Annotated in this window: 35 protein-coding genes and 1 pseudogene; 19 read left to right on the top strand and 17 right to left on the bottom strand. The window is 64.2% G+C overall.

Annotated elements, in window-relative coordinates:
- The 5 genes and pseudogenes from JWP26_RS03310 to JWP26_RS03330 all read right to left on the bottom strand — a co-directional run.
- A pseudogene (locus tag JWP26_RS03310) lies at positions 1-510 on the bottom strand (hypothetical protein); the annotation flags it as partial.
- Positions 511-624: 114 nt separating this feature from the next.
- Entirely contained in the window at positions 625-1,791 is a 1,167-nt protein-coding gene (locus JWP26_RS03315) for an exo-alpha-sialidase (RefSeq protein WP_299723438.1), read from the bottom strand.
- Positions 1,784-2,701, bottom strand: coding sequence for a dihydrodipicolinate synthase family protein (locus JWP26_RS03320; RefSeq protein ID WP_299723441.1), 918 nt, complete (start codon positions 2,699-2,701; stop codon positions 1,784-1,786). Before JWP26_RS03320 ends, JWP26_RS03315 begins: the two co-directional genes overlap by 8 nt.
- Complete coding sequence (gene pdxA, locus JWP26_RS03325) at positions 2,698-3,693, bottom strand: 4-hydroxythreonine-4-phosphate dehydrogenase PdxA (protein WP_299723531.1); 996 nt, start codon at positions 3,691-3,693, stop codon at positions 2,698-2,700. The genes JWP26_RS03320 and pdxA overlap by 4 nt, the downstream gene beginning before the upstream one ends.
- A 5-nt stretch (positions 3,694-3,698) precedes the next feature.
- On the bottom strand, positions 3,699-4,463 hold the full coding sequence (locus tag JWP26_RS03330; RefSeq protein ID WP_299723444.1) for an SDR family NAD(P)-dependent oxidoreductase: 765 nt from the start codon (positions 4,461-4,463) through the stop codon (positions 3,699-3,701).
- A 286-nt stretch (positions 4,464-4,749) separates the two neighbouring features.
- Between JWP26_RS03330 and JWP26_RS03335 the strand changes: the two genes are divergently transcribed.
- From JWP26_RS03335 to JWP26_RS03380, 10 genes are all read left to right on the top strand, one after another.
- Positions 4,750-6,399 carry an ABC transporter substrate-binding protein gene (locus JWP26_RS03335; protein ID WP_299723447.1) on the top strand — a complete coding sequence of 550 codons (1,650 nt, stop codon included), beginning with the start codon at positions 4,750-4,752 and terminating at the stop codon, positions 6,397-6,399.
- Between the two features lie 69 nt (positions 6,400-6,468).
- A complete protein-coding gene (locus JWP26_RS03340) occupies positions 6,469-7,425 on the top strand; it encodes an ABC transporter permease (protein WP_299723450.1) in 957 nt (318 codons plus the stop codon).
- Position 7,426: 1 nt separating this feature from the next.
- Complete coding sequence (locus tag JWP26_RS03345; RefSeq protein WP_299723453.1) at positions 7,427-8,383, top strand: ABC transporter permease; 957 nt, start codon at positions 7,427-7,429, stop codon at positions 8,381-8,383.
- 5 nt (positions 8,384-8,388) lie between these two features.
- Complete coding sequence (locus JWP26_RS03350; RefSeq protein WP_299723532.1) at positions 8,389-9,393, top strand: ABC transporter ATP-binding protein; 1,005 nt, start codon at positions 8,389-8,391, stop codon at positions 9,391-9,393.
- The gene (locus JWP26_RS03355; RefSeq protein ID WP_299723456.1) at positions 9,393-10,385 is read left to right on the top strand and encodes an ABC transporter ATP-binding protein; all 993 of its coding nucleotides are present in this window, start codon (positions 9,393-9,395) and stop codon (positions 10,383-10,385) included. Before JWP26_RS03350 ends, JWP26_RS03355 begins: the two co-directional genes overlap by 1 nt.
- Positions 10,382-11,482 carry a four-carbon acid sugar kinase family protein gene (locus tag JWP26_RS03360; protein ID WP_299723461.1) on the top strand — a complete coding sequence of 367 codons (1,101 nt, stop codon included), beginning with the start codon at positions 10,382-10,384 and terminating at the stop codon, positions 11,480-11,482. Before JWP26_RS03355 ends, JWP26_RS03360 begins: the two co-directional genes overlap by 4 nt.
- On the top strand, positions 11,479-12,222 hold the full coding sequence (locus JWP26_RS03365; protein ID WP_299723464.1) for a FadR/GntR family transcriptional regulator: 744 nt from the start codon (positions 11,479-11,481) through the stop codon (positions 12,220-12,222). The genes JWP26_RS03360 and JWP26_RS03365 overlap by 4 nt, the downstream gene beginning before the upstream one ends.
- Positions 12,223-12,346: 124 nt before the next feature.
- Entirely contained in the window at positions 12,347-13,933 is a 1,587-nt protein-coding gene (locus tag JWP26_RS03370) for an ABC-F family ATP-binding cassette domain-containing protein (RefSeq protein ID WP_299723467.1), read from the top strand.
- A gap of 63 nt (positions 13,934-13,996) precedes the next feature.
- Positions 13,997-15,121, top strand: coding sequence for a DNA repair exonuclease (locus JWP26_RS03375; protein ID WP_299723470.1), 1,125 nt, complete (start codon positions 13,997-13,999; stop codon positions 15,119-15,121).
- Complete coding sequence (locus JWP26_RS03380; RefSeq protein WP_299723473.1) at positions 15,118-17,748, top strand: AAA family ATPase; 2,631 nt, start codon at positions 15,118-15,120, stop codon at positions 17,746-17,748. Before JWP26_RS03375 ends, JWP26_RS03380 begins: the two co-directional genes overlap by 4 nt.
- A gap of 3 nt (positions 17,749-17,751) precedes the next feature.
- Here the strand turns inward: JWP26_RS03380 and JWP26_RS03385 are convergent, their stop codons facing one another.
- The 7 genes from JWP26_RS03385 to JWP26_RS03415 are packed head-to-tail and all read right to left on the bottom strand — an operon-like array spanning position 17,752 to position 24,769.
- Positions 17,752-18,477, bottom strand: coding sequence for a GntR family transcriptional regulator (locus tag JWP26_RS03385; RefSeq protein ID WP_299723476.1), 726 nt, complete (start codon positions 18,475-18,477; stop codon positions 17,752-17,754).
- A gap of 8 nt (positions 18,478-18,485) precedes the next feature.
- A complete protein-coding gene (locus tag JWP26_RS03390) occupies positions 18,486-19,373 on the bottom strand; it encodes a carbohydrate ABC transporter permease (RefSeq protein ID WP_299723479.1) in 888 nt (295 codons plus the stop codon).
- 9 nt (positions 19,374-19,382) lie between these two features.
- Complete coding sequence (locus JWP26_RS03395; protein WP_299723482.1) at positions 19,383-20,327, bottom strand: carbohydrate ABC transporter permease; 945 nt, start codon at positions 20,325-20,327, stop codon at positions 19,383-19,385.
- Positions 20,328-20,386: 59 nt separating this feature from the next.
- The gene (locus JWP26_RS03400) at positions 20,387-21,625 is read right to left on the bottom strand and encodes an extracellular solute-binding protein (RefSeq protein WP_299723485.1); all 1,239 of its coding nucleotides are present in this window, start codon (positions 21,623-21,625) and stop codon (positions 20,387-20,389) included.
- A 41-nt stretch (positions 21,626-21,666) separates the two neighbouring features.
- Positions 21,667-22,755 (bottom strand): ABC transporter ATP-binding protein, encoded by a 1,089-nt coding sequence (locus JWP26_RS03405; RefSeq protein ID WP_299723488.1) that lies wholly within the window; start codon positions 22,753-22,755, stop codon positions 21,667-21,669.
- 1 nt (position 22,756) lies between these two features.
- A complete protein-coding gene (locus JWP26_RS03410) occupies positions 22,757-23,986 on the bottom strand; it encodes an enolase C-terminal domain-like protein (protein WP_299723491.1) in 1,230 nt (409 codons plus the stop codon).
- A 3-nt stretch (positions 23,987-23,989) separates the two neighbouring features.
- The gene (locus JWP26_RS03415) at positions 23,990-24,769 is read right to left on the bottom strand and encodes an SDR family NAD(P)-dependent oxidoreductase (RefSeq protein WP_299723494.1); all 780 of its coding nucleotides are present in this window, start codon (positions 24,767-24,769) and stop codon (positions 23,990-23,992) included.
- 126 nt (positions 24,770-24,895) lie between these two features.
- On the opposite strand from JWP26_RS03415, the gene JWP26_RS03420 reads away from it, so the two are divergent.
- The 3 genes from JWP26_RS03420 (at position 24,896) to JWP26_RS03430 (ending at position 31,425) form a co-directional block, all read left to right on the top strand.
- Positions 24,896-26,008 (top strand): lactonase family protein, encoded by a 1,113-nt coding sequence (locus JWP26_RS03420; RefSeq protein ID WP_299723497.1) that lies wholly within the window; start codon positions 24,896-24,898, stop codon positions 26,006-26,008.
- 8 nt (positions 26,009-26,016) lie between these two features.
- Positions 26,017-28,638: a hypothetical protein gene (locus tag JWP26_RS03425; RefSeq protein WP_299723499.1), complete on the top strand. Its 2,622-nt coding sequence runs from the start codon at positions 26,017-26,019 to the stop codon at positions 28,636-28,638.
- Between the two features lie 156 nt (positions 28,639-28,794).
- Positions 28,795-31,425 carry a glycoside hydrolase family 38 C-terminal domain-containing protein gene (locus tag JWP26_RS03430; protein WP_299723502.1) on the top strand — a complete coding sequence of 877 codons (2,631 nt, stop codon included), beginning with the start codon at positions 28,795-28,797 and terminating at the stop codon, positions 31,423-31,425.
- 18 nt (positions 31,426-31,443) lie between these two features.
- Here the strand turns inward: JWP26_RS03430 and JWP26_RS03435 are convergent, their stop codons facing one another.
- From JWP26_RS03435 to JWP26_RS03445, 3 genes are all read right to left on the bottom strand, one after another.
- Complete coding sequence (locus JWP26_RS03435) at positions 31,444-32,454, bottom strand: hypothetical protein (protein WP_299723505.1); 1,011 nt, start codon at positions 32,452-32,454, stop codon at positions 31,444-31,446.
- A gap of 79 nt (positions 32,455-32,533) precedes the next feature.
- Positions 32,534-33,892 carry a HAMP domain-containing sensor histidine kinase gene (locus JWP26_RS03440; protein WP_299723508.1) on the bottom strand — a complete coding sequence of 453 codons (1,359 nt, stop codon included), beginning with the start codon at positions 33,890-33,892 and terminating at the stop codon, positions 32,534-32,536.
- Positions 33,889-34,557 (bottom strand): response regulator transcription factor, encoded by a 669-nt coding sequence (locus tag JWP26_RS03445; protein ID WP_299723511.1) that lies wholly within the window; start codon positions 34,555-34,557, stop codon positions 33,889-33,891. The genes JWP26_RS03440 and JWP26_RS03445 overlap by 4 nt, the downstream gene beginning before the upstream one ends.
- Positions 34,558-34,703: 146 nt before the next feature.
- On the opposite strand from JWP26_RS03445, the gene JWP26_RS03450 reads away from it, so the two are divergent.
- The 3 genes from JWP26_RS03450 (at position 34,704) to JWP26_RS03460 (ending at position 39,465) form a co-directional block, all read left to right on the top strand.
- Positions 34,704-35,882, top strand: coding sequence for an efflux RND transporter periplasmic adaptor subunit (locus JWP26_RS03450; RefSeq protein WP_299723514.1), 1,179 nt, complete (start codon positions 34,704-34,706; stop codon positions 35,880-35,882).
- A gap of 3 nt (positions 35,883-35,885) precedes the next feature.
- Positions 35,886-39,020: an efflux RND transporter permease subunit gene (locus JWP26_RS03455; protein ID WP_299723517.1), complete on the top strand. Its 3,135-nt coding sequence runs from the start codon at positions 35,886-35,888 to the stop codon at positions 39,018-39,020.
- 163 nt (positions 39,021-39,183) lie between these two features.
- A complete protein-coding gene (locus JWP26_RS03460) occupies positions 39,184-39,465 on the top strand; it encodes a hypothetical protein (RefSeq protein WP_299723520.1) in 282 nt (93 codons plus the stop codon).
- A gap of 126 nt (positions 39,466-39,591) precedes the next feature.
- On the opposite strand, the gene JWP26_RS03465 is transcribed toward JWP26_RS03460, so the two are convergent.
- Entirely contained in the window at positions 39,592-40,458 is an 867-nt protein-coding gene (locus JWP26_RS03465; RefSeq protein WP_299723523.1) for a sugar phosphate isomerase/epimerase, read from the bottom strand.
- 130 nt (positions 40,459-40,588) lie between these two features.
- Between JWP26_RS03465 and JWP26_RS03470 the strand changes: the two genes are divergently transcribed.
- Positions 40,589-41,620 (top strand): AraC family transcriptional regulator, encoded by a 1,032-nt coding sequence (locus JWP26_RS03470; RefSeq protein WP_299723525.1) that lies wholly within the window; start codon positions 40,589-40,591, stop codon positions 41,618-41,620.
- 32 nt (positions 41,621-41,652) lie between these two features.
- On the opposite strand, the gene JWP26_RS03475 is transcribed toward JWP26_RS03470, so the two are convergent.
- Positions 41,653-42,366 (bottom strand): helix-turn-helix domain-containing protein, encoded by a 714-nt coding sequence (locus JWP26_RS03475; RefSeq protein WP_299723527.1) that lies wholly within the window; start codon positions 42,364-42,366, stop codon positions 41,653-41,655.
- A 150-nt stretch (positions 42,367-42,516) separates the two neighbouring features.
- Here JWP26_RS03475 and JWP26_RS03480 point away from each other — a divergent pair, with 150 nt between their 5' ends.
- Positions 42,517-43,755 carry an ABC transporter substrate-binding protein gene (locus JWP26_RS03480; protein ID WP_299723534.1) on the top strand — a complete coding sequence of 413 codons (1,239 nt, stop codon included), beginning with the start codon at positions 42,517-42,519 and terminating at the stop codon, positions 43,753-43,755.
- A gap of 100 nt (positions 43,756-43,855) precedes the next feature.
- Positions 43,856-44,321: carbohydrate ABC transporter permease (locus JWP26_RS03485; RefSeq protein ID WP_299723529.1), on the top strand; the 466-nt coding region annotated here is incomplete at its 3' end.

Here is a 44,321-nt window from a genome sequence, read left to right on the forward strand (position 1 = left end):
GCGATGATGGGTAATTTCCTCGACGAGGCCAATCACTGCGCTCAGGATCAGCATGATCAGCGTCAGGTCACCCAGCGCCCGCCGCACGCTGGGATTGAGTGCCAGCATGATCAGACCGGCCGCGCCCGCCGCTATGTAGGTATCGACGACAAAGACCGACGAGCCGCTGTGGCCGAACGCAAACAGATAGACGACCAACAGCAGCAGCAGGCCGCAAAAGCGCAAGAGCGCCTTGAACTTGCCGATATCGTCGCCGGCCAGCACGAAGGGCCTTGTGAACAGCACCAGGGGCAGCAGCAAGAGCACCGCATAGGTACCGAAATGCAGCTTTTCGTAGAACGAGCCGGCATCGATGGAGTAATCGACCACCAGGTCCAGCACTTGCGGCGACACGAAGAACCGCAGGCAGAAGGCGAATGCCGCGCACATCAGGAACAGCAGCGACACCGCATTGTGGCGGCGTGCGCTGGCGGACAGGGGTCGGTCGGGGCCGGCAGCGGAGACGCTCACGATACACCTGGACGGGTTGGCATTGACCCCAGCATAAACCAAGAGCGGCCCTTGCGGGGCCGCTCTCAAGACTTGGCGTTAATGCCGCTCCAACGGAGCGCGAGACGACATCGTCTACGGCGCCAGACGCACATATCTGATGGCGCGACGGAAATAGGTGAACGCGATGTGCAGCGTGCCGTCCGGTCCCTCGATGATCGACGGGTAGGAGAATTCGCGGTTCAGGCCGTCCTTGGAATTGTTGGTCAGGCAGTAGCCGTCGCCGGTTTCCAGATCCAGGCGATCGGTAAAGGTCATGCCGTCATCGCTGGAGAAGGCCAGGCTCAGCGGCGCGCGGGGGACGCCCCAGATGGCCTTGCGCTCGGTCGAGGCCGAGGCAAGAGGCGCGGCCTCCGGCTCCTCGCCGTCGATCTCGTCGTAAAGCGAAAGGCGGCGGTCCGATGAGGTGGCGGCGCTGGAGTGATTGTAGACGATGGCGATCCCGCCGGAGCGCAGCTTGACCGCCTGCACCGAGGAATTGTTGTTGGGCAGATTGGTCGGCAGCGGCGCCGACCAGTTCCGCCCGCCATCGAGCGAGACGCTGCGCAGCACGTATTCGGCAAAGCGATGGCGATAGAAAGCCGCCATTTCGCCACCCGCCAGCGGCACGATATTCATGTGCACCGCGCCGATGCTGTCGGGCACGTCGTGCATGCTCCAGCTGGCGCCGCCATTGGCGCTGATCAGCACCGAGGCGAAGTCGGCATCGCCGGTCCAGCGCTGGCCCGCAATCTTGATGCAGCGGAACAGCGGCAGCAGCCACTCGCCGCGCTTGTTGATGATGATCGGCTGGCGCACGAAGGTGCCGGGCACGTCGCACAGCGTATCGACCGGGCCGAAGGTCTTGCCGCCATCGACGGAGATGCGGCGCTTGACCACCGAGCCATCCTGGTTGCCCGAGGTCTGCGAGGTATAGAGCAGCCATACCTTGCCATCGGGCGCCACGAACAGCAGCGGGTTCTGTTCGGATTTGGCGGCATCGTCCGAAAGCTGTTCGGCCGCCGACCAGGTGTCGCTGCCCGGCGCGAGGCGCGACAGGTAGACCGAGATATCGCCCATGCCCTCCATGGTGCCGCCGAACCAGACGCAGGTCAGCGTGCCATCGGGCAGATAGGCCAGATTGGCCGCATGGTTCTGCACCGTGGCGCAGGGCAAGAAGGCGTCGGCGCGATCGGCATCGACCGGCCGCACCACGCCATCCATCAGCGCTGCGATCTGCTCGGGCAGCAGGGCCTCAGCCATGGATCGCCTCAAGCGCGGCGAACTTGGCAGCGAGATCGGCCAGCTTGGCTTCGTCCAGCGCCAGCATCGGCGCGCGGACGCGCGACCAGCTCGGGATTTTCGACTGCAGGCCGACCATGGCCTTGATCGCCGGGATCTGGGTGTAGTCGTTCGACAGCGTGCGATAGGCCATGATGCGGGCCTGTGCGGTTTCGACTTCGGCGGCCTTGCTGGCATCGGCGCAATGCTCGAACACGGTGCGCAGCGACCGCGCCACCAGATTCGACGTCGCGGTGATGCACCCAGCCCCGCCGGCCTTGATCAGCGGCAACAGCAGCGGATCGGCCCCCGCCAGCACTGAAAACCCCGGGAACGCCGAGACCATGGCCTGCATATTGTCGAACTGCCCCGCCGAATCCTTGATACCGACGATGGTGTTCGGGAACGCCTTGATCAGCTTCTCGATCAGCCCGAGCGTCAGCGGCACGCCGGACATCTGGGGAATGTGATAGAGGATGACCTTGAGCCGATCGTCCTTCACGCCCTCGATGATCTGCGCATAGGCCGCGAACAAGCCCTCATCGGTGACACCCTTATAATAGAACGGCGGCAGCATGACGACCTTGGTCACGCCCAGCGACAGCGCATGGCGCGTCAACTCGATCGTATCGGGCACCGATGCTAGCCCGGTGCCAGGCATCAACTGATCGGCGGTGAGGCCGGATTTCAGCGCGCTTTCGAGGATCGTCTTGCGCTCGCCAATCGAGAACGAATTGGCCTCGCCAGTGGTCCCCAGCAGCGCGATACCGTGGCAACCGTCCGCGATCAGGTGTTTGCAGTGCGCGGCGAACAGCCCAAGATCGGGAGAGTAATCGGCGTTCAGCGGGGTCGCGGCGGCGCTATAGACGCCGGTGATGGCAAACTGGCTCATTGGGCGGCTTCCTGAATAGTGATCCTCGGCGTACCCGCTAGCTTGCGCGCATAGGCGATGGCGGCGTTCATGTTGACGTGGTTGGCCTTGCCGGTGCCGGCAATGTCGAAGGCGGTGCCATGATCGACCGAGGTGCGATCGATCGGCAGGCCGAGCGAGACGTTGACGGTGGTATCGAAGCCGACCAGCTTCATGGGGATATGGCCCTGGTCGTGATATTGCGCCACGACGAGGTCGAACACGCCCGAATAGCAGCGGTAAAACACGGTATCGGGGGAGATCGGGCCCATGGCATTGATGCCCTCTGCCCGCGCCAGTTCCACCGCCGGGGCGATATTGTCCTCGTCCTCGGTGCCGAACAGGCCATGTTCGCCGCAATGCGGATTGATGCCGGCCACCGCAATGCGGGGGTTCTCAACGCCGATGCGGCGGAAGTGATTGTAACCGGCCCGGATCGTCTCTAGCACACGGGCCGTCGTCGCCCGCCCGATCGCGTCCTTGAGCGACACATGCGTCGACACATGGATGACCGACATGCGCGTATCCGCCAGCAGCATGAACGAGGAGCGCGACCCAGTCAGCGCCGCCAACATGCCGGTATGGCCGTCATAATGGTGTCCGGCGGAGTTCAGCGCTTCCTTGTTGATCGGCGCCGTGACGATGCAGCCGATCTCGTTGCTCTGCGAGCTTTTCACCGCACTGGCGATATAACGGAACGACGCATCGCCCGCCCGTGGATCGAGCTTGCCGATTTCAATGCCGCCCGGGGTCGGCGAATGATCGACGCTGATCGCGCCGTCGGTGGGATTGCGCTCTTCGCTGAACCGAATGTCCGCACCCACGAAGCCGGCGGCCGCGCGCATCATATCGATATCGCCATAAACGCGGGTCAGCAGGCGCTGCTCCACCGGCATTTCGGCCAGCGCCTTGGCGATGATTTCGGGACCCACGCCCGCGGGGTCGCCCATGGTGATGCCGACTGTCTTGCTGATCTCGCTCATGGCATCAATTGTCCGCCGTTGACTTCAATAATCTGACCGGTGATGTAGCCGCTCATCGCCGCGCTGGCGAGAAACTCATAGGCACCAACGCAATCTTCAGGCGTACCCAGCCGGCCCATCGGAATGCCTTTTCGCGACTCTTCGAGCTGCGCCGCTGTCGAGGCGCGCTCGTGGAATGGCGTGGTAATCACCCCCGGCGCCACGCCGTTGACGCGCACGCCCGATAGCGCCAATTCCTTGGCCAGCACGCGCGTGATGGTGCTGACAAAGCCCTTGGCCGAGCCATAAAGCCCTGCCCCGCCGCCGCCGCCAGTGCGCGCCGCGATCGAGGTGGTGTTGATGATGGCGCCATGGCCCTGCGCCTGCATGATCGCCGCCGCCCGGCGCGAGGCGAAGAACACGCCCCCGATATTAAGTTCGATCACCTTGGCATATTGCTCGTCGGTGGCGTCCGCAATGGCGGTGCGGCCAAACATGGCGCCCGCATTGTTGATCAGGATATCCAGCCCGCCGAGCAGTTCGACGGCATCGTCGATCACCTGCGCGGCAATCTTGGGATCAGCCACGTCGGCCTGCAACACGTCGATCAATCCGCCGCCCTGCCGTACTTCGTCGGCTACCGCATCGGCACCGGCCCGATTCTCGTTGCACACGATCACCAGCCGCACGCCGAGTTCGCCGAACCGCCGCGCGACCGCTGCGCCGATTCCCGAGCTTGCCCCGATGATCAGGCATCGTTTGCCATTCAGGTCCGTGCTCACTGGCGCCTCCTTGTGTCTACCGCTGACCTGACAACTCCCCAAATCGCGCAAACTTGTCAAGTTGCCATTTGCGACAAGCGTCACCATCAATAGCCAGAAATGTCTATAATACGCTGAATATGCTGGATTTTTCTATGCATTGGCAATTTCACCGCTGAATCCTCATCGAAATTATGTTGACATCTTTACAATCCGGAGCAAATGTCCGCCATCGTCACGGCGCTCCAGTTTGCCTGCCTGCAAGCCCGGAGGAGGAACCATGATCGAGCTACAAGGGAGGACAGGGATGTCTCAAAAAGATACTGGCGCCAGCGTCGGCGCGGGCATGTCGCGTCGCGACGTGCTCAAATATAGCCTGGGCACCGCCATCGGCGTGGCGCTGGTTGGCATGAATGCGCAGATCGTCATGGCCCAGGGCGAGCAAGTGCTCAAGGTCGCGCATCCGGCATTCGATCAGGATTGGTCGCCCCTGCGTGGCGGTGGCCCGCCCTACCGCTGGAATTCGGCATGGCATGCCGCGCCGATGTATTTTGACCAGGCCGGCGAAATCCACCCCTATATCTGCGTCGCCTGGAACCCCAATGCCGACAACACCGAGTGGACCTTCATGGTCAACCCGGATGCGAAATTCTCTGATGGCAGCCCGATCACCGCGGCCGACATCAAGGGCTCTTGGGAACTGTCGGCCATGCCGGCTTCCAAGAACCAGCGTATCTCCCAGGTTCTCGGCGGCGTCGTCGGCTATACCGACGTCACCGGCGGCACCGGCACTGAAATCTCCGGCATCACCGCGCCCGACGCCACCACCGTGGTCGTCAAGCTGGCCGAAGCCGATCCGATCTTCTTCATGCGCGTCGCCAACCATATCGCGCCCATCGTCAAGGTTGCCCAGGCGCGCGGCGCCGATGGCGCCGAGGTGCAGGACTGGTACATGCCGCAGAACGGCGTCGTCGTCTCCGGCCCGTTCAAGCCCACCTCGATCGATCTGGATGCCGGCAAGCTGGTGTTCGAGGTCAACGAGAACTTCTTCCTCGCCAAGCCGAAGCTGAGCCGCATCGAGATCACCTCGGTGGAAGACAACGTGACTGCGACGCAGTTGCTGAAGTCGGGCGAATTCAACGCCCATACCGAATTGGTGACCTCCACCATCGTGGCCGATCTCGGCAAGGAATTTGCCGATGGTCCGCTGATCCCCACCAGCCAGCATTTCTGGTTCAATGCCAGCCGTGCGCCGATGGACGATCCCAAGGTGCGCCAGGCACTGATCATGGCCGTCAATCGCGACGACCTGTTCAAGGCCTCGTTCCCCGATGGTCCGCACGTCAAGGCCGACCAGATTCTCAACTCCGTCCCTGGCGCTGAAGACTCTGGTTTCGTGCCCTTCCCCTACGATCCGGAAGCCGCCAAGAAGCTGCTCGCCGAATCCACCTATGGTGGCCCCGAGCGCCTGCCCAAGCTGCTGTTCGTCGGTATTTCCGGCCCGGCTATCGAAGCGGCCGCGCAGTTCATCGCCGAACAGTGGCGCCAGAACCTCGGCATCACAGCCGTGGATATGAAGCCACAGCAGGACGCCTATGCTGGACCCGACCAGAACGCCGTGCAGATCTTCCGTGACGACGTCGGCACCCGTGTTCCCGATGCGGCCAGCTATCTGCTGGGCTCCATCGCTTCGACCTCGGGCAATGCCCAGGGCAAGCTCGGTAATTACAAGAACGACGCGATCGACGCCCTGCTCGCCGAAGCTTCGGCCCTGCCTGCCAATGATCCGGCACGCGTGACCAAGGCGCAGGACGCACAGAAGCTGTTCCACGACGACTACATGTTCATCCCGTGGTATTCGCAGACCATGTCGCGTTGGGCCAATGCCAACGTCGCCGGCATGGAAAAGAACCTCGATTGGCAAGTCGTTGCCCCTTGGGACATTTCCATCAGCTAAGCCTAAACTTGCTCTCGCCCGCCCTGCATTTTGGTGCAGGGCGGGACATTCTCACTGCGGGAGGCCGCCATGCTGCGCTATATAGCGTCACGTTTCCTGCTCTGGATTCCGTCCGTCATCCTGGTCATGCTCGGCGTCTATGCGCTCGCATTCTATGGCGCGGGCGACCCCATCAAGCTGATCTTCCTGCGCGCGCCCGGCGACGTGGCCTATGATCCGGTGCGTATCGAGGCCATCCGCGAAACCGCGGGCCTCAACCGTCCGTTCATCGAACAGTTCATCAGCTATCTGCTCAATCTCGCGCATGGCAATTTCGGCAATTCGCTGAGCTCGGGCCGCTCGGTCTGGGCCATCATTTCCGCCGCCGCGCCGGTGTCGATGAGCCTGGGCCTCTGCGCCATCGTGCTGACCGCCGTGGTCGCCATCCCGCTCGGCATGATCGCGGCCCTCAACCAGAATACCCGCATCGATTACACCATCCTGGGCTCCGCACTGTTCCTTTGGGCCATCCCGCCTTATGTGGCCGGCCCGCTCCTGATGGTGGGCCTGCTGGTACTGCTCCCCAATGTCCCGGTGCCCTATGGCTGGGGCGGCATTTTCGATGCGCGCATCATCCTGCCGCTGATCGTGCTGTCGTTCCAGCCGATCGCCTTGATTGTGCGCCAGACCCGTGCCGCCGTCATTGAGGTGCTGTCCGAGGATTTCGTGCGCACCGCCCGCGCCAAGGGCGTGCCCGAGACCATCGTGGCCATCAAGCACATCCTGCGCCCGGTGCTGACGCCCGTCGTCACCCAACTTGGCCTCATCATGATCACCATCGTCAACGGCGCCATTTTCGTCGAACTGGTGTTCGGCCTGCCGGGCCTTGGCCGGCTGACCGTTTCGGCGCTGACCGACAGCGACTACCCCGTCATTCTCGCCATTACCCTGATCGGCTCGTTCCTCGTGATGCTGTCGAACCTCCTGGTGGACGTGCTCTATCCGCTGCTGGACCCGCGCGCTGCCGACACCATGAAGAGCCGCTGACATGGCCACCATCCCAATGACTCCCGCCGAACTCGACGAGCCCAAGACCAGCCTGTGGCGCGATGCCTGGTATCGCCTGGTGCGCAACAAGCTGGCCATCTTCGGCCTGTTCGTCATCGTCGTGCTGGCCTTCGCGGCCGCCTTCGGCCCATATCTGACGCCCTACGACTTCCTCAGCCAGGACCTCAACGCCCGCAACGCCTCGCCCTCGCTGGCGCACCTGTTCGGCACCGACGATCTGGGCCGTGACGTGTTCAGCCGCGTCATCTATGGCACCCGCACCGCCTTCGTGGTGGCCATCGTGGTCACCGCCATTGCGGTGACCATCGGTGTCGCGCTCGGCGCCATGGCGGGCTTTTTCGGCGGCTGGTTCGATCGCATCATCATGTGGTTGACCGACGTCACCATGTCGGTTCCCAACCTGCTGCTGGTCGTGGTCATCAACGCTTCGCTCAAGGCCCCGCTCGCCGGCTGGATGGAAGCGCAGTATCTTGCCACGCTGAACCCGTTCTTCCGCGAGACCATCTGGGTCGACTTCATCCTGGTGTTCGGCTCGATGGCGCTGATTTCCTGGCCGCCCTATGCACGTCTGGTCCGCGCCCAGGTGCTCTCCATCCGCAGCCGCCCCTATATCACCGCCGCCCGCGCGCTGGGCCTCACCACCCGCATCATCCTGCTGCGCTATGTGGTGCCCAATGCCGTCGGCCCCTTGATCGTCTCGGTCAGCGCCGGCCTCGGCACCGCCATGGTGCTGGAAAGCGCCTTCAGCTTCCTCGGCGTCGGTGTCAATCCGCCCACGCCAAGCTGGGGCAACATGATTTCCGATGGCCTGCGCGTGTGGCAGCATTATCCGCATCTGCTGGCTGCGCCTGCCGCTGTGCTGGGCCTCGCCACCGTGGGCTTCAGCTTCCTCGGCGACGGCCTCAACGATGCCCTCAATCCGCGAGGCAGCAAATGAACGCCATGACCATGCCTGCCCCCGAACGCCTGCTCGACGTCAAGGGTCTCAGCATCGAGATCGACACCCGCCGTGGTCCCGCCACCATCGTGGACGGCATCAACCTGCACGTGAACAAGGGCGAGACCCTGGGCATTGTGGGCGAAAGTGGCTGCGGCAAATCGCTGACCATGCTGTCCCTGATGCGGCTGCTGCCCAACAAGATCAAGGTCAAGTCCGGCACCGCCAATTTCGCCGGCCGGGACCTGCTCACCATGTCCAAATCCGAGCTGCGCAAGGTGCGCGGCGGCCAGGTCGGGTTCGTGTTCCAGGACCCAATGACCTCGCTCAATCCGGTGATGCGCATCGGCGACCAGATCTGCGAGCCGCTGATCTACCACAAGAATATGAAGCGCTCGGATGCCCGTATCCGTGCCACCGAACTCCTGCGCCTCGTCGGCATCCCGAGCCCCGCCGAACGCCTCGACGCCTTCCCGCATGAACTCTCCGGCGGCATGCGCCAGCGCGTCATGATCGCCATCGGCCTAGCCTGCGACCCGGAACTCCTGATCGCCGACGAACCCACCACCGCGCTCGACGTGACCATCCAGGCCCAGATTGTCGATCTGGTGAAGGAACTCCGCGTCAAGCTGGGCATGTCCGTTGTCTGGATCACCCATGACCTCGCCCTGATCGCCGGCCTCGTCGACCGCGTCGCCGTGCTCTATGCCGGCACCGTGGTGGAAGACGCGCCGGTCGAGGAGCTGTTCGCCCGCCCAAGCCATCCCTATACGCGGGGCCTGCTGGCTTCGATCCCCAAACTGAGCGACGTCGCCGCCAACCGCCTCAGCTCGATCGGCGGCACGCCGCCCGAGCCGGGCCGGCGCCCGCAGGGCTGCCCCTTTGCGCCGCGCTGCCAATTGGCCGAAGACATTTGCCGCCAATCTGTTCCCCCGCTTGAACCCCTCGGCGGTTCCGGCCCGCATCGCGTTGCCTGCTTTGTCGCCCAGCGCCAGTTGGAGGCCGCATAATGCAAGGCGAACCGCTGCTCAAAATCGAAAACCTGGTCAAGCATTTCAACGTCCGCCTCGGCGCGTTCGGCGAACGTGGTGCGACCGTGCATGCCTTGGACGACGTCAATTTCGAGATCATCGAGGGCGAGACGCTGTCGCTGGTCGGGGAATCCGGTTGCGGGAAATCCACCACCGGCTTCACCATTTTGAACCTGCACCAGGCCACCTCTGGCAAGGTGATCTACAAGGGCGAAAACATCGCCACCTTCGACGACAAGGCGATGCGCCCGCTGCGCCGCGACCTGCAGATCGTCTTTCAGGACCCCTACTCCACCCTTAACCCGCGCATGACCATCGGCGAGGCGGTGGGCGAGCCCATCCTGTTCCACAAGCTGTGCACCAAGGCCGAACTGCCCGAGCGCATCAATCGCCTCCTGACCGATGTCGGCCTGCCGCCACGCTTTGCCGGCCGCTATCCGCATGAGCTCAGCGGCGGCCAGCGCCAGCGTGTCGCCATCGCGCGGGCGCTCGCCTGTGAGCCAAAATTCATCGTCTGCGACGAGGCCATTTCGGCGCTCGACGTATCGATCCAGGCCCAGATCATCAATCTCCTGCTTGACCTGCAGGAAAAATACGGCCTGACCTACCTGTTCATCGCCCACGACCTGGCTGTGGTCCGCCACATCTCCGACCGCGTCGGCGTCATGTATCTCGGCCGTCTCGCCGAGCTGGCCACCCGCGAACAGCTCTTCGCCAATCCGCTGCACCCCTATACCAAGGCACTGCTGTCGGCCGTGCCCGAGGCCGATCCGGTGCTGGAGAAAACCCGGCACCGTCAGGTGCTGCAAGGCGACGTGCCCAGCCCGCTCAATCCACCGACCGGCTGCCGCTTCCACACCCGCTGCCCGATCGCCCAGGAGGTCTGCGCGCAGACCATTCCAGAATGGCGGCAGATCGAGCCGGGCCATATGGTGGCATGCCATCTGGTGCCGGGGGGCCTGCACGCATGACGCTCCGGCTGGCCATCATTGCCGATGACCTGACCGGCGCTCTCGATACCGCCACGCCTTTCGTTGCCGCGGGCCTCCGCGTCGCGGTCGCCATCACGCTCGACGGCATTGCCGCGGCGCTGGCGACCGGCGCCGATATCGTGGCGGTCAACACTGCCTCCCGGGCCCTACCAGCGCTCGAAGCCACGGCCCGCGTCGCGCAAGCCGCAACCGCACTCAATGCCGCCAATCCGCCCATCATCCTCAAGAAAATCGACTCCCGCCTCAAGGGTAATCCCGGCGTCGAGGCCCACGCCATTGCCGACATAACTGGCCGCGCCTCGCTCATCGTCGCCCCCGCCGTGCCGGACCAGCAGCGCCTGACGCAGAATGGCCGCGTCACCGGCCGCGGCGTCGAAAAGCCCATCGATATCGCGGCGCTCTTCGCCCACAACCACCGCCCGGCCACGGTTATCGACGCTGCAACCCAGGCCGATCTCGACGCCCTCGTCACCACCCAAGACTGGTCCGGCGCCATCGCCGTCGGCGCCCGTGGTCTCGGCATCGCCTTCGCCCGCCTGCTCGGTCATCCCGCCCAAGGCCCCGCCCCCTTCGCGCCCGATGCGCAAACCCTCTTCGCCCTCGGCTCGCGCGATCCGATCACCGACGCCCAGATCGATCACCTGCGCCACTACGGCCTTGTCGCCCTCGAAGCCCCCGCCGGCACCGTCCCGCCCAATCGGCACCAGCTGCCGCTGGTTCTGCGCTGTTCCGGCCCGCTGACCGACGATCCCGAACAGGTCGCGCGCCGTTTCGGCTCCGGCGTCTCCACCCTGATCACAACCGAACAACCCGCCACACTCGTCACCGGCGGCGGCGACACGGCGCTGGCCATTCTGCGCGCCCTCGGCATCACCATGGTCGAGCCGCAGGGCGAGGCCGCACCGGGCCTGCCATGGTTCTGGATCAACCGCCCAAACCTTCGTCCGCTGCGTTGCGTTGTTAAATCCGGTGGATTCGGCGATACCGGAGTGCTTGCCAGCTTGCTTGCATCTGCTCCGCAGGCGACACATCTGCAAGGCGACCCGTATCCAGTGACTGCAAGGCTTGGGCAATGACGCAACAACCCGATACCGTCAAAGCCGATGGCGACAAGGCCAGTAAGCCCAACCTGGTCGATCGCGTCTTCGAGCAATTGCGCGAACGCATCCTGTCGGGTGACTACGCCGCCGGCTCCCGCCTGCCGGGCGAGCACGAACTTTCCGCCGCCCTCAGCGTCTCCCGCCCCGTCGTGCGCGACGCGCTCGGACGTCTGCGCGAAGCCGGCATGGTCTATTCCCGCCAGGGCGCTGGCACCTTCGTGGCCGTACAGGAAACGCCGACCTCGGCGCTAAGCTATTCGCCGGTCAAAACCATCGCCGATATCCAGCGCTGCTATGAATTCCGCCTGACCATCGAGCCCTTCGCGGCCTATTTCGCCGCCCAGCGCCGCGACGATGCCGCCGTGCAAAAAATCGCCGCCGCCCTGGCCGAACTGCGCGACGCTACCCGCCACCAGTTGCATCGCACCGATGCCGATTTCCAGTTCCACCGCGCCGTCACCGAGGCCGCCAACAACCACTATTACACCGCCTCGATCGACGCCCTGAAGCAACACATCGCCGTCGGCATGCACCTGCACGGCCTGTCGCTGATGGGCCCGCGCATCAAGCTGGAACGCGTGTTCGACGAGCATAACGCCATCTACGAAGCCGTCGCCCGCGGCGATGCCGAAACCGCCCGCGACACCATGCGCGCCCACCTCGAAGGCTCTCGCGATCGCCTGTTCGAAGGTAAAGTGCTCGACCTGTCGTTCTAGCCTGCGCTTGACATCAGAGCCTGCCGGCCTATTTTCAGCGGACACGCAGCACTGACTGGACGGTACCCAATGGATTTCACGATGACCGACTGCCTCACCCGCATCGCCCATCTGGAATCCGCCCATGCCCGCATCGGTTACGCTCAAGCATCTGTCCTACGCCACCCCTGACAATCAGCCGCTTTTCACCGGCCTCGATCTCGCCTTCGGTCCGCTCCGAACGGGCCTGATCGGTCGTAACGGCACCGGCAAATCCACCTTGCTCAGGCTGATCGCCGGCGAGTTGACCCCCGCCGACGGCAACATCGCCATCAGCGGCAGCCTCGATGTGCTCCGCCAGTCCGTGCAGGTCGATGACGATCAGACCCTCGCCGACCTGCTCGGCGTCACCGAAGCCCTCGACCGCCTCGTGCGCCTCGAAGCCGGCAACGGCACGATCGAGGACGCCGGCGAAGCTGACTGGACCCTGCCCGACCGGATCGCCGCTGCGTTGACGCAAGTGGGCCTGCCCGACCTTGCCCCCGATCGCCTCCTCGGCACGCTCAGCGGCGGCCAACGCACCCGGCTGGCGCTGGCCGGGCTGATCCTCACCCAACCCGACATGATCCTGCTCGATGAGCCCACCAACAATCTCGACGCCGACGGCCGCGCCGCAGTCGCCGATCTGCTGCGGCACTGGCGCGGCGGTGCCATCGTGGTCAGCCATGACCGCGAGCTGCTGGCCGAAATGGATGCCATCGTCGAGCTGACCACGCTGGGCGCCCGCACCTATGGGGGCAATTGGGCGCATTATGCCGAACGCAAGGCGCTCGAACTGGCCTCCGCCGAACATGGTCTGGCCGTGGCCGAACGCAAGGTTGGCGAGATCGACCAGAAGCTGCAACAGGCCGCCGAACGCAAGGCCCGCAAGGACGGCGCCGGCGTCCGCAAGGGCAAGCGCGGCGACATTCCCAAAATCGTGCTCGGAGCCCGCAAGGAAAATGCCGAAAACACCGGTGGCGACAATGCCCGCCTAGCCAGCCGCAAGCGGGGCGAAGCCACCGAGGCGCTGAGCGAAGCACGCTCGCAGGTGGAAATCCTCGCCCCGCTTTCAGTCAAGCTTGCCCCGACTGGTCTCGCCGCTGGCAAGACCATCGTGCAATGCGATAGCCTTACTGGCGGCCCGGTCCCTGACTACCCGATCATCCGCGACCTCTCCTTCACCTTGATCGGCCCCGAGCGGGTTGCCATCACCGGCCCCAACGGCTCGGGTAAAACCACGCTACTGCGACTGCTCACCGGCGCGCTGCCGCCCACCTCCGGCACCGCCCGCATCCTCGGCCGCTATGCCCTGCTCGACCAGACCGTCAGTCTTCTGGACCCCGGTTTGAGCATCCGCGACAATTTCCGCGCGCTCAATCCCGATGCAGACGAAAACACCGGCCGCTCGGCGCTGGCCCGCTTCATGTTCCGCGCCGACGCGGCACTGCAACTCGTCGCCAGCCTCAGCGGCGGCGAAATGCTCCGCGCGGGCTTGGCGGCCACCATCGGCGGCACGCGGCCACCCGAACTGCTCATCCTCGACGAACCCACCAACCATCTCGACATCGCCGCCATCGAAGCGGTCGAAGCGGGCCTCCGCGCCTATGACGGCGCCTTGCTGGTCATCAGCCACGACCGAAAGTTCCTCGAAAATATCGGTATCGAGCGGGAGATAGCGCTTGCTCGTTAGGTCGTGATCGGGCCGATTGTAACGCGCGATTGCATCTTGAGTCCGTTTAGGCCAAGGGGAGTCATGTTTCGTTTTCTCCACAGCTCCGATCTGCATATCGGCAAGCGTTTCGGCAATTTGCCAGAGGATTTGCGCGGCCGGCTGCGCGAGGCGCGCCATGGGGTGATCGCACGGCTCGCTGAACAGGCGCGGGCCAACGGCGCCACCACGATCCTCTTGGCCGGCGACACCTTCGATACCGAAACGCCGACGCCCGCCATGCTCCGGCAGGCCTTGGCCGAAATGGGCCATCACGCCCCGCTACGCTGGATCGTGCTGCCGGGCAATCATGACAGCCTGCTTGCCGACCAATTGTGGGAAGCCGCGCGTAGCGTCGTGCCGGACAATGTCACGCTGGCCCTACGCGCCGAGCCTGTGACCGTGGCCCCCGACGTCGTCGTGTTGCCCGCCCCCTGCACAGCGCGGCGACCGGGCCGCGACCTGACCGAGTGGATGAGCAGTGCAGCGACTGCCGACGGCACCATTCGCCTCGGCCTCGCCCATGGCGCTATCCAGGATTTTTCCGAGGACGCCGCCGCCTCCGACGTTATCGCGCCCAACCGCGCCGTCCGTGCCGGCCTTGATTATCTGGCGCTCGGCGACTGGCACGGCCAGGTCACCGTCAACGAGCGCACGCGCTATAGCGGCACCCCCGAGCCCGACCGCTTCAAGCATGACAAGCCGGGACAGGCCTTGCTGGTCTCGATCGCCGGGCCGGGCAGCCTGCCGGAGATAACACCGGTCGATACCGCCGCCTTCGCCTGGCGCACAATGCCCCTGCACCTGCTGGGCGACGAGGACAGCGCCATGGCGCTGGACGCCCTACTGCCCGCCGCGCCGCTACGCCGCCAAACCCTGTTGCGCATTGCCGCCTCCGGCCGCACTCGACTGGGTGGACGCACCGCGCTCGTGGCCTCAGCCGAAACCGCCTCACACGACTTCGCCCATTTCGAACTCGATGAAACCGACTTGGCCATGGATTGCGAAAGCGACGATCTCGACCTGATCGACCGCGCCGGTGCCCTGCGCGAGGCAGCGCAGGCTTTGCTGATGGAAAGCGATGACCCGACTCGCTCCACCGTCGAGCGCGACATCGCCCGCGCCGCTCTCGTCCGGCTGTTCAGCTACGCGGAGGCGGTCGAGCCATGAAGCTCACCGCCCTTCGCCTCCACAACGTCAAGCGCTTTGCCGGTCGCGGCGTCGCCATCGAGGGCATCAGCGATGGCGTCAACGTGCTTAGCGCCGCCAATGAATATGGCAAGTCGACCTGCTTCGAGGCACTGCACGCGCTGTTCTTCCAGCCCCATACCGGCACGCCCAAGGCCGTGCAATTGCTGCGCCCCTATAGCGGCGGCAATCCAATGGTCGAAGCCGATATCGCCACCGACGAGGGCCGGTTTCGCCTGACCAAGCAATATTATGGCGGCAAGCGCGCCAGCGTCACCGATCTGGCCAGCGGTCGCCTGGTCGCGCAGGCCGATGAAGCCGAGGCCTTCATAGCAGGCCTGATCCGCGGCGGCACCGCCGGTCCAGCCGGCCTGCTCTGGGTGCGCCAAGGCATTACCGGCATCGACAAGCGCAGCAATACCGAAGAGGAAAGCGAAAAACGCGTCCGCGAAAGTCTCCTGTCCTCCGTGCAGGGCGAAGTCGAGGCCCTCACCGGCGGCCGCCGCATGGCCGAAATCGCCGCCGCCTGCGAAGAAGAACTCTATCGCCTCGTCACCGCTACCCTGCGCCCAAAAGCCGGTGGCCGCTACGCGGCAACTCTTGAAGAGCGCGACAAGTGGTTCGCCCTTGAGCAACGCCTCGCCACCGAAGTCACTACCCTGCGTGACGCGCTCGACAAACGCCGCATCGCCCTTACCCGGCTGGCGGAACTGGAAAACCCCGACGAGGACGCCGCCCGCCGCGCCGCCATCGTCGCCGCCGACAAAGCGCTGCAAGCCGCCAAGTCCCATAGCGAAGCCCTCAAGGCCGCCGAGGCCGAAGCCGCCCTCGCCGCCAACCGCCGCGACACCGCCGCGCGCGCGCTGGCAGAGTTCCGCGCCGCGCTGCAACGCGCCGAGGCCCTGCGCCAACAATCGAGCACCGCACAACACCGCCGCGACGAAGCCAACGAACGCCGCGCCGCCGCCATCGCCGCCAACGAGCAAGCCATCGCCGCCGTGCAGGGAGCCGAGCATGACGAACACGAAGCCCGCGATGTCCTCACCCGCCTCGATGCCGCCCTGCAAGCCCGCGACGCCGCCGAACGCCTGACCGACTTGCGCCACCGCTTGCTACAAGCCGAAACTGCCCGCAAACAAGTCGAGGATGGCGAAGCCGCCCTCGCCCTCCTGTCACTGCCACACCAGGCCGTCGACCAATTGCAGGCATTGGAAATCGAACTTGTCGGTCTGCGCGCCGCTCAAGCAGCAAGCTTGCCAACTTTGCGCCTCGATTATGCGGGCGGCGCCGCCGGGTCGATCACCATCGGCGGCGAAGCGATCCCCGACGCAACCGACGTCAATTTTGCCACCTCGTTGCGGTTGGACATTGCCGGCATCGGCACGCTCGCTTTGCGCTCCAACCGACCACCGCAATCCGATCAAGCACTCGATCGAGCGGAGAACAAGAAATCCAGCATGCTGGCTGTTCTGGGCGTCGATAGCCTCGCCAGCGCACACCAGCGGCTAGCCGCGGCGCGCGAGAAAAACACCGAACTCAACCTCGCCCGCCAGCGCCTCACCGACCTCGCCCCCAAGGGCCTGCCACACCTGCACGAGGAGATCGCTAGGCTGACCGCACTCAGCGCCGGCGACCTCGAACTCAAGGCCGATCCCGAGCAGGCCCGTACCCGCCTCGCCGCCGCCACCCAGCAGGTCGCCGCCACCCGCAACAGCGCCCGCGAGACCCAGCCGCTCCGCAGCCAGGCCGATGAGGCCGTCGTCAGTGCTGAAACTACCCACGCCGCGCTTCAGGCCGAATTGGCGGCGCTTGAAGCAGTCCTAGGGCCGGAAAACGACCGGTCGTCGCTCGAAATTTCGCTGACAACAGAGCATGTTACCCAGAAATCACTGCATGACGCCACCGAGGCCCGTGCCGTTCCCATGCGCGCCGCCGCCCATGATCTGGCGGGTGCCGAGGCCGCCTCGAGCCGCACCCGTTCGGTGCAGGATGCCGCTGAGCAGCAAATGGGCCAGTTGCGTGTGACACTGGCCGATCTCAACGGCCACATCCAAGCCCGCTCGGACAATGCGGTGGAAGAGGCATGGCGCGAGGCCGCAGAATCCCTGGCCGCCGCCGCTCAGCGCGTGGCCCTGTTCGAGACCGAAATCGCAGTCCTCGACCGCCTGCGCAAGGCCCTTGCCGCGGCCCGCTCGGCCGCCCGAGACCTCTATCTCAAGCCCGTCATCACCGAACTCCTGCCGCTGATTGGCCTGCTGTTCGATGATATTTCCATCGTCTTCGACGAAAATACCCTGTTGCCTCAATCAGTTCGCCGCAATGGGCAGGATGAGGATGTCGACCGGCTCAGCGGCGGCATGCGCGAGCAGCTCTCGGTGCTGACCCGCCTGGCTTTCGCGCGCCTGCTCGCCCGCGACGGCCGCCCGACTCCGGTCATCCTCGACGACGCGCTGGTCTATTCCGACGACGACCGCATCGAGCGCATGTTCGACGCCCTGCACCGCCAATCGCGGGACCAGCAAATCTTGGTCTTCTCCTGCCGCCAGCGCGCCTTTGCCAAGCTCGGCGGCAACGTGCTGCAGATGCAAGACTGGACCCCGCCGGCCTGAGGCCTAGCGCTGCCGGGCGCCTTCGCGGGCAAAATATTCAGGATGGCGTTCGCGGATCAGGTCGAGTTCGCGCATCACCGACACCAGGTGGAGGGCCATGCTGGCATCGGCGCCGCTCACATCGTGGGCCTTGAGCCGTTCGATAATGTCCTGATGCTCGCCGATGATGAAGTACATGTGCTGCTGGCTCAGCAGCGACAGCCGGCGCACCCGGTCCATGTGGAACTTGGCTTCGCGCACATCGTCCCAAATCGACTCAAAGCCCGCCGCGCGCGCGATCAGCGCATGGAACCGATCGTCCGATTCAAGGAAGGCCTGATCGTCGCTGAGGCCCGCAAAGGTCTGCTGCAGCGCGATTTCGCGCATCATCAGGCTCGCGATCTCGGGCGTCAGCTTTTCAGCCGCCATGCGAGCCAGCGGCCGCTCTAGCGCTTCTCGAATGAACCGCGACTTGGCGATCAGTTCGATGCTGAGCGGGGAGACCCGCGTGCCGCGCTGGGGCAGGATATCGACGAGACCGCGCCGAGCGAGGCGGGCCAGGGCTTCGCGCACCGGGGTGCGGCTGATGCCGAATTCGGCGGCGAGCTTGGCCTCCGACAGTTCGCGGAATGGCTCCAGTTCCATGTCGAGGATGCGCTGCATCAGGTAGTCGTAGACCTGCGAGGCGATCGAGCCGCTGTTCTGCCGGAACGCATAGGTCTCATCACCGCTATGGTCGGAGACGGGCATGGGTTTGGTCATTTGTTGCCAAGTTGCAGACCGGCCATGAAGTACTTTCGCAGCACGACAAACAGCAGGACAGTTGGAATGCTGGAGATCAGCGTCGCGGTAATTACCACGTTCGGCCCGATAGTCGAGTAAGTCCCTTGAAGAGACTGCAGCGCCACCATAATGGAGCGCACTTCGATGCCATTGGCCAGGATGGAGGAGAACAACAGGTCGTTCCAGATGAAGGTGAATTGCAACAGGAATAGCGCGATCAGCGGCCCCTTGGCATTGGGGACGATCATCGAGATGAAAACGCGCCATTCGCTGGCCCCCTCAATGCGCGCGGCCTCGTCCACTTCGCGGGTGATGCCCGAAAACGAATTGCGCAGCACCAAGAGCGGAAACGGAATGCAGATCGCCACATAGACCAGCAGCATGCCGAGCCAGGAATTGATCAGGCCGAGCCGCTGATAGCCGAACAGCAGCGGCACCAGATACATCTGGAACGGAAACAGCGTGCCGGTGAAGATCAGCATGAACCAGCCATTGGCGCCGATCAGGTTGAGGCGGGTCATGCCGAAGGCGGCCGCTGCGGCGAAGGCGACGGCAATGGCGCCGCCGATGACGGCATAGCTCAGCGAATTGAGGCCCGCCTGCCCCAGATGGGCAATGGTCCAGGCCTGGACGACATTGTCGGCGAACGGCGCCAGCGAGGCGGGTAGTTCGAGCACGCCCTTCTGGGCATATTCTGCACTGGTCTTGAAGATGGTGACGAAGAGATAATAAAACGGCGTCAGGTAGGCAATCGTCAGCACGAGGATCGGCACGACGAGCCAGCGCCCGCGTGGCCGCTGCGCGCGGCGTTCCTGTTCGATCAGGCCGTTGATGAAATTCTGGTCGGTGATGTCGACTGCCATGGTCCTGCCCTACCGGATGTTCTTTTCGACGCGGCTCTGCAGCACCGCCAGCGCCGCCGTCACCGCGATCACCATGGCGCCCAGCACCACCGCCACCGCCGAGCCATAGGCCCACGCGCCGTTGGAGAAGCTCTCGTAATACATATAGACCGCCAGCGAGAGCGTCCGCTTGCCAGGGTAATCGCCGGCCATCACCCAGAGCAGATCGAACGTGGTGAAGCCCGCGGCGACGTTGAGGATGGTCACGACCAGCACCGTGGGCAGCAGCAGCGGCCAGATGATGTGGCGGAAAATCTGCCACCCCGAAGCGCCGTCGACCCGTGCAGCTTCGATCGGATCGCGCGGGATAGCGGCGAGGCCTAGCAGCAACAGCACCATGGTGATGCCCACGGTCTGCCACACGAAGGTGAAAATCACCGAGGGCGTGACGGTCTGGGCCGAATAGAGCCAGCCGACATCGAAGGGCTGGCCGGTGAGGCCGGCAACGGCGGAATTGAGCACGCCGTGGGGGGCATAGACATAATACCAGATGGCGCCCACCGCGGTCGGCGCCAGCACCTTGGGCAGGAAGAACAGGCTCTTGAACGTCTCCTGCAGCGGCATATTGCGCAGCAGCAGCGCCAAGCCGAGCCCGAAGGCCAGCGGCAGCACCATGGCGCCGACGACCCAGATGGCGGTATTACTGAGCGCCTCGGAGAAATACGGCACGTTGAACAGGCGCGCGTAATTGGCGAAGCCGGCGAACTTGTCCAGCCCGGTGAACTTCTGCCACTTGGTGAAACTGAGGATGATGTTGAACACTACGGGCATCAGCAGGAATGCGCTGACCATGAACACGGCCGGGGCGATGAACAGCCAAGCAACCCGCGTCTGCCGCCATGCGACGCGCCGTTCGCGCCGGCGGGCGTCCTTCAAGACTTCGGGGCTGAGCGATGCCGAGGCCGTCGTGATCATGGCGGATTTTCCTGCGATGGACGCCGGCCGCACCGTGAGGCGCGACCGGCTTGGAAGGCTTATTTATTGGCCCAGTAATCGGCGTTGATGGCCTGCATCGTGCTCATCGATTTCGCCGCCGTTTCGGGCGTTGGATCGAGCATGAAGGCGCCCATAGCGGCCACTAGGTCACCCTGGATCTGCGACGGCACGGCTTCCCACCAGCGCACCAGCGCGCGTGGCTTGGCGGCAGCAACAAGGTCGTTATCGGCCTTGATGATGTCGTTGGGCGGGGTGCCCTTGAGATTGCCGTTATAGACTTGGGACTGCGAGCCTAGGATGTTGGACACATCGGCCCCCATCATGGCCTGGACGGCCTTGCCCAGATCGGGATTGGCATCGAGCGCAGCCTTGGAGACCACGATGGGGGAGGCTTCTACGATGACCGACTGCGGCACGGCAGGGTCAACCGATGGCATCAAGAAGGTTTTGAAATCAACGCCGGGCTTCATGCCGAGATCCGCGAACTGGCCCGAATGCCAATCGCCGATGAGGAACATGGCTGCGGTGCCGTTAGCGAAGAACTTGGAATCGTCCTGTTCGCGCGGGTCGGTGAAGTAGCCCTTGGAATACATGTCGCCCCAGATTTCGAAGGCCTTCTTCACCGCTGGGCCGTCATAGGGCACCGAGCCGTCGGTCAGGCCCACAAAGGCGTCCGGATCATTGCCGAGCACGAGCTGGGAGAACCAGATGAAGGGCATCCAGCCGCCCGAGGTGGGCGCGTTGAACGGGGTGTAGCCGGCCGCCTTGAGCTTGTCGGCATCGGCCATCAGCTCTGCCCAGGTGGTGGGAGGAGCGGCGATCCCGGCTTTTTCGAAGGCAGCGGTATTGTAGAACACCACCCAGTTGGCCACGTTCAGCAGCACGCCATACGGCTTGCCATCGACGCTGACCAGATCGCGCTGGGCAGCGGTGAAGTCGCCATCGGCGATGGCCTTGTCCCAATAGGGCGTCAGGTCGGCGGCAATGCCGGTGGCGACGACATCGCTGAGCTGCTGGCCATTCCACCAGGTGAAGAAGGCCGGCACATTATTGCCGGCGATCGAGGTCTGCATGAACGCCTGATATTTGTCGGTTGGCGTGATTTCCTGCAATTTGATCGTCTGCCCGGAGGCAGTGCTGGCATCCGCCGCAACGCCCGTCATGCCGGCATTCCAGGGGGTCTTATCCGAATAGATGCTGAGATCCTGCGCGAAGGCACTGCCCACCGAAACCGTGGTCAGCAGCCCAAGCGCGGCGATAGTCTTGAGGTATGACATGCTTCTCTCTCCCGTTTTTACCGTGATCCGGCGGCCAGAGGTCACCTAAGCAGCGACATCTGGCTGTTCTTGTCGAAAACATGAACGCGTCTGCCATCGATCCTGAAGCCAATCTTCTGGTCGGGTTCGATGGGTCTAGGCTGCTGCATGCGCGCCACCATCTCGGTGCCTCCGAGGTCGGCGAACAGCAGGCTCTCGTTGCCGAGCATTTCGGCGAAATTGACCGGCGCGGTGAAATCGGCGCCCAGTTCCGGGCGGGTGCCGTGGCCTTCGGGCACGATATCTTCCGGGCGGACGCCGAGCGTTACCGAGGTTCCCGGCGCCGGCAGGTCGAAGCGATCGGCAGGCACGGGCAGGCTGATGCCGCCAGCCTCAATGGTATTGTTGGGCCCCACCACGGCGTCGATGAAATTCATCGACGGCGCGCCCATGAAGCCGGCGACGAACTGGTTTTTTGGCCGCTCGAACACCTCCAGCGGGCTGCCGACCTGGGCCACCAAGCCGTCCTGTAACACCACGATCTTGTCGGCCAATGTCATCGCCTCGACCTGATCGTGGGTAACGAACACCACCGTGGCGCCGAGCTGGCGCTGCAAGCGCTTGATCTCGATGCGGGTCTGGTTGCGCAGCTTGGCATCGAGATTGGAGAGCGGCTCGTCGAACAGGAAGACTTCAGGCTGGCGCACCATGGCGCGGCCGATGGCGACGCGCTGGCGCTGGCCGCCCGAGAGCTGCGAGGGCCGGCGGTCCATGTAGGGATCGAGCCCCAGCATGGTCGCGGCATCGCCCCGGCGACGCTCGATCTCGGATTTACTGACGCCGGAAATCTTGAGGCCGAACCCCAGATTGTCGGCCACGCTCATATGCGGATAGAGCGCATAGGACTGGAACACCATGGCGATGCCGCGATCGCGCGAGGGCAGATCGTTGACCAGCGTGCCGCCGATCTTGAGCTCGCCATGCGAGATGGTTTCCAGTCCCGCGATCATGCGCAGCAGGGTGGACTTGCCGCAGCCGGATGGGCCGACCAGCACCACGAAGGTGCCGTCCTCGATATCGATATCGACGCCCTTGATGGCGACGAATTCGCCGTAGATCTTGATGATGTTGCGCAGCGTGACCGTTGCCAAATCAAGCCCTCCTGGCCAGAGGATCGGCGTAACGGCTCTCGGGCTGGACCGAGTACCAGCCGGGCCGCTGCGGATCGCGATCATAAGTGTAGCCGCCGACATCGCGGTAATGGCCGGCATAGTGTTCCAGCTTGTCGCGATCGACTTCGACGCCGAGGCCGGGCCCCTTGGGGAGGGCAATCTCGCCATCGACATACTGCATCTTGCCGCCGACGATGATGTCGTCGAGCAGGTGATGGTAATGCGCGTCGGCGGCAAAGCTCATATTGGGGAGCGCGGCGCCAAGATGCAGCATGGATGCGAGCTGCACGCCCGCTTCGCCCGAGGAATGCACGCTGGTGCCAAACTGGAAGGCTTCGAGGATTTGCCCGGCACGATAGGCCTGCCGCAATCCGCCCCAGAAGGTGGTGTCGAGCAGGATCACGTCGACCGATTCATTGCGAATGCAGGTCGCGAGCTGTTCGAAATTGACCACCACCGTATTGGTCGCCGTAGGAATGGAAATGCGGTCGCGCAGGCGGCGCATGCCTTCGAGGCCGAAGCACGGATCCTCGAAATAATCGTTGCGGATATGGGCGATCTGGCCGGCGACGCGGATGGAGTCTTCCACCGACCAGACGCTGTTGGGATCGAGCCGGAAGCTGTCGCCCGGAAACGCATCGGCCAGCGCCGAAAACACTTCCACATCATGATCCGGCTTGAAGACGCCACCCTTGAGTTTGTGGGTCTTGAAGCCGTTGAGCGATTTCTGGCGCTTGGCTTCCTTGACGATCTCGTCGGCGGAGAACTCGTCGCCGAAGCCGTTTTCGGCATTGCCGTAGCGATAGAACAGGTAGCTGGCGAAGGGGACAGACTCGCGCAGCGCGCCGCCGATGAGGTCGCAGGCGCGGATGCCCAGCGCCTTGCCGGCGACGTCCATGCAGGCCATTTCGATGGCGGCATGCACTTGCATGCGCGAATTATAGAGGCTGGCGACCGGGTTCATGATCTTCCAGCGCAACTGTTCGAGTTGCAGCGGATCATGGCCCTTGAGGTAGGGCAAAAGGCTCGTCACGGAATTTTCGGCGCTTTCGCCGCCGCCGCCCAGTTCGCCCCAGCCCGACAGGCCTTCGTCGGTAATGACCTCGACCATGGTGCGCACGAAGCGGCCCCAATGGGCGCCCGAGGCATGGCGCAGCGGCGCCTCGAGCGGCAGCGCGATCGTGGTGGCTTTGATATCAACGATCTTCATAAACTATTTCCCGGATTTCGTGGGTGCGCCCGGAATGCGGGCGAGCAGCCCGCCATCGACCCGCACGGTTTCGCCGGTCATGAACGAGGCTTTCTCGGACAATAGGAAGGCGATCACATTGGCGATTTCGTCGGGCCGGGCGCGGCGGCCGAGCGGATGCATGGTGTCGACTTCGACATTGAGGCTGGCCGGATCGGGATCGAGATTGATGGCATCGCGCAGCATCGGCGTATCCACCGAGCCCGGTGCAACGCCCAGCACGCGCACGCCATTGGCAGCTTCGTCCATAGCCATGCCGGTCACGAGACCGATCAGGCCATGCTTGGCGACGACATAGGCCAGCGCACCTTTTTGCGCGGCCATGCCCTGCACCGAAGCGGTGATGACGATAGCGCCTTTGTTGCGCCGCAGCTCGGGCATTGCCGCCTTGGCCACGAGGAAGCCTCCGGTCAGGTTGACCGAGAGCACTTCGGCCCAGAGCGCCTCGGTGGTAGTGACCACATCGCCATAGCGCTGAATGCCGGCATTGTGGGAGACGCCGCCCAGCCCGCCAAATTTCTCGGTCGCGAGCCGTACTGCGGCTTCGCAGTCGGCCAACACACTGACCGAGCCAACCTGCGTCACTACTGATCCGCCGATCTCGCGGGCAGTCTTTTCCAGCGCCACGGCATCGCGATCCAGCAGCACGAGGTTCTTACCGTCCGCCGCCAAAGCCTCCGTTACCGCCCGGCCGATGCCCATGGCCGCGCCGGTCACCAGCACTGTATTTTTTGCGTCGTTCACCGACGTCCTCCCGCTCTTGCCAAATGAATGTAGAGCTACCATACTAGTCGTGTCAATTGGCTTCTGACCTCGGCCACGAGCGTCCAGAAACGGCAGCAAGCCGCGTGGAGCCCTGAGGAGAGTGCGATGCCCATTCACGCCTTTGCCGGCAGCCTGACACGATCCATGCCGCAATACGGGGCCGCCAATGGCGAGGGAATCAGCCGGCTGAGCTTTGAAGAGACAACGGGCGAACTGGTCACGCTGGGCGTGACGGGTGGCATCGAGGACACCGGCTGGCTAGTGAGCAATCGCGCTGGCGACCGGCTCTATGCCACGTGCGAGGTCACCGGGACCCGCGAGAGCGCTGTCGCCGCCTATCGCGTGGATGGGGCAAGTGGCGATCTTGAGCTGATCAACCAGTTGCCGACCGGTGGCGGCGAAGCCTGCCACGCCAGCCTCACGCCTGATGGGCGGTTCCTCGCAGTCGCCAACTACAATGGCGCGACGCCAGACGGGTGGCCGGATCAGTCCATTGCCGTCTTTCCGCTGGACTCGGATGGGGCGCTCGGACCCGCGGTGGCCCATGTTAGTCATTCGGGGCACGGGCCTAACCCCGATCGGCAGACCACGGCCCATGCCCATTGCGTCATTCCAACGCCGGATGGTCAGTTCCTCTACGTCGCCGATCTTGGGATCGACCTTCTTGTGGCGTATCGACTTGGTGATGATGGCAGCCTGACCGCCGCGCCCGATCGTGACTTCACCCTGCCCCCGGGCCTGGGGCCGCGCCACATCGTCTTTGCACGCGATGGGCGTGACCTGTTCATGGTCAGCGAGCTCACGCCCACGGTGATGAGTTTCGCCCTATCGCCAGATGGCGCGCTGCGCCCGGTCTCGATCATCCCAATCCCGCCTTCGAGTGCCACGATCGTGCAGCCGGCGGGCATAGTGCTGTCGCCGGATGGCCGTCATCTGCTGGTATCGCTGCGGGTTTGTGATGAAATCGTCGGGTTTGCCGTCGATGCCCAGACCGGCGCATTACGCCAGACCGGGCGCTGGCCCTGCGGCGGCGCCACGCCGCGCGCGCTCGAGTTTGCGCCCTCCGGCGGCCACGTCATCGTCGCCAACCAGGACTCCGACGCCCTGACGGTTTTCGCCTTCGATGCCGACCGAGGCCTGCTGGGCGACATCGTCCAGCAGCACCGCGTCGGCACGCCGATGTCCATCGCCTTCGCCGCTTCCCACTCGCCAACCTGAGCATTGTCATGATCAACGAGATCCTCTTCGTCCACCACAGCCACACCGATATCGGTTACACCCACCCGCAACCGGTGGTGATGGAACTGCATCGCCGCTTCATCGACGAGGCGCTCGATATTGCCGAGCGCACGCAGAACTATCCCGACGACGCCCGCTTCCGCTGGACCTGCGAAGTGACCGGAGTGACCATGGATTGGTGGAAAAGCGCCAGCAATGGCGATCGCGACCGGTTCCTCGCCGCGGTCAAGCGCGGCCAGTTCGAAGTGGCCGGCATGGGCTGGCATATGACCCCGCTGATGGACCACGGCATGGTGGTGGACGTGCTCAAATCCATCCAGTTCTTCCGCGACCTGGGCATTCCGGTGCGCTCGGCGATGAATACCGACGTCAATGGCCTGTCCTGGGGCATGGTCGATGCGCTGCTCGATCACGGCATTACCGGCATCAGCATGGCGATCAACGAACACTATGGCCACGCGCTAAAACCCTGGCCGCGGGCCTTCAATTGGGAGGCCCCCGGTGGACGCAGTATCACCGCCTACAATGGCTTCATCTATGGCGTCACCAGCGACAAGGCCCTCCGCATCCCCACCGATATGGAGGAAGCGCGCCGCCGCGTGCCAGCCTGGACCAAGCGCTTCGAGGACGATGGCTATACCCATCCGTTCCTGATGATGCAGATCACCAATATCCGCTATCACGACAATGGTGCCCCGCAGGACGCGCTCCCCGATTTCGTGCAGCAGTTCAACGAGGGAAATGCCTCTACTGGTGGCGTCAAGCTGCGCATGGGCACGATTTCGGAGTTTTTCGACCGCGTGCGCGCTCAGCCCGCCGAGAGCATTCCGACGCTGCGGGGCGACTGGACCGACTGGTGGAATTTTGGCGCCGGCAGCACTGCACACGAGACGACGCAGGCGCTACGCGGCCAGCGCGATCTTGATGCAGCGCTCGCAGCCGAGGCCTTCCATCCCGGCTCCACGCCGCGCCGCCGCGCCATGCTGCATGACACCGCGCGAGCGGGTCTGGCGCTTTATGCCGAACATACCTGGGGTGCCGATCGCTCGATCAGCCATCCCAATTCGCCCGAAACGCGCACTCAGCAATTGCTCAAGCTCGCGACCGCGGCCGATGGCGCGAGCGTAGCGCGGATGTTGCGCCGGGATGCGCTGGAGCAATTGGGGATCGATGCCGGGGGCGACGAGCCGCGCCTGCTGGTGTTCAACCCGCATCCATTCGCCGTGACCCAGGCCCTGCGCCTGCCCTATCTGCCGCCGCTGGCGGGTGCGCCAGACCCAAAAAAGGGCGCGGGGCATGAGGATCTGGTGCCGACCGGCCCATCGTCGCACCGTATCCAGCGCCAGGACGTGGTGATGTCGGACCTGTCGGACGCCCGCGCCTATTGGACCGCGCCGATCTCGGTGCCGGGCCTATCCTATGTGACCATGCCGGCCGCTGGCGTGCTGCCGGCCGAAACCGCTGCGCTATCGGCCAAGGACGGCGTGCTGTCCAATGGGCGCATTACGCTGATGCTGGACCAGAGCGCGGGCGGCGTCACGTCGCTCAAACTGGATGGCGTCGAATATGCGGGAGCGGCAGCGGAAAACCTGCGCTTTGGCGTGCCGGTGCTTGAAGCCATCGCCTCGGGCGTGCGCACCGACATGTTCGATCAGGTTGATTTGGAATCCCCCGATTGGCACAAGGCCTGGCATCTGGATTGGACAGCCCAGCGCGATCTGCCCACGGTCGGCGAAACCACGGCCACGCTCTCGCGCGGCAGTGCCGAGATCGCCCAAACTTTTGCGCTCGCCAATGGCGACAAGATCCGCGTGCTTTATCGCTTGCTGCCGGAGGATCCGGCCCTCCAGATCGAGGCGGTCATCACCAAGCAGCCGCACCCCGAAGCCCATTCGATCTATCTGCCCCTGCCGGCAGCTTTGGGGGAGAATTGGGACGTGGACTATGAAACCGGCGGCGCTACGGTCAAGCTCGACCAGGAGCAATTGCCCTATGCCAGCCGCCACTACATCACGACACAGCGCTTCATCCGCATCGGCGACACGCAGCGCGAACTGACAGTCGCCTGCCCCGATGCGCCGCTGTGGCAGATCGGTGGTTTCACCTTCGGCCGCTTCGGCGATCCCGATGGCCGCGTCACCCGCGAGCGCCCGACGCTGCTGGCCTGGCTGACCAACAACTATTGGAGCACCAATTTCCAGGCCGACCAGGGGGGCGAACTGCGCTTCAATTTCTGGCTGCTGCCATCGGAACGCCAGTCGCTGGGCAAATCTGTGCAGGGTGCCTTGGCCCGCGCACAACCGCTGGCCGCGCATGTCTATGCGGAGCGCGGTCCGGTCAAGCATGAGGCGGCATCGCTGCTGACCACCGAGCTTGGCCCCATCCTGCTCACCCGCATCGAGGCTGAAGGCACCGCGGTCGCACTGACCCTGCTCAATCCCAGCGACGAGACCATCGAGGCCCGGATCGGCGCTGGAACCTTTACCCCAGCCAGTGCCAACCGGACGTCGCTGAGCGGCGAAGCTCTCGAAGCAGTGCCGTGCGACGGCGGCTCGGTGCGGCTCGGCGTTGCGCCACGCGCCTGGACCCGGCTGGCGCTCAAGCCCTAGCCGAGCGCCAGCCGCACTTCTCCCCTCGGGGAGGGATTGCGGGTGGGTGCCGATCGCTGATGCTCCACTGCCCTGGATGCGTCGCGAACGACCCCACCCCAGCCCCCCCAAGGCCGCCGCCAGATCGAGGACAGTCGCCCCGCAAAGGATCGCCCGATGAGCAAGATCAAGACCATCTACATCTGCAACCATGCCCATACCGATATCGGTTTTACCGACTATCAGGAGCTGGCGCTGCGCCAGCATGGCGAGTTTGTGGGCCAGGCGCTCGATCTGATCGAAGCCACCGACGGCTATCCGGCCGAGGCACAATATCGCTGGACTATCGAGACCACCGGGCCATTCCTCAAATATCTGCAGCAAGCCAGCAAGGCCGAGCTTGCCCGCTTCCGCCACTGGCACGAACAGGGCCGCGTGGACATCGCCGCCATGCAGTACAACATGACGCCGCTGCTCAATGTCGAGCAGATGCATCGCAGCCTCTATCCGCTGCGCGCGCTGCGCGACGAATTCGGCTTTCACGTCGAAGCGGCGATGCAGGACGACGTCAATGGCGTGTCCTGGCTTTATGCCGACCTGCTGGCCGATCTTGGCATTAAATTCTACACAGCGGCGATCAATCCCATTCGCGGTGCGCGGCCAAAGCCCTTCCCCGGCGCCTTCCGCTGGGAGGGGCCGAGCGGCAAGCAGGTGCTGGCCTGGAACGGCTATCATTATCTGTTCGGGCGCAGCCAGGCCGGGCTGGGCAATTGGGACCTGGTCGATCGCCTGCTGCCGCGCTGGATCGACGAGCTGGAGGCCGACGACAGCTATCCGTTCGATTTCCTTTATTGCGAAAGCACCCATCCGGTGCGCGTCGACAACGGGCCGCCGGATGCGCGCATGCCGGACTTCGTCAAGCGCTGGAACGAGGAGGGCCGCGCCTATCGGATGGAGTTCATTACCGTCACCGATTTTGGGCGGTTGCTGGAAGAGAAGTATGCGGGCGTGATCGGCACGCAGCGCGGCGACTGGACCGATCACTGGGCCGATGGCGTTGGGTCGTCAGCCTTCGAAGTGGGCGTCAACCGCGCGGCCCACGAGATCGTCGGCATTGGCGAAAGTCTGGAAGCTTGGCGGCGCTCCATGGGCGAAGGCCAATGGAGCGCCGACCACGCCGCCAAAATCTATGAATCCATGACCCTGTTCGATGAGCACACCTGGGGTGCCTATTCTTCAGTGGAAGCGCCGCATTCGCTGTTCAGCCGGGCGCAATGGAACCGCAAGGCCGGGTACGCCTATACGGCGGCGATGGAGGGGCACGGCGCGGTGGCCAAGGCAGCCAATGCCCTGGCGGCCCCGCTGGGGACCAAGGGGCCGGAGGGCATTTTCAATCTCGGCAATCTCGATCCCGCCGAAGCCTTCAAGCCATCGGGGATCGATGAGGTGCTGGTGTTCAACACCCTGACTTGGGAGCGCCAGGTGATCGTCGAGGAGCCGGAGCCGCGCGGTGGCGCGGCGCCAGTCGGCATGCTCGATACGTTCTTCAATCGGCGCAGCACTTGGGGCGGGCCGCGGCCGCTGCCCGAAATCCGGCGGGTCGCCGGCACGGTGCCCCCAATGGGCTACGCTTTCCTCAGTCTCAAACATGGCGTTCCGTCAGGCGATCTCAAAGCGAGCGGCGACACGATCGAGAATGCGCATTACCGGCTGCGGATCGACCGCCGGACCGGCGCGATCGCCGAATTCTTCGACAAGGCCTTGGGCCATGACTTCGCGGGCGAGTATCAGGGCTGGGGGCCGGGCGAGTATGTCTACGAGACCGTCGATTCCCCCGACGATCGCCTCGCCATTGCCGATATCAGCTTCGACAAGCCCGAGTTCTTCACCGGCCACACCGATACGCCGTGGAAGCGCGAGACGGCGAGCAGGGTCAGGCTCGATGAGGCGACGATTGTCGAGGGTCGGGCCTCGATCACGGTGCATATCGAGGCGCCCGGCGTTTCGGCGGCAAGCGTGGTTTATGCGCTCGATGCCGCCACCAAATGCGTGGTGGTCGACTGGAGCATCGACAAGCTCGAACACAGGGACGCCGAGGCGGTGTTCGTCGCTTTTCCGTTCAAGCTGGAGGCCGCCAGGTTCACGCTCGACCTCAATGGCATTCCCGCCGTGCCCAATGACGACCAGCTCGATGGCGCGGCCAAGGATTGGTATCCGGTGGGTCGCTGGGTGGATGTCAGCGATGGCCAGCGCGGCGTCACGGTGGTGCCGCTCGATGCGCCGCTGGTGCATCTGGGTGGCATCACGACGGGCAAGTGGGCGCGCACCTTGCAGCCGGAAGGTCCGACTATCATGAGCTGGGCGCTGAACAACCACTGGCTGGTCAATTTCGCCGCCAGCCAATCGGGCCGCATTCCGCTGCGCTATCGGCTGCTGACGCATGAGGGGCCGGTGGATGCGGCGGCAGCAACGCGCCTTGCCGCCGAGGTGGCGGTGCCGCCCGTCGCCATGCGCGATATCGCCCCGACCGGGAAGCGCTCGGACAGTTTCTTTGCGGCGGATACAGCATCGCCGGTGCTGGTTACGGCAAAGCCGGGTGAAGACGCAGGGTGGGTGGCTTTGCGGCTGCAGAACCTGTCGGACCGGCCGGCCCGGCAGACGGTGACGTTCAACGGCTCGCCCGCCGCTGCCCGGGCCGCCGACCCGATCGAGCATCCGGGGGCGGTCATGCCGCTCGATGGCAAGGCGCTCAGTGTCGACCTGAAGCCGAGGGAAATCCGCACGGTGCTGGTGCGGTTTGCGCCCTGATCCATCGCCCGCCGGAATTCAGAGGATTTCGGCGGGCTCCACTTCCACCCGGTAGCGGGTCACGAACCTCTCGCCGGCGGTGAATTTGCGCGCCGTCGCGACGCCGCGTCGTGAAATGGGGTTGTCGGAAGTCGATATCTGCTGACCGAGATCGAAGGCCGAGCAGATCGGCTCCAGCCCCAGCGCCAGGTGTCGGCCGTTCCACGGTGCAAAGGTGCGGCCGCGATTGGTGAACCAGAGCAGCGCGCTTGGAAAATGCTCGCGGTTCCACTTGAGACGGACGCGGTAGCCCTCTGCTGTGTTCCACAGTTCGGCGGAACCGGGCATATCGATGAGTTGCACCAGCTCTTCGGTATGATAGGGCAGCGGCACGCGGCTGACATCGAGCCGCGAGCCATCGCGCAGGGGGACGTCGTTCCAGCGCGGCAGGAACTGGTCGGTCTGGAAGATCGAGGAGGCATCGGTGGCGACGGGAAAGGTCGCGCCGCTGACGCCGGGGGCGATCTCGATGCGCATGGCGCCGGGGGTGGTCGGCAGGCGGAAACAGGGATGCAGGCCCAGCGGCAATTGGCAATCGTGCCGGGCCTTGATGACCAGTTCGAAATCGAGGGCGGCGCTGGTTGGGTCGGGCGTCACGCGGCGTTCGAGCGAGGCGATGGGGTGGCTATCGGGGTAAGCAATCGATAGCGCGATCCCGGCGCCGCCCTCGAGAAAGGTCCAGTCATTATTGGAGCCAAAGCCATGGGGGAAGCTCTCGATTGTGCCGGCGCTGTGCGAACCCGGCCAGTCTCCTATTGGCTTGCGGTCGGCATCGGAGCCGAATGGCACGCAGGGCCATTCGCCGCGCAAGCGCCGCAAGATGCCCGGCAATTCCGCGCCACCCGTCTCGTTCGCCCAGGGTGCGATCTGGAAAGGCGCGACTTGCCGCCCGTCGGGCAGGAGGAACGATGTCGCCCCCAACATGCCGCCGAGGCTTTCGACGCTGGTTACGCCATGGTCCCAGGCCAGTGCCCGCGTGCGTTGGCTCATTGTCACTCCCCCATCGGCCTCGTTTGACCGCATCGCATTACTGCCAAGGATACGGGATTGGTTCAACAGCGCTGCACGATCAGCGCGGGCGGGACGCGGCAAGCGGGAGGGAAATCTCGAACAGGGCGCCGCCGCCGGGCGCATCGCCGACAGTGATGTGGCCATGGTGGCGGGCCACGATATCGCGGACCAGGTTCAGTCCCAGCCCAGCCCCCTGATCGAGCGGCACGATACGATTGAATGGCTCGAAGATGGTCGAACGATGCTCCTCGGCAATACCGGGGCCGGTATTGGCGACGCGCAGCGAGCCGTCGCGGCCGACAGCGACGTGGATCGCCGTTTTCTTGCCGCCGTGAATGACCGCGTTCTGGATGAGATTGACGATGGCGCGCGACAGCGAGGCGGGGTCGGCGGCCACGGTGACGGTATCGATCTCGGCATCGAAGGATATGTCGTCGCCGGCTGCGATCGCCAACGGCGCCATGTCGGCGGTAACCTGGGCGGCCAGCTCCACCAGATTGACGGGTTGGAACACCGTGCTGTTGGCATCGAGCCGCTGCAGGTCCAGCAACTGATTGGCCAGATTGCCCAGGCGCGCGACATCGAGCATCAACCGGCTGCGCTGCTCATCATCGGGCAACAGCTCGACGCGGGTATAGAGAATGGCGATCGGGGTACGCAATTCGTGAGCGGCGTCAGCAAGGAAGCGCTGGCGGCGCTCCATGCCGTCGTCGAGCCGTTGCAGGGCCGAGTTCACTGCCCGCACCAGTGGATGCAATTCGTCGGGCACATGGGCGGACGATAGGCGAACGCCGCGCTGGTCGACATCGATGGTGTCCGCCTCCGCCGCGATGTGGTCGACGCCGCGCAACTGGCGCGTCACGATCACCGGGATGTAGAGGAACGAAACGACCGTGAAGACGAAGAGCAAGCCCACAAAGATGGGGTTGGCGAAGGCGCCCACGATCGACTTGGCGCCGATCTGCGGCCCGCCTGCGGTCAGAATCCACAGCGGGCCGGCCGCGCTATCGTGGCGCCGCACGATGGCCACCGAAGAGCCGCCCATGCCGATATCGGCGATATTGGCCGAGTTCAGCCGGGTCAGGCCGCGCAGCATCGGCTCGATGCCGCTGGGCACATTGCCCATCTGCACCGGGGCGCTATCGATATCGACAGCATAGAACCAGAATGCCGGGTAATTGGCCGCAAGGCGTTTCAGTGCGTCGTTGGGCGTCAGGTCCAGCCCACCTGCTGCGTTGCGGGTCACCGAAGCGGCGATGTCATTGATGACGCGGTCGTCGAGTCCTTGCTCGGAGCTGATCAGGCGGATGATCGGAATGGCGGCGGCGCCGGTAAAGGCGAGCAGCACCACGGCCTGCATCAGCACCATGCGCCAGGTCAGCCGGCCGCGAAGCGAAGTTGGTCCCCAGGCTCTCATGAGGTGGCCTTCAGCAGATAGCCCAGGCCGCGAATGCCGTGAATTTCCACGCCAGCGTCGCCGAGCTTGCGGCGCAGCCGGGAGATATGGGCGTCCAGCGTATTGGAGGCGATCTCATCGTCGTAGCCATAGACCGCTTCCTCCAACGCGCTGCGCGCAACCGTGCGGCCCGAGCGGCGCACGAGGATTTCAAGGGCCAGCAGTTCGCGGCGGGTCAGGTCCAGCGGCGCGCCGTCCACTTCGGCAAGGCGCTCGGTGAGGTTGAAGCGCAGTTTGCCTACGCTGACCGAGCTTTCCCCGAGCTGGGCGGGCCGCCGCATTACCGCGCGCAGACGTGCCAGCAGTTCGTCGGTGGAAAATGGCTTGGCGAGATAATCATCGGCACCGTGATCGAGTCCGGCAACGCGCTGGTCTGGACTGCCGAGGGCGGACAGCACGATGATCGGCAGGCCGGCCTGTTCGCGCCGCAGGAGCGGAATCAGCGACAGGCCATCGCCATCGGGCAGTTTGCGATCAAGCAGCACGGCATCGTGCACGCCACTGCGGCAGGCCTCTTCGGCGATCTCCAGCGTGCGGGCGTGGTCCACGACAATGTCATGGCGGCTGAGCGCGGCTGTCAGCGCTGCCGCCATGTCCATCTCGTCTTCGACCAGCAAAATTCGCATGCCGCTATCCTATCTGATTTCCGCCCAGTCTAGCGACAGACATTGCGGCTGCATTGCGCGTTCCGCAACGTTCACGCAATCAAGGGCAGGCATTGGTGGGTTCACAGGCCGCACTCGGCCGTCTTTTTTTGCCATGCGAGGCCGCAATGAACCCGTCCGATCCCGTTGCCGAAACCGCCGCCGTCACCCCAACGCCACGCCGCCGGGCAAAATGGTTCTGGCCCGGCGTGGCGCTGGTGGTCGCAACCGGCGGCGCCTCGATGCTGCTGATCAATCAGCTCCCGCCCGCGCCGGTCGCAGCCACCGTCGCGGCGCCGGAGGCGGTCCGCACGATGCGGCTGCATCCCATGGAAGTGGTGACCATCGCGCCGCAGCGGATCGAAGATCTGGTGAAGGTCACTGGCACGATCCATCCCGTGCAGGAGGCGGCGATTGCCGCCCAGGTCAGCGGACTGGCAGAAGCCGTCACCGTGCGGCCCGGCGATAGCGTCACCGCAGGTCAATTGCTGGTCGAAGTAGGCACCACCGATCTGCAACTGCAACTGGACCAGCAGCGCAGCACCATGGCGTCCAACGAAGTGCAGTTGCGCGCGGCACAAGCGACGCTGGACCGCACAAAGCTTCTGGCCGCCAAGGGGCTGGCGGCGCAGACGACGCTCGATACGGCACAAGCCGAAGCCGACCGTCTGACGGCAACGATTGCAACGCAGCAGACCCAGGTCGCGCAGGCGGAAACCAATCTGCGGCGCGCCCGCGTCACGGCGCCGTTTGCAGGCACCATTGCAACACGCACCATCGAGCCGGGCCAGATCGTCAACCCGGGCACGACCATGCTGTCGCTCGTCGATCTGTCGAGCGTGCGGGTGGAAGTGGTCGCGGCGCTCAAGGACTCTTCACGTATCGTGGCCGGCCAATCGGTGCGGCTGACGGTGCAGGGGATTACCGGGCAGCAGTTCACCGGCACCGTCGATCGGGTGAGCCCGATTGCCGAGGCGGGAACGCGCTCGATCAAGGTCTATCTCGACCTCGACAATAAAGAGGGCAAGCTGCGCGGCGGCATGTTCGTCACCGGCGAGATCGTCGTGCAACAGGATGACGATGTGCTGGCGCTGCCCGCCGAGGCCATTCAGCAGCGGGGCGATGCCAGCTATGTGGTGGCGATCGTGGACGGCGTGCTCGCCGAACACACCATCGAGACCGGCACCAAATGGGCGGCAGCCGAACTGGTCGAGGCGCGCTCGGGCGTGACGGCAGGCGACACCATCGTGCGCACGCCGCTGTCGGGCCTGACCGACGGCGCCCCCGTCATCGTCGAGGGGAACTGAGCCATGTTTCTGACTGCCATCAGCGTTCGCCATCCCGTCTTTGCCACCATGGTCATGGTGGCGATCATGGTGTTCGGCATCTCCGCCTATCGCAGCCTGCCCATCGAGCAGTATCCCGACGTCGATTTCCCCGTCGTTGCCGTGCTCACGCCTTATACCGGCGCATCGCCCGAAGCCGTCGAGACCGAAATCACCAAGCCGATCGAAGAAGCGGTCAATACGCTGGGCGGCATCGATTCGGTGACCTCGACTTCGAGCGCCGGTCACTCGACCGTCATCCTGCAATTCACCCTCGAGACCGACCCGGCCGTCGCGGCGCAAGATGTCCGCGATCGGCTGGCGGCGATTGTCGGCCAGATGCCCGAGACGGCCGATACGTCCCAGGTGCTGCGCTTCAATCCGACGTCCAGCCCGATCATGTCGCTGGCGCTGAGCAGCCCGACCCAACCGGTGCTGGACCTGACTGCTCTGGCCGACGATATCGTCTCCCCTGCCCTCACCGCCATTTCCGGCGTCGGCAGCGCCACGGTGGTTGGCGGCCTCGACGACCAGGTCAATATCTTCATCGATCCGGACCTGCTGAACGCGTTCGGCATCGGCGTCAGCGACGTGATCTCGGCCTTGCAGCAGGACAACCAGACCCTGCCCACCGGCTCGATCATCAATGGCATGCTGGTGCAGACCGTGCAGATCAATGCCGAGGTATCCTCGGTGGCCGGCTTCCGCGATATCATCGTCGCCAGCAAAGGCGGCGAGACCATCACCGTGGGCGATGTCGCCACCGTCACCCAGGGTCCGTCCGACACCGAAGGTCTGGCGTTCCGCGATGGCGAACAGGCGCTGGCCATCGACGTGGTCAAGATCGAGGGTGGCAATACCGTCGCCATTGCCCATGCTGTGGAGGCGGCGATCGCCAAGCTCAACAGCGATGGCAGCCTGCCCGACGACGTATCGATCGACGTGCTGCAGAATTCGGCCGAACCGGTCGAGCAAAACTTCGAGACCGTGCAGGCGACCCTGATCGAAGGGGCCATCCTGGCCGTGGTCATCGTCTTCCTGTTCCTCAATTCCTGGCGTTCGACCATCATTACCGGCCTGACGCTGCCAATCTCGATCATCGGCACGCTGACCGTGGTGAGCCTGCTCGGTTTTACACTCAACATGATGACCATGCTGGCGCTGACGCTGTCGGTGGGCATTCTGATCGACGATGCCATCGTGGTGCGCGAGAACATCACGCGCCATCTGCATATGGGCAAATCCCATATCCAGGCGGCGCTCGACGGCACCAAGGAAATCGGGCTCGCCGTGCTGGCGACGACGCTGTCGATCGTGGCGGTGTTCCTGCCGCTGGCCTTCATGGATGGCATTATCGGCAAGTTTTTCGTGCAGTTCGGCGTTACCGTCGCCGTAGCGGTGCTGATTTCGCTGTTCGTCAGCTTCACGCTCGATCCGATGCTCTCAAGCGTCTGGTACGATCCCGATTCCCAGCCCAATGCCAAGCGCGGGCCGATCGGCCGGTTGATCGGGCTGTTCGACAAGGGATTTGAGAAGCTGTCGCATGGCTATCGCGCCGTGCTGAGCTGGTCGCTGCGGCACCGCATCATCACCATGCTGGTGGCCCTGATGTCCTTCGGCAGCAGCTTTCTGCTGTTCCCCATGGTCGGCGCAGAATTCATGCCGGCGGCCGATAACAGCCAGATCCAGGTCGATGTCGAGACGCGGGCCGGCTCGTCGACGGCCTACACTGCGGTTAAGGCGCATCAGGTCGAGGCCTTGCTGAAGGCCATGCCTGAGGTCGACAGCATCTATACCACCGTCAATGCGGGCAGCGCTTCGGGCGAAAACCGCGCGACCATCGTCGTCTCACTCGTCGATCCGGGCGAGCGCGTCCGGTCCTCGCTGGAGATGACGGCGCCGGTGCGCGAGGCGCTGCGTTCGATCCCCGGCGCCACCTTCGTCGTCAGCTCCGGCGGCGGTTTGGGTGGCGGCAGCCCCATCGAGATCAAGCTGCTCGGGCAAAACCTCGATGACCTGTCCAACGCGGCGGGACAGATTGCGGACGCCATGCGGGCGATACCCGGTGCCGTCGACGTCGATGTCAGCCTGCAACAGGCACAGCCGATGCTTGATATCGTGCTCGACCGCCAGGCCGCCAGCGACATGGGCATCGGCATGCAGGCGACGGGTTCGGCCCTTCGCGCCATGCTGGGCGGGGAAACCGCTTCGGAATGGACCAATGCCAAGGGCGATCAGCTCGATGTGGTGGTGCGTTTGCCCGAAGCCCTGCGCCAGAGCATGGACGCCATCGGCGGCCTGCCGATCGCCCAGAGCCGGACCGATACGCCAGTCGCGATCCGGCTGGACCAGATTGCCGAGGTCAAACCGACCGTCGGTCCCAGCGAGATCAATCGGGGAAACCTGACCCGGCAGGTCAGCGTGACGGCCGATATCGAAGGCCGCGTGCTGGGCGATGTCACCGCCGATATCGATGCGGCCATCGCTCAACTTGAGCTGCCGGCGGGCGTCACCATTGCGCAGGGCGGCGATGCAGAAATGCTGACCGATACGATCGGCAGCATGGTTTCGGCGCTGCTGCTGGCGGTGATCTTCATCTACCTGGTGCTGGCCAGCCAGTTCGGCAGTTTCCTGCAGCCCCTGGCGATCATGATGGCGCTGCCGCTGTCGCTGGTCGGGGTCATGCTGGGGCTTCTGATCGGTGGATCGACGCTCAACATGTATTCGATGATCGGCTTCGTCATGCTGATGGGTCTCGTGGTCAAGAATGCGATCCTGCTCGTCGACAATGCCAATCAGCGGCGGCGCGAGGGTGCGACCCTGGTCGATGCGCTGATCGAGGCCGGCTTCACGCGCTTCCGCCCGATCATCATGACCACGCTGGCGATGATCTTCGGCATGCTGCCGCTGGCTTTGGCAATCCACGAGGGCAGCCAGCAAAGTGCCCCGATGGCACACGCGGTGATCGGCGGGCTGATCAGCTCGACCCTCCTGACGCTGGTCGTCGTGCCGGTCATGCTGACCTATGTCGATGCATTCTCGCGCTTCGTCGGCCGCTTTCTCCCGCGCGCACCGGACCATCACGCGCCCCACACGGAGCCTGCGCTCCCCAACGTCTGACGCTGATCCCTCCACAGCGTCGAACCGGCACGGCACCCTGCCTTTCGGCAGGGTGCCGTTGCGGTTTTTGCATGGCTAAAGAATTGAAACAAAAGCACTTCGCAATGTTCAGGCAATGGAGGGGAGGCAAACTGAGGGTGTTCAAAGAGAAAGGAACATCACTATGAAAACCCTCTCCATCGCCACCATGCTGACCTTCGTCAGCCTCTCGATCGTGCCGACCTTCGCCAGCGACAACGGCGCTTTCAATAGCGACGGCGCCACCATTCACGGCCGCTCCGAATTCGCCCTGGTCAGCGCCCTGCACGACCGCGGCGTCACGGCCACCGGCGTCGAAGCCTGGGGCGATCTGATCCTGGCCTGGGTCCCCAATGGCAATGGCGGCAGCACGATGGCGTTCTTCGATCCCGACAATCTGCAGCAGGTCAACCCAAATCGCGGCTGACCGGCGCACCTGCAGGCGGTCTCGACCGCCTGCAGCCGACACCATGAGGGGCCATTGCCACCATGGTCGTTGGCGCTTCCGAATGCTGCCCCGGCTTGACGCCGGGATGCCTTCTTGCCTTCGCTGTCAGGACAGCACTATGCCTAAATCCCGGCATTGGCCGCGCATCCAGGCCAGCGATTTTTCGATCATCGGGCCGCTGGCGCCTTCGCATTCAAGACTGAGCGCGCCCGCATAGCCGTGGTCGCGCAGCATGCCCAGGCAGGCGACGATATTGTCGGCGTTCACCCCATCGCCCAGCGCGCAGTGACTGAGGGCGATGCCGGTCTGGCCGCCACGGGCGCTGGCGGCGAGCGAGGCCGACACGTCCTTGACGTGGACATGGCTGACCTTGTCGATGAAGCGTTCGAGAAATGCCCTCGGCTCCTGCCCGGCGATGAAGGTATTGCCGGTATCCATGTTCATGCGCAGGCGGGAGCTGGCGACGAAATCGAGCATGCGGGCCATGAAGTCCGGACGCGTGGTGAAATAGCCGTGCGGCTCGATATTGACGGTGATCTCGTGCGCTTCGGCGACCTCGATGATGGTGGCATAACTGCGCTGCATCATGGTCATGGCCTGCTCTTCGGTCAGGCCGGGAGGCATATGCAAGCCGTCGGTCGTGTCGACGCAGGGACTGCCCGCTTGGGCGGCCCAGGCAATGGATTTGAGCACGTAGGGCACGCCCCGCAGCGGTCCATCCTCGCCGGACAGCGGATAGGCGGCGTCGACCTGGCTGAAGCGGACCCCGTACCGTTCCATCTTGCGCCGCAGCAGCACGGGATCCTCGTAGAGTGCAACATGTGGCTGGTAGCCAAGGCCGTGCAGCCAACTGACCCCGTCGATCAGGCCGCATTCGATATAGTGCACATCGTGGTTGCTGGCCCATTGCAGGCATTTTTCGAACGACCAGAATGCGGTGTTAAAAGCATCGGTGTGAAAGCCGAGTTGCATGAAATTATTCCTCCTAAGTAAGGTCGGGGAGGTCGTTTGGCCGCCTCTCGCAACGTGGCGAAGAATTGCGCAAGTGACGACTTCATGCGTCCATAGAAGCTGACTGGTAAATTTCGAACGCGGGGATGGTATGGACGACATGTTGCGCGCGCTAAGCCGGCCGGCGGTCTTCAGGGCGCCCGGAGCTTTGCTCTATGCGGGCAATTGCGCTGACCTGCTGGTCGCCTCGGAGGCCGGCAAGGTGGTGCTCAATGCGTGGACCCGATGCGGCTATCCCGGTCTCGATCTCGACGATGCGCTACCGCAGGTGTGTTCGGTCGGCGGCTGGGACGCGACGCTGGCGCAGGACTGGGGCCTCAAGGAGCATTGCAACGAGGGGGTCAAGATTGCCTACGTGGCGCGCGGCAACCTGGCGCTGACGCTCGATGGGCAGAGGCACGAATTGAGCCAGGGGCAGGTGTTCGTCCTGCGGCCGTGGCAATTGCACGCCTATGGGGATCCGCATGTTGGCCCCAGCCAGATCATCTGGGTGCTATTCGACATGGGCACGCGGCGCCCGCATGAGAAATGGCATTGGCCAAGCTGGCTGGCCTGGCCGGAGCGGGACGAAAAGCGGCTGACCGAACTGTTGTCGAAGAACGAACGGACCCATTATCAGGCATCCCGTGCGTTGGCACAGGACTTCGAGGCCATCGTGCCCATCATCGCCAACAACGAGATCGACCGTGACGAGGTCCGCCTCCGCCTGACCATTTCGACCATGCTGATGCATCTGGTGCAACAGATCGAGACCCACAAGCCCGATCTGGATCAGACACTGACGCGGTCGCGGCGAACGGTGAGGATTTTCCTCGACCGGCTGTGGCATGCGCTGGATGAGGACTGGACACTCCAGAACATGGCAGCCGAATGCAAGCTGTCGCGGACCCGGTTCGCGCATCATTGCCTGGCGCTGACCAACACGACGCCTGCTCGCTACCTGCACAATTTGCGCCTCGCCAAGGCGCACCTGTTGCTGACGGAAAACCCGGACCTGTCCGTGACGGCAGTGGCCTATGATTGCGGCTTCTCGTCCAGCCAGTATTTCGCTACCAGCTTCAAGCGCCGATACGGGGTGTCGCCGAAAGAGCGCCGTAGCCAGGCCCGCACTGCAGCGGTTTGATGTGGCCCTGCGGCAGGGGCCTTCTCAGGCCATCAACTGGCATTCATCCGCATGACTTCGGGCGGCGCCTTTATGGTTTGAATGGCGTTTTTGATGACCTGTAGGGCCTGCTGACCCTTTTGCTCGTTAAACCTGTTCTTTGGCCAAGCCACGGCGATGATCGGTTCGGTGACCGCATTGCTGTAGCCGGGACAGGCCATGACGATGACGCCTTCGGTGGTCTCTTCCCGATTCCAGCCCAGCCGCAAGCGCCGCACCTGTGCAAGCTCGTCCAGGAACGCTTCGTCCGGGGCCAATTCCTCGATCATGTCGGGCCGGCGGGCCAGGGCGACCTTGCCGATCGCATTGTGCCGGAGGTCGTGGCGGGTGACCGGCGAGGGCGCCACTCGGACGCGGTGATCGCTCTCGATGAAGTCGATATGGATGATGGCATTGCCCTCCTGCACCCCGAGCAGGACGAGCTCGTTGAGCTCTGAGGCGATGTGGCGCAACAGGTCGCGATACTTGCGCCTGAGATGGCCATACCGGTCATGCGTACACAGGTCGTAGAGCGCCTCGGTGGGTCGCAGTATCCGGCCCGCACGCTCCACAAACCCCTGCTGCACCAGCGTATTGATAATCCTGACAACATTGGAGCGTGGCTGCTCCAATGCAGCGACGACTTCGGCGATCGAAGCCCCCTCGGGTCGCCCGGCGATGAGGGTCAGAACGTCCAGCGCGCGAATGAGGGATGTAGAAATCGACATGGACTGACCACTATTTGGTTATTTGTGACCGAATAGTTGACACATGGAATGGCCTTCGTCTAGCTGCTTTTCGGAGACGGCAAACGTCTGCAGGAGGAAACCTTGATAAAATTTTCGACGGCGTCCGCCGCCGCATGTCTGATCGTTGCCATGGCCGGCGGCCAGGTGAGCGCTGCCGGGTTGACCGGAAATGTTGCCATCTGGAGCTGGAATACGGGCGCATCCTCGCTGAAAGCGGTGATTCCAGGCTTCAATGCCGGGGAGCCTGATGTCGCGGTGACAATGGAAGACCTGAACAGCGACCAGATCTTCGAGAAGGTGCAGGCCAGTTGCGCTGCCGGCGGCGTCGGGCTTCCCGATATCGTTTCGCTGCAGGGCGCACAGGCCAAGAGCATTTTTTCGCAGTATCCCGACTGCTTCGTCGACCTGCGCGCGCTGGGTTACACCGATGAGGTCCAGTCCGGCTTCCCCGAGTTCAAGCGCGCGGAACTCGAAGCGAATGGCGTGCCCTATGCTATGCCATGGGATACCGGCCCGGTCGTCGTGTTCTATCGCCGCGACTTCTATGAGGAAGCCGGCGTCGATCCGGCCACCATCAAGACCTGGGACGACTTCATCGCCGCGGGCCTGAAGGTGGCGGAGGCCAATCCGGGTGTCGTTATGACCCAGGGCAACCTCAATGGCGACAGCGAATGGTTCAACATGATCGCCAACGAGCAGGGCTGCGGCTACTTCTCGCCCGATGGCCAGTCGATCAGCATCACCCAGCCCGGTTGCGTGGCCGCACTCGATGCGCTCAAATCCATGGTGGATGCGGGCGTTCTGACCGCCGCTGCCTGGGACGAAAAGCTGCAGTCGATCAAGGCCGGCACGGTTGCGTCCCAGGTCTATGGCGGCTGGTATGAGGGTGGCATCCGTTCGGCCGCTCCAGAGCAGTCGGGCGAGTGGGGCGTCTATGAGATGCCAAGCCTGACCGCCGACGGTCGGCATGCGGCCAACCTTGGCGGCTCCGCCCTGGCCATTCCGAGCGCCAGCGCCAACAAGGAAGCGGCCTATGGCTACCTGACCTACGCCCTCGGCACCAATGCCGGCCAGGTGACCATGCTCAAGGAATTCGGCCTCGTTCCGTCGCTGATTTCCGCGCTTGATGACCCCTATGTGAGCCAGGGCCAGGAATATTGGGGGGGCCAGGCCGTGTGGTCCGACATCCTCGCGACCCTGCCGCGCATCGTTCCGAACACGACGACCGCGTTCCAGAATGACGCCGAGTCCGTCTATCGCGCTACCCAGACCCGCTACCTGAATGGCGAATTCCCCGACGCCAAAACGGCGCTGGATGATGCCGCCAACCAGATCGCCGGGGCATCGGGCCTGCCGATCGCTCCGTAACGTCACTGGGTGGACCAGCCTCCCGGCCCACCCAGCGGACCGTCCCCAGACTTGATGTCTGGGGACGGCTCTCCAGCCAGATGCGACAGTGAGAGTTCCCATGCGACTGAGAAACCGCCCAGCTTACGGCTTTCTGGCGCCCTACCTGTTGATCTTCGTGGCCTTCTGGATCTGGCCGATCGTCAACTCGTTCTATATCTCGCTGCACAATACCCGCATCAATCCATGGGGATTCAACCCCACCTTCAACTGGGCGCGCATGATCAGCGACCCGGCTTTTTTCAACGCCCTCAAGAATACGCTCGTCATTCTGGCCATCCAGGTGCCAGTGATGATCGCGCTGGCGACGCTGATGGCCGTGCTGCTGAACTCACCTAAGCTCAAGGCCAAGGGCCTGTTCCGGTTCGCCTTCTTTGCTCCGGTCGTGGTCGGCGAGGTCGCCTATTCGGCCATCTTCCGGCTGATGTTCAGCCTCGATTTCGGGGTGGTCAACAAGCTGCTGATGGGCGTCGGCCTGCCGCGCGTCGACTGGTTTTCCAATCCCAATGCCGCCATGGCGGTGCTCA

Source organism: Devosia sp. (assembly GCF_028290435.1).
Classification (GTDB): Bacteria; Pseudomonadota; Alphaproteobacteria; order Rhizobiales; family Devosiaceae; genus Devosia.

What these genes read in the sequence shown, in the direction of transcription:
- JWP26_RS03430 (WP_299723502.1), top strand. Translation starts at nt 28,795, where the DNA reads ATGAGCAAGATCAAGACCATCTACATCTGCAACCATGCCCATACCGAT.
- JWP26_RS03420 (WP_299723497.1), top strand. Translation starts at nt 24,896, where the DNA reads ATGCCCATTCACGCCTTTGCCGGCAGCCTGACACGATCCATGCCGCAA.
- JWP26_RS03395 (WP_299723482.1), bottom strand. Translation starts at nt 20,327, where the DNA reads ATGATCACGACGGCCTCGGCATCGCTCAGCCCCGAAGTCTTGAAGGAC.
- JWP26_RS03315 (WP_299723438.1), bottom strand. Translation starts at nt 1,791, where the DNA reads ATGGCTGAGGCCCTGCTGCCCGAGCAGATCGCAGCGCTGATGGATGGC.
- JWP26_RS03465 (WP_299723523.1), bottom strand. Translation starts at nt 40,458, where the DNA reads ATGCAACTCGGCTTTCACACCGATGCTTTTAACACCGCATTCTGGTCG.
- JWP26_RS03385 (WP_299723476.1), bottom strand. Translation starts at nt 18,477, where the DNA reads ATGCCCGTCTCCGACCATAGCGGTGATGAGACCTATGCGTTCCGGCAG.
- JWP26_RS03480 (WP_299723534.1), top strand. Translation starts at nt 42,517, where the DNA reads ATGGCCGGCGGCCAGGTGAGCGCTGCCGGGTTGACCGGAAATGTTGCC.
- JWP26_RS03360 (WP_299723461.1), top strand. Translation starts at nt 10,382, where the DNA reads ATGACGCTCCGGCTGGCCATCATTGCCGATGACCTGACCGGCGCTCTC.
- JWP26_RS03440 (WP_299723508.1), bottom strand. Translation starts at nt 33,892, where the DNA reads ATGAGAGCCTGGGGACCAACTTCGCTTCGCGGCCGGCTGACCTGGCGC.
- JWP26_RS03455 (WP_299723517.1), top strand. Translation starts at nt 35,886, where the DNA reads ATGTTTCTGACTGCCATCAGCGTTCGCCATCCCGTCTTTGCCACCATG.
- JWP26_RS03470 (WP_299723525.1), top strand. Translation starts at nt 40,589, where the DNA reads ATGGACGACATGTTGCGCGCGCTAAGCCGGCCGGCGGTCTTCAGGGCG.
- JWP26_RS03355 (WP_299723456.1), top strand. Translation starts at nt 9,393, where the DNA reads ATGCAAGGCGAACCGCTGCTCAAAATCGAAAACCTGGTCAAGCATTTC.
- JWP26_RS03435 (WP_299723505.1), bottom strand. Translation starts at nt 32,454, where the DNA reads ATGAGCCAACGCACGCGGGCACTGGCCTGGGACCATGGCGTAACCAGC.
- JWP26_RS03340 (WP_299723450.1), top strand. Translation starts at nt 6,469, where the DNA reads ATGCTGCGCTATATAGCGTCACGTTTCCTGCTCTGGATTCCGTCCGTC.
- JWP26_RS03370 (WP_299723467.1), top strand. Translation starts at nt 12,347, where the DNA reads ATGCCCGCATCGGTTACGCTCAAGCATCTGTCCTACGCCACCCCTGAC.
- JWP26_RS03445 (WP_299723511.1), bottom strand. Translation starts at nt 34,557, where the DNA reads ATGCGAATTTTGCTGGTCGAAGACGAGATGGACATGGCGGCAGCGCTG.
- JWP26_RS03400 (WP_299723485.1), bottom strand. Translation starts at nt 21,625, where the DNA reads ATGTCATACCTCAAGACTATCGCCGCGCTTGGGCTGCTGACCACGGTT.
- JWP26_RS03410 (WP_299723491.1), bottom strand. Translation starts at nt 23,986, where the DNA reads ATGAAGATCGTTGATATCAAAGCCACCACGATCGCGCTGCCGCTCGAG.
- JWP26_RS03475 (WP_299723527.1), bottom strand. Translation starts at nt 42,366, where the DNA reads ATGTCGATTTCTACATCCCTCATTCGCGCGCTGGACGTTCTGACCCTC.
- JWP26_RS03320 (WP_299723441.1), bottom strand. Translation starts at nt 2,701, where the DNA reads ATGAGCCAGTTTGCCATCACCGGCGTCTATAGCGCCGCCGCGACCCCG.
- JWP26_RS03345 (WP_299723453.1), top strand. Translation starts at nt 7,427, where the DNA reads ATGGCCACCATCCCAATGACTCCCGCCGAACTCGACGAGCCCAAGACC.
- JWP26_RS03425 (WP_299723499.1), top strand. Translation starts at nt 26,017, where the DNA reads ATGATCAACGAGATCCTCTTCGTCCACCACAGCCACACCGATATCGGT.
- JWP26_RS03335 (WP_299723447.1), top strand. Translation starts at nt 4,750, where the DNA reads ATGTCTCAAAAAGATACTGGCGCCAGCGTCGGCGCGGGCATGTCGCGT.
- JWP26_RS03380 (WP_299723473.1), top strand. Translation starts at nt 15,118, where the DNA reads ATGAAGCTCACCGCCCTTCGCCTCCACAACGTCAAGCGCTTTGCCGGT.
- JWP26_RS03365 (WP_299723464.1), top strand. Translation starts at nt 11,479, where the DNA reads ATGACGCAACAACCCGATACCGTCAAAGCCGATGGCGACAAGGCCAGT.
- JWP26_RS03375 (WP_299723470.1), top strand. Translation starts at nt 13,997, where the DNA reads ATGTTTCGTTTTCTCCACAGCTCCGATCTGCATATCGGCAAGCGTTTC.
- JWP26_RS03460 (WP_299723520.1), top strand. Translation starts at nt 39,184, where the DNA reads ATGAAAACCCTCTCCATCGCCACCATGCTGACCTTCGTCAGCCTCTCG.
- JWP26_RS03450 (WP_299723514.1), top strand. Translation starts at nt 34,704, where the DNA reads ATGAACCCGTCCGATCCCGTTGCCGAAACCGCCGCCGTCACCCCAACG.
- JWP26_RS03390 (WP_299723479.1), bottom strand. Translation starts at nt 19,373, where the DNA reads ATGGCAGTCGACATCACCGACCAGAATTTCATCAACGGCCTGATCGAA.
- JWP26_RS03350 (WP_299723532.1), top strand. Translation starts at nt 8,389, where the DNA reads ATGACCATGCCTGCCCCCGAACGCCTGCTCGACGTCAAGGGTCTCAGC.